52 protein-coding genes and 4 tRNA genes (1 of these 56 cut by a window edge) are annotated in these 55,996 nt (G+C 71.7%); 16 read left to right on the forward strand and 40 right to left on the reverse strand.

Annotation, left to right across the window (positions count from 1 at the left end):
• Positions 1-463 precede the first annotated feature (463 nt).
• The 5 genes from ruvX to Q6969_RS00320 form a co-directional block, all read right to left on the reverse strand.
• Positions 464-949 carry a Holliday junction resolvase RuvX gene (gene ruvX / locus Q6969_RS00300; protein ID WP_317228666.1) on the reverse strand — a complete coding sequence of 162 codons (486 nt, stop codon included), beginning with the start codon at positions 947-949 and terminating at the stop codon, positions 464-466.
• Positions 949-3,606: an alanine--tRNA ligase gene (gene alaS, locus Q6969_RS00305; protein WP_317228667.1), complete on the reverse strand. Its 2,658-nt coding sequence runs from the start codon at positions 3,604-3,606 to the stop codon at positions 949-951. The genes ruvX and alaS overlap by 1 nt, the downstream gene beginning before the upstream one ends.
• A 5-nt stretch (positions 3,607-3,611) precedes the next feature.
• Positions 3,612-3,833, reverse strand: a complete 222-nt coding sequence (locus Q6969_RS00310) for a hypothetical protein (RefSeq protein ID WP_094116033.1) — start codon at positions 3,831-3,833, stop codon at positions 3,612-3,614.
• Between the two features lie 235 nt (positions 3,834-4,068).
• Positions 4,069-4,698, reverse strand: coding sequence for a 30S ribosomal protein S4 (gene rpsD, locus Q6969_RS00315; RefSeq protein ID WP_012038492.1), 630 nt, complete (start codon positions 4,696-4,698; stop codon positions 4,069-4,071).
• Between the two features lie 272 nt (positions 4,699-4,970).
• On the reverse strand, positions 4,971-6,416 hold the full coding sequence (locus Q6969_RS00320; RefSeq protein ID WP_317228668.1) for a replication-associated recombination protein A: 1,446 nt from the start codon (positions 6,414-6,416) through the stop codon (positions 4,971-4,973).
• Between the two features lie 72 nt (positions 6,417-6,488).
• Between Q6969_RS00320 and Q6969_RS00325 the strand changes: the two genes are divergently transcribed.
• The 3 genes from Q6969_RS00325 to Q6969_RS00335 all read left to right on the forward strand — a co-directional run bounded on the left by Q6969_RS00325 (position 6,489) and on the right by Q6969_RS00335 (position 9,410).
• The gene (locus Q6969_RS00325; RefSeq protein WP_317228669.1) at positions 6,489-7,274 is read left to right on the forward strand and encodes a peptidylprolyl isomerase; all 786 of its coding nucleotides are present in this window, start codon (positions 6,489-6,491) and stop codon (positions 7,272-7,274) included.
• 198 nt (positions 7,275-7,472) lie between these two features.
• Positions 7,473-8,705: a DUF349 domain-containing protein gene (locus Q6969_RS00330; protein ID WP_317228670.1), complete on the forward strand. Its 1,233-nt coding sequence runs from the start codon at positions 7,473-7,475 to the stop codon at positions 8,703-8,705.
• Positions 8,706-8,792: 87 nt separating this feature from the next.
• Positions 8,793-9,410 carry a hypothetical protein gene (locus tag Q6969_RS00335; RefSeq protein WP_317228671.1) on the forward strand — a complete coding sequence of 206 codons (618 nt, stop codon included), beginning with the start codon at positions 8,793-8,795 and terminating at the stop codon, positions 9,408-9,410.
• Here Q6969_RS00335 and Q6969_RS00340 read toward each other — a convergent pair.
• The 16 genes from Q6969_RS00340 to Q6969_RS00415 form a co-directional block, all read right to left on the reverse strand.
• The gene (locus tag Q6969_RS00340; protein WP_317228672.1) at positions 9,397-11,646 is read right to left on the reverse strand and encodes a bifunctional (p)ppGpp synthetase/guanosine-3',5'-bis(diphosphate) 3'-pyrophosphohydrolase; all 2,250 of its coding nucleotides are present in this window, start codon (positions 11,644-11,646) and stop codon (positions 9,397-9,399) included. The genes Q6969_RS00335 and Q6969_RS00340 overlap by 14 nt on opposite strands.
• Before the next feature lie 163 nt (positions 11,647-11,809).
• Positions 11,810-12,169 (reverse strand): rhodanese-like domain-containing protein, encoded by a 360-nt coding sequence (locus tag Q6969_RS00345; protein ID WP_317228673.1) that lies wholly within the window; start codon positions 12,167-12,169, stop codon positions 11,810-11,812.
• The gene (gene secF, locus Q6969_RS00350; RefSeq protein ID WP_317228674.1) at positions 12,166-13,176 is read right to left on the reverse strand and encodes a protein translocase subunit SecF; all 1,011 of its coding nucleotides are present in this window, start codon (positions 13,174-13,176) and stop codon (positions 12,166-12,168) included. Before secF ends, Q6969_RS00345 begins: the two co-directional genes overlap by 4 nt.
• On the reverse strand, positions 13,176-14,990 hold the full coding sequence (secD, locus tag Q6969_RS00355; protein ID WP_317228675.1) for a protein translocase subunit SecD: 1,815 nt from the start codon (positions 14,988-14,990) through the stop codon (positions 13,176-13,178). Before secD ends, secF begins: the two co-directional genes overlap by 1 nt.
• 130 nt (positions 14,991-15,120) lie before the next feature.
• The gene (gene yajC / locus Q6969_RS00360; RefSeq protein WP_317228676.1) at positions 15,121-15,507 is read right to left on the reverse strand and encodes a preprotein translocase subunit YajC; all 387 of its coding nucleotides are present in this window, start codon (positions 15,505-15,507) and stop codon (positions 15,121-15,123) included.
• A 76-nt stretch (positions 15,508-15,583) separates the two neighbouring features.
• On the reverse strand, positions 15,584-16,684 hold the full coding sequence (gene ruvB, locus Q6969_RS00365; RefSeq protein ID WP_317228677.1) for a Holliday junction branch migration DNA helicase RuvB: 1,101 nt from the start codon (positions 16,682-16,684) through the stop codon (positions 15,584-15,586).
• Positions 16,681-17,319 carry a Holliday junction branch migration protein RuvA gene (ruvA, locus tag Q6969_RS00370; protein ID WP_317228678.1) on the reverse strand — a complete coding sequence of 213 codons (639 nt, stop codon included), beginning with the start codon at positions 17,317-17,319 and terminating at the stop codon, positions 16,681-16,683. The genes ruvB and ruvA overlap by 4 nt, the downstream gene beginning before the upstream one ends.
• 17 nt (positions 17,320-17,336) lie before the next feature.
• The gene (gene ruvC, locus Q6969_RS00375) at positions 17,337-17,987 is read right to left on the reverse strand and encodes a crossover junction endodeoxyribonuclease RuvC (protein WP_317228710.1); all 651 of its coding nucleotides are present in this window, start codon (positions 17,985-17,987) and stop codon (positions 17,337-17,339) included.
• A gap of 6 nt (positions 17,988-17,993) precedes the next feature.
• Positions 17,994-18,758: a YebC/PmpR family DNA-binding transcriptional regulator gene (locus Q6969_RS00380; RefSeq protein WP_094116042.1), complete on the reverse strand. Its 765-nt coding sequence runs from the start codon at positions 18,756-18,758 to the stop codon at positions 17,994-17,996.
• Between the two features lie 76 nt (positions 18,759-18,834).
• Entirely contained in the window at positions 18,835-19,464 is a 630-nt protein-coding gene (gene pdxT, locus Q6969_RS00385) for a pyridoxal 5'-phosphate synthase glutaminase subunit PdxT (RefSeq protein WP_317228679.1), read from the reverse strand.
• A complete protein-coding gene (pdxS, locus tag Q6969_RS00390; protein ID WP_086513245.1) occupies positions 19,454-20,356 on the reverse strand; it encodes a pyridoxal 5'-phosphate synthase lyase subunit PdxS in 903 nt (300 codons plus the stop codon). The genes pdxT and pdxS overlap by 11 nt, the downstream gene beginning before the upstream one ends.
• Before the next feature lie 13 nt (positions 20,357-20,369).
• Positions 20,370-20,954 (reverse strand): HIT domain-containing protein, encoded by a 585-nt coding sequence (locus tag Q6969_RS00395; protein WP_317228711.1) that lies wholly within the window; start codon positions 20,952-20,954, stop codon positions 20,370-20,372.
• 2 nt (positions 20,955-20,956) lie between these two features.
• Positions 20,957-23,017 carry a threonine--tRNA ligase gene (gene thrS / locus Q6969_RS00400; RefSeq protein WP_317228680.1) on the reverse strand — a complete coding sequence of 687 codons (2,061 nt, stop codon included), beginning with the start codon at positions 23,015-23,017 and terminating at the stop codon, positions 20,957-20,959.
• Positions 23,018-23,191: 174 nt separating this feature from the next.
• Positions 23,192-23,266 (reverse strand) — tRNA-Val (locus tag Q6969_RS00405).
• A 13-nt stretch (positions 23,267-23,279) separates the two neighbouring features.
• Positions 23,280-23,350, reverse strand: a tRNA-Cys gene (locus Q6969_RS00410).
• 50 nt (positions 23,351-23,400) lie between these two features.
• Positions 23,401-23,472: transfer RNA gene (locus tag Q6969_RS00415), tRNA-Gly, on the reverse strand.
• 280 nt (positions 23,473-23,752) lie between these two features.
• Between Q6969_RS00415 and Q6969_RS00420 the strand changes: the two genes are divergently transcribed.
• Positions 23,753-23,825: transfer RNA gene (locus Q6969_RS00420), tRNA-Val, on the forward strand.
• A gap of 57 nt (positions 23,826-23,882) precedes the next feature.
• Here the strand turns inward: Q6969_RS00420 and Q6969_RS00425 are convergent.
• On the reverse strand, positions 23,883-24,842 hold the full coding sequence (locus Q6969_RS00425; protein WP_317228681.1) for a sugar-binding domain-containing protein: 960 nt from the start codon (positions 24,840-24,842) through the stop codon (positions 23,883-23,885).
• Between the two features lie 110 nt (positions 24,843-24,952).
• Here Q6969_RS00425 and Q6969_RS00430 point away from each other — a divergent pair, with 110 nt between their 5' ends.
• Together Q6969_RS00430 and Q6969_RS00435 are read left to right on the forward strand one after the other, a co-directional pair.
• Positions 24,953-26,713, forward strand: coding sequence for a glycerol-3-phosphate dehydrogenase/oxidase (locus Q6969_RS00430; protein ID WP_317228682.1), 1,761 nt, complete (start codon positions 24,953-24,955; stop codon positions 26,711-26,713).
• Positions 26,714-26,857: 144 nt separating this feature from the next.
• Positions 26,858-27,349 carry a glutathione peroxidase gene (locus Q6969_RS00435; RefSeq protein WP_094116045.1) on the forward strand — a complete coding sequence of 164 codons (492 nt, stop codon included), beginning with the start codon at positions 26,858-26,860 and terminating at the stop codon, positions 27,347-27,349.
• A 40-nt stretch (positions 27,350-27,389) separates the two neighbouring features.
• Here Q6969_RS00435 and Q6969_RS00440 read toward each other — a convergent pair whose 3' ends face one another.
• Complete coding sequence (locus Q6969_RS00440) at positions 27,390-27,905, reverse strand: mycothiol transferase (protein WP_317228683.1); 516 nt, start codon at positions 27,903-27,905, stop codon at positions 27,390-27,392.
• An 86-nt stretch (positions 27,906-27,991) separates the two neighbouring features.
• On the opposite strand from Q6969_RS00440, the gene Q6969_RS00445 reads away from it, so the two are divergent.
• Entirely contained in the window at positions 27,992-28,408 is a 417-nt protein-coding gene (locus tag Q6969_RS00445; protein WP_317228684.1) for a YchJ family metal-binding protein, read from the forward strand.
• Positions 28,409-28,441: 33 nt separating this feature from the next.
• On the opposite strand, the gene dhaM is transcribed toward Q6969_RS00445, so the two are convergent.
• Genes dhaM through dhaK form a run of 3 tightly spaced genes read right to left on the reverse strand, consistent with a single transcriptional unit; the run spans position 28,442 to position 30,819 of the window.
• Positions 28,442-29,164, reverse strand: coding sequence for a dihydroxyacetone kinase phosphoryl donor subunit DhaM (gene dhaM / locus Q6969_RS00450; RefSeq protein WP_317228685.1), 723 nt, complete (start codon positions 29,162-29,164; stop codon positions 28,442-28,444).
• Complete coding sequence (gene dhaL, locus Q6969_RS00455; RefSeq protein ID WP_317228686.1) at positions 29,161-29,814, reverse strand: dihydroxyacetone kinase subunit DhaL; 654 nt, start codon at positions 29,812-29,814, stop codon at positions 29,161-29,163. Before dhaL ends, dhaM begins: the two co-directional genes overlap by 4 nt.
• A 3-nt stretch (positions 29,815-29,817) precedes the next feature.
• Positions 29,818-30,819 carry a dihydroxyacetone kinase subunit DhaK gene (gene dhaK / locus Q6969_RS00460; RefSeq protein WP_317228687.1) on the reverse strand — a complete coding sequence of 334 codons (1,002 nt, stop codon included), beginning with the start codon at positions 30,817-30,819 and terminating at the stop codon, positions 29,818-29,820.
• A 279-nt stretch (positions 30,820-31,098) separates the two neighbouring features.
• Here dhaK and Q6969_RS00465 point away from each other — a divergent pair, with 279 nt between their 5' ends.
• Both Q6969_RS00465 and glpK read left to right on the forward strand, forming a co-directional pair.
• Positions 31,099-31,851, forward strand: coding sequence for an MIP/aquaporin family protein (locus tag Q6969_RS00465; RefSeq protein WP_317228688.1), 753 nt, complete (start codon positions 31,099-31,101; stop codon positions 31,849-31,851).
• A 27-nt stretch (positions 31,852-31,878) separates the two neighbouring features.
• Positions 31,879-33,396 (forward strand): glycerol kinase GlpK, encoded by a 1,518-nt coding sequence (gene glpK, locus Q6969_RS00470; protein ID WP_317228689.1) that lies wholly within the window; start codon positions 31,879-31,881, stop codon positions 33,394-33,396.
• Between the two features lie 87 nt (positions 33,397-33,483).
• Here glpK and Q6969_RS00475 read toward each other — a convergent pair whose 3' ends face one another.
• Positions 33,484-34,230: an SOS response-associated peptidase gene (locus Q6969_RS00475; RefSeq protein WP_317228690.1), complete on the reverse strand. Its 747-nt coding sequence runs from the start codon at positions 34,228-34,230 to the stop codon at positions 33,484-33,486.
• A gap of 58 nt (positions 34,231-34,288) precedes the next feature.
• Complete coding sequence (gene trpD, locus Q6969_RS00480) at positions 34,289-35,344, reverse strand: anthranilate phosphoribosyltransferase (protein ID WP_317228691.1); 1,056 nt, start codon at positions 35,342-35,344, stop codon at positions 34,289-34,291.
• 79 nt (positions 35,345-35,423) lie between these two features.
• Between trpD and Q6969_RS00485 the strand changes: the two genes are divergently transcribed.
• The 5 genes from Q6969_RS00485 (at position 35,424) to Q6969_RS00505 (ending at position 40,719) form a co-directional block, all read left to right on the forward strand.
• Positions 35,424-36,062 (forward strand): heme-copper oxidase subunit III, encoded by a 639-nt coding sequence (locus Q6969_RS00485; RefSeq protein ID WP_317228692.1) that lies wholly within the window; start codon positions 35,424-35,426, stop codon positions 36,060-36,062.
• Positions 36,063-36,088: 26 nt separating this feature from the next.
• A complete protein-coding gene (locus Q6969_RS00490; RefSeq protein WP_317228693.1) occupies positions 36,089-36,889 on the forward strand; it encodes a cytochrome c in 801 nt (266 codons plus the stop codon).
• A 45-nt stretch (positions 36,890-36,934) separates the two neighbouring features.
• The gene (locus tag Q6969_RS00495) at positions 36,935-38,044 is read left to right on the forward strand and encodes a Rieske 2Fe-2S domain-containing protein (RefSeq protein ID WP_317228694.1); all 1,110 of its coding nucleotides are present in this window, start codon (positions 36,935-36,937) and stop codon (positions 38,042-38,044) included.
• Positions 38,028-39,659: a ubiquinol-cytochrome c reductase cytochrome b subunit gene (locus Q6969_RS00500; protein ID WP_317228695.1), complete on the forward strand. Its 1,632-nt coding sequence runs from the start codon at positions 38,028-38,030 to the stop codon at positions 39,657-39,659. The genes Q6969_RS00495 and Q6969_RS00500 overlap by 17 nt, the downstream gene beginning before the upstream one ends.
• 181 nt (positions 39,660-39,840) lie before the next feature.
• The gene (locus Q6969_RS00505) at positions 39,841-40,719 is read left to right on the forward strand and encodes a methyltransferase domain-containing protein (protein WP_317228696.1); all 879 of its coding nucleotides are present in this window, start codon (positions 39,841-39,843) and stop codon (positions 40,717-40,719) included.
• 582 nt (positions 40,720-41,301) lie between these two features.
• Here Q6969_RS00505 and Q6969_RS00510 read toward each other — a convergent pair.
• From Q6969_RS00510 to Q6969_RS00535, 6 genes are all read right to left on the reverse strand, one after another.
• Entirely contained in the window at positions 41,302-41,739 is a 438-nt protein-coding gene (locus Q6969_RS00510) for a GNAT family N-acetyltransferase (protein WP_317228697.1), read from the reverse strand.
• Positions 41,740-41,743: 4 nt separating this feature from the next.
• Entirely contained in the window at positions 41,744-42,160 is a 417-nt protein-coding gene (locus Q6969_RS00515) for a cytochrome c oxidase subunit 4 (RefSeq protein ID WP_317228698.1), read from the reverse strand.
• 1 nt (position 42,161) lies between these two features.
• The gene (gene ctaD / locus Q6969_RS00520; RefSeq protein WP_172407199.1) at positions 42,162-43,907 is read right to left on the reverse strand and encodes a cytochrome c oxidase subunit I; all 1,746 of its coding nucleotides are present in this window, start codon (positions 43,905-43,907) and stop codon (positions 42,162-42,164) included.
• 12 nt (positions 43,908-43,919) lie between these two features.
• Positions 43,920-44,831, reverse strand: a complete 912-nt coding sequence (gene coxB / locus Q6969_RS00525; RefSeq protein ID WP_094116061.1) for a cytochrome c oxidase subunit II — start codon at positions 44,829-44,831, stop codon at positions 43,920-43,922.
• 123 nt (positions 44,832-44,954) lie between these two features.
• Positions 44,955-45,317: an iron-sulfur cluster insertion protein ErpA gene (gene erpA, locus Q6969_RS00530; RefSeq protein ID WP_094116062.1), complete on the reverse strand. Its 363-nt coding sequence runs from the start codon at positions 45,315-45,317 to the stop codon at positions 44,955-44,957.
• A gap of 130 nt (positions 45,318-45,447) precedes the next feature.
• Positions 45,448-46,869 carry a dipeptidase gene (locus Q6969_RS00535; RefSeq protein WP_317228699.1) on the reverse strand — a complete coding sequence of 474 codons (1,422 nt, stop codon included), beginning with the start codon at positions 46,867-46,869 and terminating at the stop codon, positions 45,448-45,450.
• 40 nt (positions 46,870-46,909) lie between these two features.
• Here Q6969_RS00535 and Q6969_RS00540 point away from each other — a divergent pair, with 40 nt between their 5' ends.
• Positions 46,910-47,503 carry a DUF3043 domain-containing protein gene (locus Q6969_RS00540; protein WP_094116064.1) on the forward strand — a complete coding sequence of 198 codons (594 nt, stop codon included), beginning with the start codon at positions 46,910-46,912 and terminating at the stop codon, positions 47,501-47,503.
• Between the two features lie 54 nt (positions 47,504-47,557).
• Here the strand turns inward: Q6969_RS00540 and Q6969_RS00545 are convergent, their stop codons facing one another.
• The 3 genes from Q6969_RS00545 to hisD are packed head-to-tail and all read right to left on the reverse strand — an operon-like array spanning position 47,558 to position 50,430.
• Positions 47,558-48,589: a quinone-dependent dihydroorotate dehydrogenase gene (locus tag Q6969_RS00545; RefSeq protein ID WP_317228700.1), complete on the reverse strand. Its 1,032-nt coding sequence runs from the start codon at positions 48,587-48,589 to the stop codon at positions 47,558-47,560.
• A 51-nt stretch (positions 48,590-48,640) separates the two neighbouring features.
• On the reverse strand, positions 48,641-49,108 hold the full coding sequence (gene nrdR, locus Q6969_RS00550; RefSeq protein ID WP_317228701.1) for a transcriptional regulator NrdR: 468 nt from the start codon (positions 49,106-49,108) through the stop codon (positions 48,641-48,643).
• A 17-nt stretch (positions 49,109-49,125) separates the two neighbouring features.
• Positions 49,126-50,430: a histidinol dehydrogenase gene (gene hisD / locus Q6969_RS00555; RefSeq protein WP_317228712.1), complete on the reverse strand. Its 1,305-nt coding sequence runs from the start codon at positions 50,428-50,430 to the stop codon at positions 49,126-49,128.
• Positions 50,431-50,491: 61 nt separating this feature from the next.
• Here hisD and Q6969_RS00560 point away from each other — a divergent pair, with 61 nt between their 5' ends.
• A complete protein-coding gene (locus tag Q6969_RS00560; RefSeq protein WP_317228702.1) occupies positions 50,492-51,007 on the forward strand; it encodes a flavin reductase family protein in 516 nt (171 codons plus the stop codon).
• A gap of 28 nt (positions 51,008-51,035) precedes the next feature.
• On the opposite strand, the gene dnaE is transcribed toward Q6969_RS00560, so the two are convergent.
• From dnaE to Q6969_RS00575, 3 genes are all read right to left on the reverse strand, one after another.
• Positions 51,036-54,497: a DNA polymerase III subunit alpha gene (dnaE, locus tag Q6969_RS00565; RefSeq protein WP_396335495.1), complete on the reverse strand. Its 3,462-nt coding sequence runs from the start codon at positions 54,495-54,497 to the stop codon at positions 51,036-51,038.
• A 127-nt stretch (positions 54,498-54,624) separates the two neighbouring features.
• The gene (locus Q6969_RS00570) at positions 54,625-55,542 is read right to left on the reverse strand and encodes an RluA family pseudouridine synthase (RefSeq protein WP_104343747.1); all 918 of its coding nucleotides are present in this window, start codon (positions 55,540-55,542) and stop codon (positions 54,625-54,627) included.
• 151 nt (positions 55,543-55,693) lie between these two features.
• Positions 55,694-55,996, reverse strand: partial view of a DivIVA domain-containing protein gene (locus tag Q6969_RS00575; RefSeq protein WP_317228704.1) — the end only. 375 nt of this gene lie beyond the right edge of the window; 303 of the gene's 678 nt are visible here — the last part of the coding sequence; its start codon lies off the right edge, out of view — the gene reads right to left on this strand; the stop codon is at positions 55,694-55,696.

The following is a 55,996-nucleotide window of genomic DNA, read 5'->3' on the forward strand; positions in this document are numbered from 1 at the left end:
GCCGGCGGCCGCGGCGGAGGTGGCGGACGTGTCGCCCGCGGCGGCGGACGCCGAGGTCGAGGCGGCCGCAGCCGCCGAGGAGGTCGCTGCCGCCGAGGAGGTCGCTGCCGCCGAGGAGGTCGAGGGCGCGTCCGGGACCGCAGCCGGGGCGGGAGCCGGGGCCTCAGCCTCCGGCCGTGATCCGGTCCTGGCCGTGGACCGCGACGCGTCGCCGTCGTCGTCCCCCGTCGCCGAGCCAGAACGTGCCTCCGCGGCCTCGCGCAGGGCGCGCAGCTCGCGTCGCGTCATGGGAGAGCCGGTGCCGATCCCCGGTCCGGCGCCGCGCGGCGCGTCCTCGGCGCCCGGGGCGGGGGCCGGCGCGCGCCCCGCATCGGGGCGAGCCGCGGCGTCGTCGCCGAACAGGCTCTCGAAGGGGTCGCCGCCCGCACCCGCTGCCGTCGTGGCGCGTCGGGTGGGGTCGTTCTCAGGCGTGTCGGTCAGGATCGACTCGGTTCCTCGGGACGAGAGCGCCGGGTGGGGAGCCGGCGGTGCGCTCGCTCTCGAGCGCATGTTGAAGGATTATAACGGCCGCTACCTGGTCGATCACGGGCCGCTGCGTGCGGGAGCCCCTGCCGGACGACCGCAGGGCGCTCTGCGCGGAGACCGTCGAGAGCCGTTCGTCCACGAGCCGCACCGGCGTCGGGGTGGCGTCCGCGAGGCGGCGGGCGAAGCCCTCCGCGTCCTCCGTCGACGCCGTGGCGCGCCCGGAGAGCGCGAGCGGCAGGCCCACGACGAGCTCGACGCACCCGACCTCCGCGGCCACCTCGAGGATGCGGCGGATGTCCGCCGAGCCGCCCGCGTCGCGCGGGACGGTCTCGACGGGCGTCGCGATCAGCCCGTGCGGGTCGGAACGGGCGAGGCCGATGCGCGCCTTCCCCACGTCGACGGCGACCCGCGAGCCCGTCCGCATCAGGACGCGAGCGCCTGGCGGACGGCGGCGAGGGCGTCCGGGATGGCCGACACGTCGGATCCGCCGCCCTGGGCGAGGTCGTCCTTGCCGCCCCCGCCTCCGCCGAGCACCGCGGCGGCGGCGCGGGCGAGCTGCCCGGCCTTGGCCCCGGCGTCGCGGGCGGCCTGGTTGGTGGCCACGATGACGGTCGGCTTGCCCGCGGCGTCACCCGCGAGCGCGACGACCACCGGGTCGGAGCCGGCGCGCTCGCGCACGAGGGTCACGAGCTGGCGCACCTCGTCGGCCGAGCGGACGCCACCGAGCGACTCCTGGATGAGCGTCACCGATCCGACGCGCGAGCCCTGCGCGAGCAGGGCCGGCACGCGCTGCTGGAGCGCCTGCGCCTCGAAGTCCGCGATGCGGCGCTCCGCGGTCCTCAGGTTCGCCATCAGGTCGGCGATGCGGTCGGGCAGCTGCTCGCGCGGCGTCTTGAGGCTCGACGTGAGCTGCGACACGATGGCCCGCTCGACGGCCAGGTCCTGGAACGCCTCGCGGCCGACGAGCGACTCGATGCGCCGGTTGGTGGAGCCGACGGACGACTCCCCCACCACGTTGATCAGCCCGATCTGCGCGCTCGAGGACACGTGGGTCCCCGCGCACAGCTCGCGCGACCACGGGCCGCCGATGTCGACGACGCGCACGGTGTCGCCGTACTTCTCGCCGAACAGCGCCATCGCGCCGAGCTGCTTGGCCTCGTCGATGGGCATCACGCGCGTGACGACCTGCAGGTCGTCCCGCACGGCGCCGTTGGCGATGTCCTCGATCTCGCTGCGCGTCTCGGGCGACAGCGCCTGGTTCCACGCGAAGTCGAGGCGCATGTAGCCGGCGCGGTTGTACGAGCCGGACTGGTGCGCGTCCTGGCCGAGCACCTGCCGGAGGGCGGCGTGCACGAGGTGCGTGCCGGAGTGCGCCTGCGTCGCGCCGCGCCGCCAGTCGGCGTCGACCACGGTCGTGGCGGCGTCGCCGACGCCCACCTCGCCGGAGCGCACCTGCACGCGGTGGCTGATGAGGCCCTTCACGGGCTTCTGCACGTCGAGGACCTCGAGGTCGAACCCCTGGCCGACGATGCTGCCCGCATCGGCCTCCTGGCCGCCCGACTCGGCGTAGAGGCTCGTCTCCGGGAGGATGACCTCCGCGATGTCCCCCGCGACCGCGTGGTCGACGCTCTGTCCGCCCACGATGAGGCCGAGGATCGTCGTGCCGGTCTCGAGCTCGTCGTAGCCCGTGAAGCGCGTCTCGCCGGCGGCGCGGAACGCGCTGTAGACGGTGAGGTCGGCGAGGGCGGTCTTCTTGCTCTTCGCGTCGGCCTTGGCGCGCGTGCGCTGCTCCAGCATCAGGCGGTCGAACGCCTCGCGGTCGACCGTGAGCCCGTTCTCCTCCGCCATCTCGAGCGTGAGGTCGATGGGGAACCCGAACGTGTCGTGCAGCAGGAAGGCGGTGTCGCCCGCGATCCGCTCCCCGCCCTTGGCCTTCGTCTCGCCGACGGCCACGTCGAGGATCGTCGTGCCGCCGGAGAGGGTGCGGAGGAACGTCTCCTCCTCCGCGTAGGCGAGGCGCGAGATGCGGTCGAAGTCGTCGGACACCTCGGGGTAGGCGGCCGTCATCGCGTCGCGCGACGCGGGGAACAGCTCGCCGAAGGTCGCCGTGTCGACGCCCATGAGGCGCATGGCCCGGACGGTCCGGCGCATCAGGCGACGCAGGATGTAGCCGCGCCCCTCGTTGGACGGACGCACCCCGTCCGACATGAGCATGAGGGAGGAGCGGACGTGGTCGGCGACGATGCGCATGCGCACGTCGTCCTCGTGGTCGGCGCCGTAGCGGCGGCCCGCGATGCCGGCCGCGCGGTCGAGGACCGGGCGCACCTGGTCGATCTCGTACATGTTCTCGACGCCCTGCTTGAGGAAGGCGACGCGCTCGAGGCCCATGCCCGTGTCGATGTTCCTCTTCGGCAGGTCGCCGAGGATCTCGAAGTCGGCCTTGCCGGTGCCCTGCCCGCGCAGGTACTGCATGAAGACGAGGTTCCAGATCTCCACGTACCGGTCGTCGTCGGTGGCCGGGCCGCCGTCCCGGCCGTAGGCCGGTCCGCGGTCGAAGAAGATCTCGGAGCAGGGGCCCGCGGGGCCGGGCTGGCCGGTGTGCCAGTAGTTCGTGTCCCGGCCGAGGCCCTGGATGCGGTCGTCCGGGAGGCCCGCGATGCGCTTCCACGCCTGCCGCGCCTCGTCGTCCTCGTGGTAGACGGTCACCCACAGGTCGTCCGGGTGGAACCCGAGGCCGCCGTCGGCCTCGCTCGTCGTGAGCAGCTCCCAGGCGTAGGCGATGGCCTGCTCCTTGAAGTAGTCGCCGAACGAGAAGTTGCCGTTCATCTGGAAGAACGTGCCGTGCCGGGGCGTGCGGCCGACCTCCTCGATGTCGAGGGTGCGGATGCACTTCTGCACGCTGGTGGCGCGCGGGAAGGGCGCGGGCACGACGCCCGTGAGGTAGGGCACGAACGGCACCATCCCGGCCACCGTGAACAGGAGGGTCGGGTCCTCGCTCACGAGGGACGCCGACGGCACGACGGTGTGTCCCCGGTCGCCGAAGTACGTCAGCCAGGCGTTGCGGATGTCTGCGGTCTGCATGCGGTCTACTGCTTTCCCAGCTCGGTGATGGTGTCCTCGGCCTCGCCCACGGCGGAGCGGAGCTCGGCCTCGCGCCGGCGGTAGCCGTCCTCGACGGCCTCGCCGAAGCGGCGGGCGCGGTCGTTGACGTCCTGGAAGAGGCGGTGCCCGGCCTCGGTGCGATCGACCTGGTGGGCGATCGCGAAGCCGATGACGACCCCCACGGCGATGAGGACGAGGTTCTTCATGCTTCTCCCCTTCCGGGAGGTCCACCCCTCGCGAGGAGGGTGTCGAGCGGTGCGCGCGGCCCTTCGGGGCCGAGGGCGATCCTACCGGCCGGGCCGGGCGGCTCCCCCGGCGGCCGGGGCCGGCGGGACGGCACGCCCGCCCACGGCCCCCGGCACAGCGGCACATCGGCCGCGGAGACGCCGAGAGGCGGGGCGCCCCGGAGGGCGACCCGCCTCGCGGACGGTGATGCGGTGCTTAGCGTGCCGCGTAGTACTCGACGACCAGCTGGACCTCGCAGGTCACGGGGACCTCGGCGCGCTTCGGCAGGCGCACGAGGCGGGCCTGCAGCTTGTCGAGCTCGACCTCGAGGTACGAGGGGAGCTTCGGCAGCACGTCGGCGTGACCGCCGGCGGCGGCGACCTGGAAGGGCTCGGTGCCCTCGGAGCGCGGCTTGACGTGGATCATCTGGCCGGCCTTCACGCGGAAGGAGGGGCGGTCGACGATCTTGCCGTCGACCATGATGTGACGGTGCACGACGAGCTGGCGGGCCTGCGCCGTGGTGCGCGCGAGGCCGGAGCGGACGACGAGCGCGTCGAGGCGCTGCTCGAGGATCTCGACCAGGTTCTCACCGGTCAGGCCCTGCGTGCGGCGCGCCTCCTGGAAGGCGATCTTGAGCTGGGCCTCGCGGATGCCGTACTGGGCACGCAGGCGCTGCTTCTCGCGCAGGCGGACGGCGTAGTCGCTGTCCTGCTTGCGCTTGGACCGGCCGTGCTCGCCCGGCGCGTAGGGGCGCTTCTCGAGGTACTTGGCCGCCTTCGGCGTGAGCGGGATGCCCAGCGCGCGGGAGAGGCGGGTCTTGCTGCGGGTGCGTGACTTGGTGGACACGTTTTCCTTCCAGGGGAGAAAGTCTCTTGACTGCGGATGATGCAGGGCGTCCGCGCACACGCATGGGCGCGCGACGATCGGTACCGCGATGCGGTTCCTGCGTGAGTAAGAGGGATTCGCCACGGGTCGTCCGGCTACAGGACGTGTCCCTTGATCATGATGTCGACGCAGCCGCACGCGACACCCGATTGAGGCGTCAGCAAGCGTAGCACGGGAACGGCGGGGATCCGGGTGCGCGCCGCGCCAGGCGCGGGCACCCCGTCCGCGTCGCCTCAGCCGCCGCGGACGATGCGGCGCAGCCTCTCGAGCCGCGCCGACAGGTCCCGCTCGTGCCCGTGCTGCGTGGGCGAGTAGTAGGTGCGGCCGACCAGCTCGTCGGGCAGGTACTGCTGGGTCACGACGCCGATGTCCGCGTCGTGGGGGTAGCGGTACCCCTTCCCGTGCCCGAGGCGCTTGGCCCCCGGGTAGTGGGCGTCGCGCAGGTGCAGCGGGACGCGGCCGAACGCGCCGGCGCGGACGTCCGCGATGGCCTGGTCGATGCCGAGGTAGGACGCGTTCGACTTGGGCGCGGTCGCGAGGTGCACGACGGCCTGCGCGAGCGGGATCCGCCCCTCGGGCATGCCGATGAGCTGCACCGCGTCGGCCGCCGCCACCGCGACCACGAGCGCCTGCGGGTCGGCGAGGCCGATGTCCTCGGACGCCGACACGATGATCCGGCGGGCGATGAAGCGCGGGTCCTCCCCCGCCTCGATCATGCGGGCCAGGTAGTGGAGGGCCGCGTCCACGTCCGATCCGCGGATCGACTTGATGAAGGCGCTGATGACGTCGTAGTGCTCGTCCCCGTTGCGGTCGTAGCGCAGGAGCGCCCGGTCGACCGCCAGGGCGACCTGCTCGGTGGAGATGGGGACGGGCGCGGGGTCCGCGGCCGGGGCGGTCCCGCGGGCACCGTCGCCGCCCCCGCCCTCGTCGCCGTCCTCGTCCTCGTCCTCGTCCTCGTCGTCTGCATCCCCGTCCGCCGCGCGCGCCTTCCCCGCGGCATCCGCCTGGGCCGAGACCGCGGCCGCCTCGAGCGCCGTCAGCGCACGCCGCGCGTCGCCCGAGGCGAGGCGGATGATCATGGCCCGCGCGTCGTCGTCGAGGGAGAAGCGCCCGCCGAGGCCCCGCGCGTCGGCGACGGCGCGGTCGACGAGCACCCCGAGGTCGTCGTCGTCGAGCTGCTCGAGCGTCAGCAGGAGGCTCCGGGACAGCAGCGGGGAGATGACGGAGAAGGACGGGTTCTCCGTGGTCGCCGCGATGAGGATCACCCACCCGTTCTCCACCCCCGGGAGCAGCGCGTCCTGCTGCGCCTTGGTGAAGCGGTGGATCTCGTCGAGGAACAGCACCGTCGAGACGCCGAAGAGGTCGCGGTCGCTGAGCGCCTTCTCCATCACCTGGCGGACGTCGCGCACGCCCGCGGTCACGGCGGAGAGCTCGACGAAGCGCCGGCTGGACCCGTGCGCGATGGCCTGCGCGAGCGTCGTCTTCCCGGTCCCGGGGGGTCCCCACAGGATGATCGACACCGACCCCTGCTCGCCGGCGACGTCGGACGCGAGGCTCACGAGGGGGGATCCCGGCGTCAGCAGGTGGCGCTGGCCGGTGACCTCGTCGAGGGTCCGCGGACGCATCCGGACGGCCAGGGGCGTGGCCCCCGAGCGGAGGCCCGGTCGCGTGTCGGTCATGACCTCGATGGTAGGCGCGACCGGCTAGTGTTCCCGTACCGCCGCCTCGGGCGGGACCGAGCGGAGGACGCCGTGGCCCCCAGGAACGACCGCGCAGCCCGCGAGGCGCAGGCCCGGCTCCGGCGCTACGCGGCGCGCCGGGAGCTCCACGCCCGCGCCGTGCGGCGCCGCCGTCGCGACGACCTCGTGGCCGTCGTCGGCGTGGTCCTCGTCGCGGCGCTCGCGGTCGGCGCGCAGCTCGCCTGGCAGTCGGGGCCGGGCGCCCCCGAGCCCGCGGCGTCCGCCTCCCCGACGCCCGACGCCGCCACGCCCACCGCGGATCCGGCGGAAACCGGGAACGTCCCGCCCGCCACCCTCGCCGAGGATCGGACGTGGACGGGCTCGCTCGTCCTGAACGGCGACGTGACGCTGGGCGTCGAGCTCGACGGGCGGTCCGCGCCCCAGTCCGTGTCGGTGCTCGTCTCGCTCGCGCAGAGCGGCTGGTACGCCGACCGCACCTGCCACCGCCTCACCACGGCGCTGTTCCAGTGCGGGAGCGCGGACGGCCGGGGCGGCGGCGACGCGGGCTTCACGTACGGACCGGTGGAGGACGCTCCCGAGGACGGCTCCTACCCGGCCGGCACCATCGCCATGGCCCGCGGGGAGAGCCCGGACAGCCAGTCCGGCCAGTTCTTCGTCGTCTACCGGGACACCCGGCTCGACACCTCCACGGGCGGCTACACGGTGGTCGGTCGCGTGACCTCCGGCCTCGACGAGTACGTGAGCCGCATCGCCGACCAGGGCATCACCCCCGGCGCCTCCGCGGAGGACGGCGCCCCGGTGGTCCCGACCACGGTCACGAGCCTCACCCTGGGCTGACGCGCGCCGCAGGTCCTCACGAGCGCCTGCGAGCGGGAGCCGGTTCCGCCCGCGACCGCGCCGCCGCACCTCCGCTCGGGCATGATCGGTACGGCGGCCTGCGCCCGCTCCCGGACGATCCCGCCCGGGAGCCGTGCTCTAGGCTGACGTGCACGTCTCCGAACCGGTCCGGCCGGTCCTATGAACAAGGTGGAATCCGTGGCTGACAACGATCAGACCCCCTGGGGCCGCGTCGACGAGACGGGCACCGTCTTCCTGCGCGAGGGCGACGGCGAACGTGCCGTCGGCCAGTACCCCGACGGGACCCCCGAGGAGGCGCTGGCCTACTTCCAGCGCAAGTTCACCGACCTCGCCGGGCAGGTCACGCTCCTGGAGCAGCGCGCCAAGCGCGGCGCCCCGGCGGCGGACGTCTCCAAGGCCGTCGCGCACCTCATCGAGGCCGTGGACGGCGCGAACGCCGTCGGCGACCTCGCCGCGCTCCGCGCCCGCCTCGACGTCCTCGCGGCCACCGTGGGCGAGCTCACGGAGAAGCAGGGCGAGGAGCAGCGCCAGGTCGTCCAGGGTGCCATCGCCGAGCGCACCGCCATCGTCGAGGAGACCGAGCGCCTCGCGGGCCAGGACTTCTCGAAGGTCCAGTGGAAGCAGCTGACCGCCGAGGTCGACGCGCTCTTCGGCCGCTGGCAGCAGCACCAGCAGACGGGTCCGCGTCTGCCGAAGAACGACGCGAACGAGCTCTGGAAGCGCTTCCGCACGGCGCGCTCCACCATCGACACCGAGCGGAAGGCGTTCTTCGCCGAGCTCGACAACGCGCACAAGGACGCCCGCTCCAAGAAGCAGGCCATCGTCGAGCAGGCGCGTGCCCTCGAGCCGCAGGGCGTCGGCGGCATCCCCGCCTACCGGCGCCTCCTCGACGAGTGGAAGCTCGCCGGACGTGCTGGCAAGCGCTACGACGACGCGCTCTGGGCGCAGTTCAAGGCGGCGGGCGACGTGCTCTACGGCGCCAAGGCCGAGGTCGACGCCGCGGACGACGAGGAGCAGCAGGCCAACCTCGCGGCCAAGCTCGCCCTCCTCGACGAGGCCGAGCCCATCCTCCAGATCACGGACCGCACGGCCGCGCGCGACAAGCTCACGGCCGTCCAGCTCCGGTGGGACGCGGTCGGCCGCGTGCCGCGCGACAGCGTCAAGACGGTGGAGGACCGCCTCCGCAAGGTCGAGACGCACGTCCGCACCCTGGACGAGGAGTTCTGGCGCAAGAACAACCCGGAGACCAAGGCGCGGTCCGAGGGGCTCGCCTCCCAGCTGGGGGCGGCCATCGACAAGCTGCAGCGCGAGCTCGACGCGGCGAAGGCCGACGGGGACGCACGGCGCATCGCGGACGCCGAGGAGGCCCTGGCCGCCCGACGCGTCTGGCTGGACGCCCTCGGCTCCTAGCCTCCCTCCGCAGTTCGACGGCCCGGACTCCTCCACAGGAGCCCGGGCCGTCGCCCGTCCGCCCCGGGTCGATGGCATGGTGCGCCCATGTCCCCCCGCCTCGCTCCCGTCCTGTCCGTCCTCGACCTCCCGCTCGCGGAGCTCTGCTCCGCCCGTCTCGACGGCGAGCTGTACGAGGTCGACGCCTGCTACTCCCCCGTGGACGAGCTGGCCTCGCCCTGGCTCCGCGCGGCGGCGCTCGCCGCGCAGGTGCCGTCGCGTCTCATCGCCGAGCGCACCACGGCGGCCTGGGTGCACGGCGCGGTCCGCATGCCCCCGCGCACGCACGAGTACTGCGTCGACAGCGTCGCGCGGTGCCACCCGCCGGCGCTCCGGAACGTGCGCATCCGCGAGGTCGTCCTCGACGAGCGCGACACCGTGGTGCTCGCGGGGATCCGCGTCACCACGCCCCTCCGCACCCTCTGCGACATCGTGCGCACCGTGTCCGACCTCACGCCCCGGCACGAGCGCGCCTGCCTCGGCCTCCTCCGGCTGCCCGGCGTCACGATCCCGGGCGCCCGCGAGCACCTCGCCTCGTGCGGGGCGCTCCCCGACAAGCGCCGCGCGCTCCAGCGGCTCGACGCGCTCGCCCTCCGTGCGTCCTCCCCACGGGGCACGGACGGGTCCGACGCCGATGACGGCGCGTGGCCGATCAGCCCCCGTTGACCCGGTACACGTCGTACACCGCGTCGATCCGGCGCACCGCGTTGAGCACGCGGTCCAGGTGCGTCACGTCGCCCATCTCGAAGACGAACCGGCTGATCGCCAGCCGGTTGGACGAGGTCGAGACGGAGGCCGACAGGATGTTCACGTGGTGCTCCGACAGCACGCGCGTCACGTCGCTGAGGAGGCCGGAGCGGTCCAGCGCCTCGACCTGGATGTGCACGAGGAACAGGCTCTTCGACGACGGTGCCCACTCCACCTCGATCATGCGGTCGGGTTCCGCCCGCAGCGAGTCCACGTTGTGGCAGTTCGCCTGGTGCACCGAGACGCCTGCCCCGCGCGTGACGAAGCCGATGATCTCGTCGCCGGGCACGGGCGTGCAGCACTTCGCCAGCTTCACGAGGATGTCGGGCGCGCCGCGCACGAGCACCCCGGAGTCGCTGTTGCGGGAGACGCGCGAGCGCTGCGTGACCGCGAAGACCTCCTCGGCCTCCCCGCCGCTGTCGCCCTGGATGGAGGAGAGCACCTTCTCGATCACCGACTGCGTGGAGACGTGCCCCTCGCCGACGGCCGCGTACAGCGCCGCCACGTCGTCGTACTTCATGCTCTGGGCGACGTCCGAGAACGCGTCCTGGTTCATCAGCTTCTGCAGCGGGAGGTTCTGCTTCCGCATGGCACGGGCGATCGCGTCCTTGCCCTGCTCGATCGCCTCCTCGCGGCGCTCCTTGGTGAACCACTGCTTGATCTTGTTGCGCGCGCGGGCGCTCTTCACGAACGCCAGCCAGTCCTTGCTGGGACCGCTGTCCGGGTTCTTCGACGTGAACACCTCGACGACGTCGCCCGTGGTCAGGGGGTTCTCCAGCGGCACCAGCCGGCCGTTCACCTTGGCGCCCATCGTCCGGTGGCCGACGTCGGTGTGCACCGCGTAGGCGAAGTCGACGGGCGTCCCGCCCGCGGGCAGGCCGATGACCTTCCCGTGCGGCGTGAAGACGTAGACCTCCTTCGCGCCGATCTCGAAGCGCAGCGAGTCGAGGAACTCCCCCGGGTCGGCCGTCTCGGACTGCCAGTCCGAGATGTGCGCGAGCCACGCGAGGTCGGTGTCCCCCTGCGGCGACACCTCCGCGGCACGCCCGCCGTTCATGCGCTCCTTGTACTTCCAGTGCGCGGCGACGCCGAACTCGGCGCGCTGGTGCATCTCGTGCGTGCGGATCTGGATCTCCACCGGGCGGCCCTTCGGCCCGATCACCGTCGTGTGCAGCGACTGGTAGAGGTTGAACTTCGGGGTGGCGATGTAGTCCTTGAAGCGGCCCGGCACCGGAGTCCATCGGGCGTGGATCGCGCCGAGCACCGCGTAGCAGTCCCGCAGCGAGTCCACGAGCACGCGGATGCCGACCAGGTCGTAGATCTCGTCGAACTCGCGCCCGCGGACGACCATCTTCTGGTAGATCGAGTAGTACTGCTTGGGCCGACCGGCCACCTTCCCGCGGATGCGGGCCGAGCGCAGGTCGTCGTTCACGCTGTCGATGACCTGCTGCACGAACTCCTCGCGCTGCGGCGTCCGCTGCTTGACGAGGTTCTCGATCTCGACGTAGATCTTGGGGTAGAGGACCGCGAACGACAGGTCCTCGAGCTCCCACTTGATGGTCGAGATGCCGAGCCGGTGCGCGAGCGGCGCGTAGATCTCGAGGGTCTCCTTGGCCTTGCGCTCCGCCGACGCGGACTCCACGAAGCCCCACGTGCGCGCGTTGTGCAGCCGGTCGGCGAGCTTGACCACCAGCACCCGGATGTCCTTCGACATCGCCACGACCATCTTCCGCACGGTCTCCGCCTGGGCGCTGTCGCCGTACTTGAGCTTGTCGAGCTTGGTGACCCCGTCGACGAGCATGGCGATCTCGTCGCCGAAGTCGTGGCGCAGCATGTCGAGCGTGTAGTCGGTGTCCTCGACCGTGTCGTGGAGGAGGGCGGCCGCGAGCGTCTTGGGCCCGATGCCGAGGTCCGCGAGGATCTGCGCGACCGCCACCGGGTGGGTGATGTAGGGCTCGCCGCTCTTGCGCTTCTGGCCCTCATGGGCGCGCTCCGCGACGGCGTAGGCCCGCTCGATGAGGCTCATGTCGGCCTTGGGGTGGTGCAGGCGGGCGGTGCGGATGAGCTGCTCGACCGCGCCGGCGGGCTGGGCGCGCGAGAACAGGCGGGGCACCAGGCGCCGGAGCGACGCCGTGCTCGAGGTCGTCTCCGTCATCGTCCAACCTCCCAGGCGTGTGCTGGAGACCAAATTATCACCGCGTCCGCGGCCTCCCGACCACGGGCCGCCGGCGCACCCCGGTCGCGCCGACCCGCGATCCGGACGTCACCACGACGGACGGCGCATGCCGGTCGACGGCGACCGACGCAGCGGGGGCCGGTCAGGCGACGCGGCCGGGCCCGCCGTCGTCGGTCACGACGTCGCCGCCCATCTCCGACCAGGCGTGCATGCCGCCCGTGACGTTGGAGGCCGCGTATCCACCGCGCAGGAGGGCCTGTGTCGCGAGGGAGGAGCGGTGCCCGGAGCGGCAGACGACGACGATGTGCTCGTCCGTCGGGATCTCGTCGACCCGAGCCTGCAGGTCGCCCAGGGGGATGTGGTGCGCCGCGGCCGAGTGACCGGCCTCCCACTCGTCGGGCTCCCGCACGTCGAGCAGCCAGGAGTCGCCGGTCGCGGTCCGTGCCTTGGCGGTGGCGGCGTCGAGGTCCTCGGGGACGCCGGCTCCGTGCGCGCTGCTCACGACTCCACCGTCACGGCGGCGCGCTCGGCCTGGGCGCGGCTCGCGGCCGTGGCCGCCAGCGCGTCGCCGCGCTTCACCTTCGGCTCGCCCTCGCGGAGGTGCGCGTACAGCGGAGCGGCGATGAAGATCGTCGAGTACGTGCCCACGATGATGCCGATGAACAGCGACAGCGCGATGTCGCGGAGCGTCCCGGCCCCGAGCACCACGGCCCCGATGAACAGGATGGACCCGACCGGGAGGATGGCGACGATCGAGGTGTTGATCGACCGCACCAGCGTCTGGTTGACGGCGAGGTTGACCGACTGCCCGAAGGTCCGACGGGACTCCTGCCCGTCCTCCGCGGTGTTCTCGCGGATCTTGTCGAACACCACGACCGTGTCGTAGAGGGAGTAGCCGAGGATCGTGAGGAAGCCGATGACGGCGGCCGGCGTGACCTCGAAGCCCGTGATCCCGTAGATGCCGGCCGTGAGGACCAGGTCGTGCAGCAGCGCGACGATGGCGGCGACGGACATCTTCCACGTGCGGAAGTAGACGGACATGACCACGGCGGCCAGCGCGAGGAACACCACGAGCCCCCACAGCGCCTGCCGGGTGATGTCCTGGCCCCACGACGGCCCGATGAAGGACTCGGTGACGCTCGACGTCTCCACGCCGTAGGCGGTCGCGAGCGCCTGGCGGACCGCGGTGCTGTCGGCGGGCTCCAGCTGGTCCGTCTGGACGCGCACCGCGTCGGCGCCGACCGCGGAGACGCGCGCGGGGACCGACGTGACCGTGGCCACGGCGTCGCTGGCCGTGTCCTGGGACTGCGACTGCACACCGCTCACCGTGTACTCGGAGCCGCCCGTGAACTCGATGCCGAACGTGAACCCGCCGCGGACCAGGGGCCCGAGGATGGAGATGAGGATGCAGACGGCGGCGATGCCGTACCAGAGGCGGCGGCGTCCGACGATGTCGAACGAGCGCTTGCCCGTGTAGAGGTCGTTGCCGAACTCGGAGAAGCCAGCCATCAGTCGTCCCTGCTCGTGTCGTCGGCCCGCGGCGCGTCGAGGGTCGCGGTCTTCGTGGATGCGGGCGCGGAGCCCTGGGCGGCCTTGCGCTCGGCGATGGTCTGCCGGCGGGCCGCCTCCTTGGCGGCGGCGGCGCCCCGTCCGCTGGCGGCGGTCGGGGTGCGGAACGTGGCCCGGCCCCGGTAGACGGCACCGAGGGCGCGCGGGTCCAGCCCGCTCATGCGGTGGCCCTCGGCGAAGAACCGCCGGTTGGCGAGCAGCTGCAGGATCGGGTGCGTGAACAGCGACACCACGATGAGGTCGATGATCGTCGTCAGCCCGAGGGTGAGCGCGAAGCCCTTGACGTTGCCCACCGCGAGCACGAACAGCACGGCCGCGGCCAGGAAGTTGACCGTGTCCGACGCGATGATGGTCCGGAGGGCGCGCTTCCAGCCCTGCTCGACGGAGGAGACGAGACCGCGGCCGTCGCGGAGCTCGTCCTTGATGCGCTCGAAGTAGACGATGAACGAGTCCGCCGTGATGCCGATGGCCACGATGAGACCCGCCACCCCGGCGAGCGAGAGCCGGTACCCCTCCCGCCAGCTGAGCAGCGTGATGAGCAGGTAGGTGATGACCGCGGCGATCACCAGCGACGCGATCGTGACCATGCCGAGCGCCCGGTACTGGACGAGCGAGTAGAGCACCACGAGCACGAGCCCGATGAGGCCGGCGATGAGGCCGCTGGTGAGCTGCGAGGACCCCAGGGTCGCGGAGATGACGTCCGAGCTCTGCAACGTGAAGCTGAGCGGCAGGGCGCCGAACTTGAGCTGGTCGGCCAGCGCCTTGGCGCTCTCCTGCGTGAAGTTGCCCGTGATGGACGGCTTGCCGTTCGTGACGACGCCCTGGGTGACCGGAGCGCTGATGACCTCGTTGTCGAGCACGAACGCGAACTGGTTCCGCGGCGACTCGAGGGTGATGAGGCGCGTCGACATGTCGCCGAACTGCTGCGTGCCGTCGCCGTCGAAGACCAGGTTCACGGACCAGGTGCCGGTGCTGACGCCCTGGCTGGACTGCTGGAGGCCGCTCGTGGCGTCGGAGATGGTGCTGCCGTCGACCTCGACCGGGCCGAGCACGTACTTCGCCGCCCCGTCGTCGGAGCAGGAGATGATCGCGCGGTCGGCGGGAGCCGCCTGACCGTCGCTCTCCGGAGCGGTCGCGCAGTCGTACGCGGCGAACTCCGCCTGCAGGCGGGGCGTGACCCAGGAGATGTCGCTGGAACCCGTGGGCTCGGCGGTGGGCTCGTCGGAGAGGGTCGAGGGGTCCGGGGTCGCCTCGGCAGCGGGCGTCTCGCCCTCGGCCGTCGGCGTGGTGCCGTCGGCGGGTGCCGAGCCGTCCGTGGCCGTGGGGGTCGGCGTGGCGCCGACCGACGCGGTGCCGGCTGCGCCGACGAGCACCGGACGCAGCTCGAGCTTGGCCGAGGACTGCAGGCGCTGCATGGTCGCCGCGTCGGGTTCGCCCGGCAGGCTCACGACGATGTTGCTGCCGCCCTGCGTGGTGATCTCGGCCTCGGAGACGCCGCTCGCGTCCACGCGCTGGCGGATGATCGAGACGGCCTGGGCGAGCTGCTCGCTGGTCGGTCCCGAGGACGACCCGTCGAGCTGGGGCGCGAGGATGATCTGCGTGCCGCCCTCGAGGTCGAGCGCCAGCTTCGGGGTCCAGGACCCGTTGCTGAACGCGACGCTCGCGGCGTTGCCGCCGGCCAGCAAGCCGATGATGACGAGCAGCCAGACGAGCTTGCGCCGGGCCTTGCGTACGGGTGTGGGCGACTTTGCCACCTGGACACTCGACTTTCTTCACGGTGGGCCGGCGGGATCCGCGGAGCGCCCCGGATGGAGGGTGGGAGCAGGGCCGGGCGGCATGCCGCCCGGGATCGGACGGACGGCCGGTGGCCGCCCGTCCGCTGGATCAGGAGCGGCCGGTGGGGGCGTCGCCGTCGTCGGGGCGGCGGGCGGACGCGTCCGTGGTGCCCGTCTCGTCGACGACGTCGGTGGCCGGGGCGTCGTCCACCAGGACGGAGGCGTCCTCGGCGACGGTCGGCTCGACCACGCGGGCGATCGTCTGGCGGTGCAGCTTCAGCACCGTGCCGGGCGAGACCTCCAGGTAGGCGAGGTTGTTCTCCTCGTCGAAGGACACGAGGGTGCCGTAGATGCCGGACGCGGTCATGACCTCGGCTCCGGGGACCATCTGGGTCTGCAGGGCGGCGAGGTCCTTCTGGCGCTTCCGGCTGTTGCGGAACATGAAGAAGATGAGCAGCGCCAGGACGGCGAACATGATCAGGGTGAACGGGTCCATGCGGGACGGGCCTTTCAGGTGCTGGGGGGTGACGGACACGACGAACCGGCGACGTTCCGCGGGAGGCCAGCTTGAATCATAGGCCATCGCCGAACAGGGGCTCCTGGGGACTCCGAGCCCCCATTCCCGGGGCCGTGCCCGGCGCGGGGTACGCGGCCGCCCCCGGCGCGGCGGGCGCCTGGAGGCCGAAGTGCCGCCACGCCGCCGGGGTCGCCACCCGTCCGCGCGGCGTGCGCGTGACGAGGCCGATCCGCACGAGGAACGGCTCGACGACCGACTCGATGGTCTCCGCTTCCTCCCCCACCGACACGGCGAGGGTGTTCAGCCCGACCGGGCCGCCGCCGAAGCGCGTGAGGATGCCGCGCATCACGGCGCGGTCGAGGCGGTCGAGGCCGAGGGGATCCACGTCGTACAGGTCGAGCGCGGCGCGCACCGAATCGACGCCCGCCTCCGTCCCGTGCACGAGGGCGTAGTCCCGCACGCGCCGGAGCAGGCGGTTGGCGATCCGCGGCGTCCCCCGGCAGCGACCGGCGATCTCGGCGACGGCCGCATGCGCGATCTCGAGGCCGAGCATCCCCGCGGCCCGCTCGATGACCTGCTCCAGCTCGTGCGTCTCGTAGAACTCCAGGTGGGCCGTGAAGCCGAAGCGGTCGCGGAGCGGGCTCGGGAGCATCCCCGAGCGCGTCGTGGCGCCCACCAGCGTGAACGGCGACAGCTCCAGCGGGATGGAGGTCGCGCCCGCCCCCTTGCCCACCATGATGTCGATGCGGAAGTCCTCCATCGCCAGGTAGAGCATCTCCTCGGCGGAGCGCGCCATGCGGTGGATCTCGTCGACGAAGAGGATCTCGCCCGGCACGAGCGCGGACAGCACGGCGGCGAGGTCGCCCGCGTGCTGGATGGCCGGCCCGCTCGTGAGGCGCAGCGGCCGGCGGCTCTCCTCCGCGACGATCATCGCGAGCGTGGTCTTGCCGAGCCCGGGCGGTCCCGCGAGCAGGATGTGGTCGGGCGAGCGGTTCTGCATGGCGGCCGCCGTGAGCAGCAGCTCGAGCTGGCCGCGCACCTTGACCTGCCCGACGAACTCCGACAGCGATCGCGGACGCAGGGCCCCCTCGAAGGCGAGCTCCGCGTCGGACTCGGGGACGGGGCTCGAGGCGTCCCCGTGCGCGAGGCCGCTCACCGCTCGACCCCCGGACCGGGCGCGCCCGCCGGCTGCTGCGGGCCCAGCATGCCGAGCGCGACGCGGAGGAGACGGGGCATGTCGGCGGGAGCGCCGGCGTCCTGGGCCGCGACGACCGCGTCGTCGACCGCCGTGCGGGCGACGCGCTCGGACCAGCCGAGCCCGATGAGCGCCGTGACGACGTCGGCGCTGACTGTGGCTGCCGCGTCCGGCACCGGCCGCGCGCGCGGAGCCGTCACGAAGATCTTGCCGGCGAGCTGCAGGACGATGAGCTTGGCCGTCTTCGGGCCTATGCCGGACACCCGGCGGAAGGCCGCGTCGTCCTCCGCCGCGACCGCCCGCGCCATCGCCTCCGGGTCGAGGTGCTCGAGGACCGCGAGGGCGGACTTCGGCCCGACGCCGGTGACGCCGCACAGCAGCTCGAAGGCGCGGAGCTCGTCCGGGCCGGGGAAGCCGAAGAGGGTGAGCGAGTCCTCGCGCACGACCAGCGAAGTGAGCACGGTGGCCTCGGATCCGTGGCGCAGCTCGAGCGCGTGCCGCGGCGTCACCGCGACGCCGTAGCCCACGCCCTGCACCTCCAGCAGGAGGGTCTGACCGGACACGGACAGCACGGTGCCGCGGAGGGAGGAGATCACGCCCCCAACCCTACGAGCTAGCGCCGACCCCGCTGCGCACGCTCGGCAGCGAGCCAGGCGGACTGCGCGGCCGTCGGTCCGGCGGTCGGCGGCGCCCCCGGCGCCACCGCGCGGGGCACGGGCACCGCGGTGCCCGCGATGCCCGTCCGGGACATCCCCGCGCGCCACCCCGCGCAGATGGCGAGGGCGAGGGCGTCCGAGGCATCCGCCGGGGTCGGCAGCTCGTCGAGTCCGAGGATCCGGGCCACCATCGTCGCGACCTGCCTCTTGTCCGCCTGGCCGTAGCCGGTCACGGCGGCCTTCACCTCGCTCGGCGTGTGCATCGCGACGTCGAGACCCCGACGGGCGGCGCCGACGAGGGCGACGCCCGTGATCTGCGCCACCCCCATGACGGTGGAGACGTTGTCCTGCGCGAAGACGCGCTCGATGGCGACGACCGCCGGCCGGTGCCGGTCGACCAGCTCCTCGATGCCGTCGCCCACCGCGAGGAGGCGGTGGTGGAGCTCCGACGTCGGGCTCGTGCGCACGACCTGCACGTCGACGAGGCGCGCGGTGCGGTCGGGGAAGACGTCCACGACGCCGACGCCGCACCGCGTCAGGCCGGGGTCGATCCCGAGGATCCGGACGGGCGGCTGGCCGCCCGCTCCGCTCCCCCGCGCGGCGGCGATGGGGGCCTACTCCTCGTCGTCGTCGAGCGCCGCCTGCACGTCGGCGGGCACGTCGCTGTTGATGTAGATGTTCTGCACGTCGTCCAGGTCCTCCATGGCGTCGACGAGCTTGTTGACCTTGCGCGCCGTCTCCAGGTCGACCTCGACCTTGACCTGCGGCACGAACTCGACGTCGGCGGAGTCGTAGTCGATGCCCGCCGCCTGGAGCGCCTGGCGCACGGCGACCATGTCCGAGGGCTCGCACTGGATCTCGAAGACCTCACCGTGGTCGGTGACGTCCTCGGCGCCCGCGTCGAGGACGGCCGCCAGGACGTCGTCCTCGGTGGGGGTCTCGGCGTGCGGCACCGCGAGGACGCCCTTGCGGTGGAAGTTGTAGGCGACGCTGCCCGGGTCGGCCATGGTGCCGCCGTTGCGGCTCATCGCCGTGCGGACCTCCGCGGCCGCGCGGTTCTTGTTGTCCGTGAGGCACTCGACGAGCATGGCGACGCCGTTGGCGGCGTACCCCTCGTACATGATCGTCTGGTAGTCGACGACCTCGCCGAGCAGGCCGGCTCCGCGCTTCACCGCGCGGTCGATGTTGTCGTTCGGGACGCTGGTCTTCTTGGCCTTCTGCACCGCGTCGACGAGGGTCGGGTTGCCCGACATGTCGGCGCCGCCGATCTTGGCCGCGACCTCGATGTTCTTGATCAGCTTCGCGAACGACTTGGCCCGCCGCGAGTCGATGATCGCCTTCTTGTGCTTCGTGGTCGCCCACTTGGAATGTCCGGACACGGGTGGTTCTCCTTACGCGGCGTCTGCTCGCTGTCAATGATGGACCATGGGGCCCTCCCGCCGAGGGACCCGGGAGTCAGAGGGTGCGCCCCGCGTCCTCGACCATGTCGAGGAAGAGGCGGTGGAAGCGGAGGTCGCCCGTGACCTCCGGGTGGAACGACGTGCCGAGGAGCGCTCCCTGGCGCACGGCGACCACGCGTCCGTCGTCGAGGGTCCCGAGCGCACGCGCCGACGGGCCCACCGAGTCGACGACCGGGGCGCGGATGAACACCGCGTGCACGGGCGGTTCGCCGAGCTCGGGGACGTCGAGGTCCACCTCGAACGACGACGTCTGCGATCCGAAGGCGTTCCGCCGCACGGACACGTCGAGACCGCCGATGCTCCGCTGGTCGTGGATGGCGTCCACGATCTCGTCGGCGAGCATGATGAGGCCGGCGCACGTGCCGTACACCGGCAGCCCGTCGTCGATGGCGGCACGGAGGGGCTCGGCCACGCCGAACTGCCGCGACAGCTTGTCCATCACCGTGGACTCACCGCCCGGGATCACGAGGCCGGAGATTCCCGGCAGGTCCTTCGGCTGGCGCACGAGCCGCGTGCGGGCCCCGAATCCCTCGAGCACCTGGACGTGCTCGCGGACGTCCCCCTGCAGCGCGAGGACGCCCACGACGGGGCCGTCGCCGTGCGGAGCCGCGCTGCTACCAGCCACGCTCGGCGAGGCGGTGCGGCGCGGGGACGTCGGCGACGTTGATCCCGACCATGGCCTCGCCCAGCCCGCGCGATGCCTCGGCGATGGCGTCGGGGTCGTTGAACAGGGCGGTCGCCGTGACGACGGCCTTCGCGCGCGCCACCGGGTTGCCCGACTTGAAGATGCCGGATCCGACGAACACGCCGTCGGCGCCCAGCTGCATCATCATCGCCGCGTCCGCCGGGGTGGCCACGCCGCCCGCGGTGAAGAGCACGACCGGCAGCTGCCCCGTGGTCGCGACCTCGAGCACGAGGTCGTACGGCGCCTGCAGCTCCTTCGCCGCGACGTAGATCTCGTCGTGCGTGAGGGCGCTGAGCGCGCGGATCTCGGACTTGATGGTGCGGATGTGCTTGGTGGCCTCGGAAACGTCGCCCGTGCCGGCCTCGCCCTTGGAGCGGATCATCGCCGCGCCCTCGGTGATGCGGCGGAGCGCCTCGCCGAGCGTGGTGGCACCGCAGACGAAGGGGACGGTGAAGCCCCACTTGTCGATGTGGTTCACGTAGTCGGCCGGGCTCAGCACCTCGGACTCGTCGATGTAGTCGACCTCGAGGGACTGCAGCACCTGCGCCTCGACGAAGTGGCCGATGCGGGCCTTGGCCATGACCGGGATGGAGACCTCGGCCTTGATCTGGTCGATGAGGTCGGGGTCGCTCATGCGGGCGACGCCGCCCTGGGAGCGGATGTCCGCGGGCACGCGCTCGAGCGCCATGACGGCGACCGCTCCCGCGTCCTCCGCGATGCGCGCCTGCTCGGCGTTGACGACGTCCATGATGACGCCGCCCTTGAGCATCTCCGCGAGTCCGCGCTTGACGCGGCTCGAGCCGACCTGTCCGGGGGTGTTGGTGTCAGTCATTGTGGTCCCTATCCTATTCGCCCGCCGCGGCGGGCCAGGCTGCTGCGATGGATGCACGGACGTCGCCCAGCAGCTGCGGCAGCGCCTTGGTCTTCGCGATGATCGGCAGGAAGTTCGCGTCCTGCCCCCACCGGGGCACGATGTGCTGGTGGAGGTGCTCGGCGATGCCGGCGCCCGCCACCTGCCCCTGGTTCATGCCGATGTTGTAGCCGTCGTTCCGGGATACCTCGCGGACGACGCGCATGGCGGTCTGCGTGAGGGAGCCGATCTCGGCGACCTCCTCCGGGCTCGCGAGGTCGTAGGTCGCGATGTGGCGGTACGGGCAGACGAGCAGGTGCCCGCTGTTGTAGGGGAAGAGGTTGAGGAGCACGTAGGCGTGCTCCCCCCGCGCCACGATGAGCGCGTCCTCGTCCGACATCGACGGCGCGATGCAGAACGGGCACTCGTCGCGGTCCGGCTGCTGGCCGTTCTGGATGTAGACCATCCGGTGCGGCGTCCACAGCCGCTGGAACTCGTCCGGGACGCCTGTCAGGTGGCCCGGCTCGTCGACCCGCGGGGCGCCCTGCTCCTCGTCTCCCCCGGGCTCGTGGTCCGACAGCGTCAGACGGGCCACGCGGTCACCACCTGCTCGCGACGGGCGATGGCGCCGGTGATCCTCTCGACGGCCTCCGCCACCGGGACGCCGTTCACCTGCGTGCCGTCGCGGAACCGGAAGCTCACGGACCCGGCCGCCCGGTCGTCCTCGCCCGCGATGAGCTGGTACGGCACGCGCGCCTTGGTGTGGGTGCGGATCTTCTTCGGCATCCGGTCGTCGGAGGTGTCCAGCTGGACGCGCACCCCCTCAGCGCGGAGCAGGTCGAGGACGCCGCCGAGGTACTCCTCGTAGTCCTCGGCGACGGGGATCCCGACGACCTGCACGGGCGACAGCCACACCGGGAACGCGCCCGCGTAGTGCTCGGTGAGCACGCCGAAGAAGCGCTCGATGGAGCCGAACAGCGCGCGGTGGATCATGACCGGCTGCTTGCGCGTGCCGTCGTTCGCCGTGTACTCGAGGCCGAAGCGCTCGGGCAGGTTGAAGTCGAGCTGGATGGTGGACATCTGCCACGTGCGCCCGATGGCGTCGCGCGCCTGCACGGAGATCTTCGGACCGTAGAACGCGGCGCCCGCGGGATCCGGCACGAGCTCGAGGCCCGTGTCGACCGCGACCTGGCGGAGCGTCTCGGTCGCCTCCTCCCAGACCTCGTCGGATCCGACGAACTTCTCCGGGTCCTTCGTGGAGAGCTCGAGGTAGAAGTCGTCGAGGCCGTAGTCGCGCAGCAGCGACAGCACGAACTCGAGCGTGCCCTTCAGCTCATCGGCCATGCGCTCGCGCGTCGTGAAGATGTGCGCGTCGTCCTGCGTCATGCCGCGGACGCGCGTGAGGCCGTGGATCACGCCCGACTTCTCGTTGCGGTAGACGGTGCCGAACTCGAACAGGCGCAGCGGCAGCTCGCGGTACGAGCGCTGGCGCGACCGGTAGATGAGCACGTGCATGGGGCAGTTCATGGGCTTGAGGTAGTAGTCCGCACCCTGGCGGGTGATCTCGCCCTCGTCGTTCCGCGCCTCGTCGAGGTGCATGGCGGGGAACATGCCGTCCTTGTAGAAGTCGAGGTGCCCGCTCGTCTCGAAGAGGTTCGACTTCGTGATGTGCGGGGAGTAGACGAACTCGTAGCCGGCCGTCTCGTGGCGGCGGCGCGAGTAGTCCTCCATCTCGCGGCGGATGATGCCGCCCTTGGGGTGGAAGACCGCGAGGCCGGAGCCGATCTCGTCGGGGAAGGAGAAGAGGTCGAGCTCGGCGCCGAGGCGGCGGTGGTCGCGCTTGAGCGCCTCCTCGATGCGGCCCTGGTACGCGCGCAGCTCGTCCTTGGTGGGCCATGCCGTGCCGTAGATGCGCTGCAGCTGCGGGTTCTTCTCGGATCCGCGCCAGTAGGCGGCGGCGACGCGCGACAGCGCCCAGCCGTTGCCGACCATGCGCGTGCTCGGCAGGTGCGGGCCGCGGCACAGGTCGCGCCAGAAGACCTCGCCGGTCTTGCCGTCGACGTTCTCGTACACCGTCAGCTCGGCGCCGCCGACCTCGACCGACTCGCCGTCCTCGCCGAGCTCCTCGCTCGAGCCGCCCTTGAGGCCGATGAGCTCGAGCTTGTAGGGCTCGTCGGCCATGAGCTCGCGCGCCTCCTCCTCGGAGACCACGCGACGCGTGAAGCGCTGACCCTGCCGGATGATCCGCTCCATGCCCTTGGAGATCGCCTTCAGGTCCTCCGGCGTGAAGGGGGCGTCCACGTCGAAGTCGAAGTAGAAGCCGTCCGTGACGGGCGGGCCGATGCCGAGCTTGGCCGCCGGGTGGATCTGCTGCACGGCCTGCGCCATGACGTGCGCGGCGGAGTGGCGGAGGATGGCGAGCCCGTCGGGCGAGTCGATGCGGACGGGCTCGACGACGTCACCGGGGACGACCTCCGCGGCCAGGTCCCTCAGCTCCCCGCCGACGCGCATGGCGACGACCGCGCGGTCGGAGAACAGCGTGAAGCCGGTGCCGGCCTCGCTCGCCGTGACGGACGACGGCGCCTCGGGCGTCTCCGCGGGCGCGGCCTCGTCGTGGATCTCGGGCTGGGCGGCGTCTACCACTGCGGGCTCCTTGCGGGACGGGGAGGGAACGGCCCCAGACTACCGGCGCGCACGTCCAGCTCCTCGCGGAGCGACGGCGCACGCGGCGCGCGCCGAGGACGTCGCGAGCGACGAGACCGCGGCCAGGAGGCGGCCGACGATGCAAGAAGGCCCCGGTCTCCCGGGGCCTTCCGTTGGTGAGCGATACTGGGATCGAACCAGCGACCTCTTCCGTGTCAGGGAAGCGCGCTACCGCTGCGCCAATCGCTCATGCACTTGCTCGAGGTGGGGACGGGATTTGAACCCGCGTGGACGGCTTTGCAGGCCGCTGCCTCGCCTCTCGGCCACCCCACCACCGGTGGTTCCCACCTTGTGAAAGGGACCCCCTTCGGGGCCCCTGTTCGAGCGGATGACGAGATTCGAACTCGCGACCCTCACCTTGGCAAGGTGATGCGCTACCACTGCGCCACATCCGCATTTCGCTCGCTGCTCCCGGCTTCCCGGCAACCCTGCGTGCTCGATGACTCTAGCCGATGTCGTGACGCGGGTGCAAAACGAGCGCCGCCCGAGGTCGCGTCGACGCCCGTCCACGGGCCCGACGCCCCGTGTTCACGCGGATCCCCGACTGCGGACCCCGGAGGCGGGTCGGGCGTGTCGCGCGCTCGACGCACCTGCGTGCGCCCCTCCGGGAGGGCGTGACCGCGACGGCCCTCGCGGTATGGCATCATGGATCCGCACCGTCCGCGGTGCGAGCACGGGCGATTGGCGCAGTTGGTAGCGCGCTTCCTTCACACGGAAGAGGTCATCGGTTCGAGTCCGGTATCGCCCACCGAACACCTCCTCATCGGCCCCGCGTCGGCGTCCGCCGATCACGCACCGGATGCGCTCAGCGCAGCAGCTCCCTGGCCGTGCCCTCGTCGAGCACGATGTCCGTCACGAGGCCGGCCGCCAGGGCTCCGCGCACGCTCCGCGCCTTGGAGGCGCCGGCGACCACGCAGACGCGACGGGGCGCACGGCGGATGGTCGCGAGATCGGGACCGCTGGCGCGGGCGTTGATGGCGATGTCGGCGGACGAGCCGTCCTCGCGGAAGAACACGGTGGACACGTCTCCCACGACGCCGTCCGCGTCGAGGGCCCGCTGGTCCGAGCGCTCCAGGTAGCCGCCCGAGTAGACGTGGCTGGGGACGAGGGCCACCGGGGAGCCCACCCCGAACAGCACCATGTCCATGCGCTCCTGGAGCTCCAGGACGCGCTGGGTGCTCCGCTCGCGCCACAGCGCCTGCTTGGTGGCGGGGTCGTCGAAGAAGGCGGGCACCGGGAACTGCTGCACGGTCGCGCCGTAGGCGTGCCCGAAGCGCCGGAGGATCTCGCTGGCGTACATGATCCCGGTCGTCCGGACGTTGCCGGCCCCGTTGAGCTGGACCACCAGCGTGTTGTGGGTCGGCTTCGGCACGAGGTAGCGGCTCACCGCGCTCACGGTGGAGCCCCACGCGACCCCGACGACCATGTTGGAGTCGACGTACTGCGTGAGCATCCGTGCAGCCGAGAGCGCCACCCGGTCGACGCGGTCCACATCGCTCGTCTGGTCCGGGACGGGCACCACGTGCGCGACGACGCCGAACCGGTCGTGCAGCTGCTCCCCCAGCACGGTGGCGAGGTCGAGCGGCGAGCGGATCTGGATGTCCACGAGCCCGGTCTCCCGTGCGAAGGACAGGAGCCGCGACACCGACGAGCGGCTGGTGCCGAGCTCCTGGGCGATGGCCTCCATGGTCAGGTCCTGCATGTAGTAGAGGTGCGCGGCGCGGAGGGCGTCCTGCGTGCGCTCGTGCGCGATCCCGTCGACCATGACGACATGCTTGCACATCCGTGCACGGGCTTCGCGTGATCCGTTCGCGGGAGGAGGATGGAGGCATCAGAACGCGCACCACCCACGCACCGACCAGGAAGAAGCTCCTCGTGACCACGTCGAAGAAGACCGACCTGCGGGACAACGTCGCCCGCATCCACGACCGCCCGAGCGCGCAGGTGCTCGTCATCGGCGGCGGCATCAACGGCATCGCGACGTTCCGCGACCTCGCGCTGCAGGGCGTCGACGTCGTCCTCGTCGAGCGCGCCGACTACGGCTCCGGCGCGTCGGCGGCCAGCTCGCACATGATCCACGGCGGCATCCGCTACCTCGAGAACGGCGAGTTCCGCCTCGTCCGCGAGTCGGTCGAGGAGCGCAACGGCCTGATCCGCATCGCGCCCCACTACGTCAAGCCGCTGCAGACGACCATGCCGATCTTCTCGACGTTCTCCGGCATCCTCAACGCGCCGCTGCGCATGCTCACGCACAAGCAGCGCTCCACCAAGGAGCGCGGCGCCCTCCTCATCAGCGTCGGCATGACGCTGTACGACTCCTTCTCCCGCGACGGCGGCTCCGTGCCGCGCCACCGCTTCCGCATCGGCAAGGCCGCCCGCGAGGACATGCCGGCCCTCAACAAGGACGTCAAGTTCACCGGCACCTACTACGACGCGTCCGTGCACGAGCCCGAGCGCCTGGCGCTCGACGTGCTCAAGGACGGCCTGGCCGCGGGCGAGCACGCCCGCAGCGCCAACTACCTCGAGGCCGTCGGCGTCGCCGAGGGCGGCGTCACGCTCCGCGACGTGATCTCCGGCACCGAGTTCGTCGTGAGGGCGGACGTGGTGGTCAACGCCTCGGGCCCCTGGACCGACCTCACCAACGGCGCGATGGGCGGCGACACGAGGTTCATGGGCGGCACGAAGGGCTCCCACATCGTCGTCGACAACGCCGAGCTCCTCGAGGCCACCAAGGGCCGCGAGATCTTCTTCGAGAACAACGACGGGCGCATCGTCCTCATCTACCCGCTCAAGGGCCGCGTGCTCATCGGCACCACCGACATCGACGCGGACCCCCGCGAGCCGGCCGTCTGCACCGAGGAGGAGGTCGACTACTTCTTCGACCTCGTCAAGCACGTCTTCCCGCAGATCGAGCTGAACCGCGACCACATCGTGTACCGCTACTCGGGGATCCGCCCGTTGCCGCGCCACGAGGACACCGCGCCCGGCTTCGTGTCGCGCGACTACCGGATCGTCGAGACCGAGATCGCCGGCCTGCCCGACACGAAGGTGCTGAGCCTCGTCGGCGGCAAGTGGACGACGTTCCGCGCCCTGTCCGCGCACCTCTCCACCGAGGCCACCACGCGCCTCGGCGTCGAGCGCTCGGTCGACACGACCGGCATGGCCATCGGCGGCGGCAAGGACTTCCCGTCCTCCAGCACGGCACGTGCGCGCTGGATCGCCACGCAGGCGGCACGCGCCGAGGGGATCGGCACCGAGCAGGTCGACCGCCTCCTGAACCGCTACGGGACGCGCGCCACCAGCGTCATCGACGTCCTGGCGGGCCAGCCCTCCACGCCGCTGTCGACCGACCCCCACCTCACGCGGGCCGAGATCGCGTACTTCGCGACGCACGAGGACGCCGTGCACCTGTCCGACGTCGTGCTCCGGCGCACCAACCTCGCCTTCGTCGGCGGGGTGACCCACGAGATGCTCGCGGAGATCGCGGACGTCCTGCAGGAGGCGCTCGGCTGGAGCGCCGGCGAGCGCGACGCCGAGATCCAGGACACGGTGGACGTGCTGCGGACGTACCACGGGGTCGACGTCGGCGCGACGAAGGTCGCCGCCGACGCCACCGTCACGGAGTTCGCGAACTAGCGTCGTCGCTCGCGGATCCGTCCGCACCGGAGGCCGGTCGCCATCAGGCGGCCGGCCTCCCGTCGTCGGTGCCCGCCATGTGCCTCGGCGTGCCGTCGCCGGACGTCGGCGGAGGCTGTCAGGGGACGGGGCTACCTTCGGCCCATGACCCATCCCCGGCTCGACGAGATCCCCCTCACCACGCTCCAGGGCGAGAGCACCACGTTCGGCGCCTACGCCGACAAGGTCGTGCTCGTCGTCAACGTCGCCTCGCGCTGCGGCCTCGCGCCTCAGTACGAGAAGCTCGAGCAGCTGCAGCGGAAGTACGGGGAGCGCGGCTTCACCGTCATCGGCTTCCCCAGCAACCAGTTCCTCCAGGAGCTCGGATCCGCCGAGGCCATCGACGAGTACTGCTCCACGACGTGGGGCGTGACCTTCCCGATGATGGAGAAGGCGAAGGTCAACGGCCGATCCGCCCACCCCGTGTACGCCGAGCTCACGAAGACGCCGGACGCGGACGGCAAGGCCGGTCGCGTGAAGTGGAACTTCGAGAAGTTCGTCGTGACGCCCTCGGGCGCGGTGCACCGCTTCCGCCCGACCGTCGAGCCGGACGCGCCGGAGATCGTCGCGCTCATCGAGGCCGAGCTGCCGGCCTGACGCCGACTCCGGTCCGGAGCGGCTCTCCCGCTCGTCCGCGTCAGCGGCGTCGGGCGATCAGTCCGGCCAGGTACGACGCCTGCCCCGCGTGCTGCAGGTCGTCCGAGAGCACGCTGACCAGCCGAGCGCCCAGCGTGACCGGCGGCGTCCACGCCTCGTCGACGACGCGGCCGAGCTCCGGGTCGTCGAGTCCGGCGAGGTACGCCAGCGTCGCCGACTGCACGGCCTCGAGGTAGCCGAGGAGGAGGTCGGCGGTGATCCCGGACAGCGCCGCGACGTCATCCGGCGTCTGGCCGTAGCCCGTGGCCGACTCGGCGAACGGGAGGGCGAATCGATCCGCCCACCCGTCCGCGGTCCATGTCTGCGCCGTCCCGGCCACGTCCGCGACCTGGGCGTCCTGCACCCGGGCGAGGTGCCAGACGAGCCAGCCCACGGTGTTCGCCTCGGGGTCCGGACGGAACGCGAGGTCCTCGGCGTCGAGCCCCTCGACCGCGTCGCGCACGAGGTCGGCGATCCGCCCGTAGGCGTCCACGAGCAGGTCGGTGGCGGGGGTCACGGGGTCTCCTCGGGTCGGGCTGCGCGTCCGGCGGATCCGACAGCGCCCCTCCATCCTGCTCCCGGTCGCCGTGGGAGGCTCGGGGCATGACGCGCCTCTCCCCTGCCGCCCCGTGGGCGATCCCGGACGACGACGCCTGGTGCCCGTGCACCGGCGGGGACCCGTACGGGGCCTGCTGCGGTCCGCTGCACCGCGGGACGACGCGGGCACCGACGGCCGAGCGGCTGATGCGGTCGCGGTTCTCGGCGTACGCGCTCGGCGACGCGGCGTACCTCACGCGGAGCTGGCACCCCTCGACCCGACCGGAGGACCTCGATCTCGACCGGTCCCTCCGGTGGTACCGCCTCACGATCCATCGCACCTCGCTGGGCGGACTCGACGACGCGACGGGGGTCGTGGAGTTCACGGCGGCCTTCCGCGCCGACGGCGAGCGGGGCAGCCAGAGGGAGGCGAGCCGCTTCGTCCGGCACGCGGGCGGCTGGGTCTACCTCGACGGGAGCTGACAGCGGAGCGTCAGGAGGACCGGAGCCGGGTGCTCACGCCTCCCCGAATCCCGACGAGATGAGCTCCACGAGCGCGGTGACGGCCTCTTCGGCGTCGTCGCCCGTCGCCTCGATGACGACATGGGCCCCCCGCGTGAGCCCGAGGGCCATGACGCCGAGCAGCGAGGCCGCGTTCTGGCCGTTGACGGTGACGGCGGAGGAGAACCCGGACGCGCGTGTCACGAAGTCGGCCGCTGGCCGGGCGTGCAGCCCGTCGCGGTTGACGAGGACCGCCTCGCCGCGGACCGTGCCCGCGGTCGTGGCGTCGCCGCCGTCCCCGTGATCCGGGGCGAGCCCGGCATCCGGGTCCTGCGCGGGGTCGGCGCCCGCGGCGGAGGCGGCCGCAGCCGCGACCTCCTCGAGCGAGCCCCCGGTCTGGGCGGCCACGGCCGCGGCGACGGCGCCTTCCACCAGCGGGGCCCGGACGACGACCACGCGCGCCGCGGCGTCCTCGTCGAGCAGCTCCACGGCGGTCTCGGCCGTGAGGTACGCGGAGCCGAGGTCGGCGAGGACGACGACGCCGTCGCCGCCCTCCGCCTCGGCCAGCGCCGCGGTCACCACGTCGAAGCTGGTCCCGATGCCGGCGTCGGCGAGCGTGCCGTCCCCCGATCCGCCGGCCGGCACGAGGGCCACGGTCGGCGCCATCTGCCGCGCGAGGTCGACCAGGCCGCGCGCGATGAGCGCGCTGTGGGACACGAGCACGAGTCCGACGGTCACGATGCGGACCCGTCGGCGTCGCGGGCGGCATCGGCCGCGGCCCGGAGGATCAGCGCCGAGGACTGCGCACCCGGATCGCGGTGGCCGACGGCCCTCTCGCCCAGGTACGAGGCGCGTCCCTTGCGGGCGACGAGGGGCTCGGTCGACTCCGCACCGCGCGCGGCGGCGGCTGCCGCGGCCTCGAGGGCCTCGGCGGGCCCGGATCCGCCGTCGGCGGCAGCCCGGGCGGCCTCGGCCGCGGGACCCCACGCGTCCACCATGGTCTTGTCGCCGCGCTCGGCCTTGCCGCGCAGCACGATGCCACCGAGCGCCGCCTCGAGCAGGTCCGCGACGGCCCCCGCGTCGAGGTCGACGCGTCCCGCGACGGCGCCGGAGGCCTTGAGGTACGCCGTGCCGAGCAGCGGGCCGGACGCACCCCCGACCGTGGAGATGAGCGTGGTCGCGACGGTCTTCAGGACGTCGGCTGGGCTGGCATCGACGGCGAGGCCCGGGAGCTTCTCCGCGACCGCGCTGAAGCCGCGATCCAGGTTCTCGCCGTGGTCGCCGTCGCCGATCTCGCGGTCGAGGGTGATGAGCTCACCCCGCTGGTCGGCCACGACGCGCGCGGCCTCCGCGGTCCAGGCCACGACCCATCCGGTCCCGAGTGCCATCAGCTACCTCCCCCACCGCAGCGCGGCGGTCTGCACGGGCGAGTCCCATAGGTCGATGAGCTCGTCGTCGAGCTGCAGCACCGTCAGGGACAGGCCCTCCATGTCGAGGGCCGTGACGAAGTCTCCCACGAGGCGGCGGACGACGGTCAGGCCGGCCTCCTCCAGCACGGCGGCGGCGCGGCGGTACGCGATGTAGAGCTCGGAGAGGGGTGTGGCGCCCATCCCGTTCACGAGGAGCAGGACGCGGCTCCCGGCGGGCGCGGCGAGGTCCTCGAGGACCGGGTCGAGGAGGCGGTCCACGATCGCGTCCACGGGCTCGAGCGGGAGCTTCACGCGCCCCGGCTCGCCGTGGATCCCGATGCCGATCTCCATCTCGTCGTCCTCGAGCGCGAAGCTGGGCTCGCCGGCGTGCGGGACCGTGCAGGCGCGGATGGCGACGCCCATGGTCCGCACCTGCCGGACCACCCGCTCGGCGACGGCGGCGACCGCGTCCAGGTCGTCCCCGCGCTCGGCGGCCGCGCCGGCGAGGCGCTCCACGAGCACGGTGCCGGCGACGCCACGGCGACCGGCCGTGTAGAGGGAGTCGGTGACCGCGACGTCGTCGTCCACCACCACCGTCCGGACCTGCACGCCCTCCGCCTCGGCGAGCTCGGCCGCGGTCTCGAAGTTGAGGACGTCGCCCGTGTAGTTCTTCACGATGTGCAGCACGCCCGCTCCGGCGTCGACCGCGAGCGTGGCGGCCACGACGGGATCGGGGGTCGGGCTGGTGAAGACCGGTCCGGGGACGGCGGCGTCGAGCATGCCGTGCCCGACGAAGCCGGCGTGCAGCGGCTCGTGACCGCTGCCGCCTCCGCTGACGAGCGCGACGCGGCCCGGTCGGGTCGGCTCCGCGCGGCGGACGTACAGCGGCTCCGTGCTCAGGGCGACGAGGTCGGGGTGGGCGGCGGCGAAGCCCGCGACGGACTCCTCGGCCACCGCCCTGGGGTCGTTGATCAGCTTCTTCACGGCCGGCTCCTCGCGGGTCTCGGGCGGCGGACGGCAGCCGCGCATCCGAGCCGGATCGAGGACGGGACTCGGTCGGCGGCGACTCGGGTGTCCCGCCAACATACGCCCGCGCGCGGGCTGTCCGACAGCCCCGGCCCGACCCTCCCGCAGGGGCAGGGATCCGCATGGCCACGAGGAGCGCAGCGGCAGGATCGGCGGGGTCCCCGGGACTAGATTGGTCGGACCGCGACGACGCGGCAGAGGCCGCCCCGCCTCGACGAACGATGGGAGCACCACGCAGTGGATCTTGGAGTCATATTCCTCTCGGAGACGGTGGGCACAGCCCTCCTGGTCCTCCTCGGATGCGGAGTCGTGGCGAACGTCGCGCTCGTCAAGTCGAAGGGGCTGGCCGGCGGCACCCTGATGGTCAACTTCGGCTGGGGCCTCGCGGTCTTCGCCGGTGTCACCGTCTCGTACGCGTCCGGCGCGCACCTCAACCCGGCCGTCACCCTGGGCCTCCTGTCCGCGGGGAAGATCGAGGACGTCGCGAGCGTGCCCGTCTACATCCTCGCCCAGATGGTCGGTGCCATCATCGGCGCCGTCTTCTGCTGGCTCGCCTACAAGCAGCACTTCGACGAGGAGCCCGACGCGGCCACCAAGCTCGGCGTGTTCTCGACGGGTCCGTCCATCCGCAACTACGGCTGGAACCTCGTCACGGAGATCATCGGCACGTTCGTGCTCGTCATCGTGATCCTCGGCTTCAGCCTCGCGAACAACCCGGACGCCGACGCGTCCACCCCCGCCGGCCTCTCGGCCCTCGGCGCCATCCCCGTCGCCCTCCTCGTGGTCGGCATCGGCGCGTCCCTCGGCGGGCCGACCGGCTACGCCATCAACCCCGCCCGCGACCTCGGCCCCCGCATCGCGCACGCGTTCCTGCCCATCAAGGGCAAGGGCGCCAGCGACTGGTCCTACGCCTGGGTCCCGGTCGTCGGTCCCGCCATCGGCGGCGTCCTCGCCGGCCTCGCGTCCTACGCGCTGCTCCCCATCCTCTAGAACCCTCGACCCACAAGGAGAGACCACATGAGCGAGAAGTACATCGTCGCCATCGACCAGGGCACCACCAGCACGCGGGCCATCGTCTTCGACCACAGCGGATCCATCGTGTCCACCGGCCAGCTCGAGCACGAGCAGATCTTCCCCCGTGCCGGCTGGGTCGAGCACGACCCCATGGAGATCTGGCGCAACACGCGCGAGGTCATCGGACAGGCCCTGTCCAAGGCCGACATCACGCGCCACGACGTCGAGGCCGTGGGCATCACCAACCAGCGCGAGACCGCCGTCGTGTGGGACCGCACCACCGGCAAGCCCGTGTACAACGCCATCGTCTGGCAGGACACCCGCACGCAGAAGATCGTCGACCGCCTCGCGGCCGACGGCGGCGTCGAGCGCTTCAAGCCCACCGTCGGGCTGCCGCTCGCCACCTACTTCTCGGGCACCAAGATCGTCTGGATCCTCGAGAACGTCGACGGGGCGCGCGAGAAGGCCGAGGCCGGCGACCTGATGTTCGGCACGACCGACACCTGGGTCCTCTGGAACCTCACGGGCGGCACCGACGGCGGCGTGCACGTCACCGACGTCACCAACGCCTCCCGCACGCTGTTCATGGACCTCGAGACCCTGCAGTGGGACGACGAGATCCTCAAGGCGTTCGACGTCCCGCGCTCGATGCTCCCCGAGATCAAGAGCTCCTCCGAGGTCTACGGCGTGGTCGAGTCCTCGAGCCTCCTCCGCGAGGTGCCCATCGCGGGCATCCTGGGCGACCAGCAGGCGGCCACCTTCGGCCAGGCGGCGTTCGACCAGGGCGAGTCGAAGAACACCTACGGCACCGGCAACTTCCTCATCTTCAACACCGGCACCGACATCATCCACTCGCAGAACGGCCTCCTCACGACGCTCGGCTACAAGCTGGGCGACGCGGAGCCGCACTACGCGCTCGAGGGCTCCATCGCCGTCACCGGCTCGCTCGTGCAGTGGATGCGGGACAACCTCGGCCTCGTGTCGAGCGCCGCGGAGATCGAGACGCTCGCCGCCACGGTCGAGGACAACGGCGGCGTGTACTTCGTCCCCGCGTTCTCCGGCCTGTTCGCGCCGTACTGGCGCTCGGACGCGCGCGGTGCCCTCGTGGGCCTCACGCGCTACGTCAACAAGGGCCACATCGCCCGCGCCGCACTGGAGGCCACCGCCTTCCAGACGCGCGAGGTGCTGGACGCGGTCAACGCCGACTCCGGCGTCGACCTGACCGAGCTGAAGGTCGACGGCGGCATGATCGCCAACAACCTGCTGATGCAGTTCCAGGCCGACATCCTCGGCGTCCCCGTCGTCCGCCCCGTCGTCGCGGAGACCACCGCGCTCGGCGCCGCGTACGCGGCCGGCCTCGCCGTCGGGTTCTGGAAGGACCTCGACGACCTCCGCCAGAACTGGCAGGAGGACAGCCGCTGGACGCCCGACATGGACGACGCCGAGCGCGAGCGCCAGCTGCGCCTCTGGAAGAAGGCCGTCACCAAGACCTTCGACTGGGTCGACGACGACGTGCAGTAGACCGCACCCGATCGGACCGTACGCCCCGCCTCCTCGTGAGGCGGGGCGTGCGTCGTCGTGGGCAGCGCTGCGCCGGCGTGCCGGCTCCTACAGGAGCGTGGGCTGCCCGTCGGGGGCCGGAGCGTCGTCGAGCGGGGCGACGAGGTCGGGGCCGTCGTTCCGGACGCTGTTCACCCGTCGGGAGACGAGGCGGGGCACGAGGCGCGGCTCCGGGAGGGACGCCAGGAGGTGGCCGACGTCGTCGACGGCGTCCGTCCCCGCGTCGAGCCAGTCGTCCAGCCGGTCCCGGGGGACGATCACCGGCGTCCGGTCGTGGATGTGCCCGAGCGCGTCGCTCGCGGCGGACGTGATGATGGCGAGGCTCCGCAGCCATGCGCCCGGCTCCCCGTCGGGGACCGCGGGATCGCGCCAGTGCTCGTACACGGCCGCGAAGGCCAGGGGCCGATCGTCCTCCCCGTGCAGGTACACGGGCTGCTTGCCGTCCGACGTCGCCTGCCACTCGTAGTAGCCGTCGGCCGGCACGACCGCGCGGCGCGTGAGGACCGCACGGCGGAACGTCGGCTTCTCCGTCACCGTCTCGATGCGCGCGTTGATGAGCGGCGCACCCTGCACGGACTTCGCCCACGGAGGCACGATCCCCCACCTCGCGGCGGTCAGCACGCGACGCACGGGGGCGTCCGCCTCGCCGCGCGGCCGACGGTCCGCGACCATCCTCACGGTCGTGGTCGGCGCCACGTTCCACGACGGCGCCGGGTCCTCGCCCTCGACGTCGTCCACGGACCAGTCGCCGACGAGGTCACCCGTCGCGCGCGCCACCACGAATCTCCCGCACATGCCACCAGTATCCGCCGCACGCCCGTCGGCACGGGAGCGCGGGAGAGCCGCGACCCGATCAGGCGCGCGTCGCGGCGGCCCACTCCTCGAGCTTCGCGGCGGCACGGCCGGAGTCCACGGCATCGGCTGCGACCGCCAGCTTCTCCCGCAGCCGGCGCGCCATGGGCTGCTGCACGCGCGTGGGGTCGTCCATGAGGTCGAACGCCTCGAGCCCGGCCGCCGCGTTCAGGAGGACGACGTCCCGCTGCGGCCCGCGCTCGCCGGCGAGGACGCGCCGGATGACGGTCGCGTTCTGCTCCGGGCCCTCCCCGAGGAGCGCCTCGATGGGCGCGCGCGGGATGCCGAGCTCGAGCGGGTCGAGGTCGTGCTCCGTCACCGCTCCCCGGCTCACCTCCCAGATGTGGCTGTGGCCGGTGGTGGTCAGCTTGTCGATGCCGTCGTCCCCGCGGTAGACGAGGGCGGTCGCGCCGCGAGTGCGGAACACGCCCACCATGAGCGGCACGCGCGAGAGGTCCGCGACCCCGACCGCGGACGCCTCGGGACGCGCCGGGTTGCACAGCGGCCCGAGGACGTTGAAGAGCGTCGAGATGCCGAGCTCGCTCCGCGTGGCCGACGCGTGCCGGAAGCCCGGGTGGAACAGGGCGGCGTGCGCGTACGTGATGCCGGTCTCGCGGAGCACCTCGGCCACCCGCGTCGGGCTGATCGTGAGGTCGACGCCGAGTGCCGTCAGCACGTCCGACGCTCCCGAGGAGCTGCTCGCGGCCCGGTTGCCGTGCTTGATCACGGGCACGCCGACGGACGCCGCGATCACGGACGCCACCGAGGAGATGTTGAGGACGGCGCCGTAAGGGTCCCCTCCCGTGCCCACGATGTCGAGCGCGCGGGGGTCCGCGTCGAGCGGCACCGCGTCCTCGAGCACCGCGTCGCGGAAGCCGACGATCTCGTCGACCGTCTCCCCGGAGGCCCGCAGGGCCACCAGGAGCCCGCCCAGCTGGGCGGATGTGGCCTCTCCGCGCATCACCTGGCGCATGGCCCAGGTGGACTCCGCGACGGAGAGGTGGCGGCCCTCGATCAGGGTCGTGATGAGGGCGGGCCAGGTGGGGGCGGAGGGCATGCGGATCAGCCTAACGAGAGGCTGGACGCGATCTCACGGGCGGCCGGGGTGGGCGTCGGCGTCGTCCGCCTGGGACATAATGGAACCTGTGACGACGACCTCAATCTCCCCAGCATCTACCGCGCCGGTGGTGAACCGACCGAACACGGTCGCCGTCGGCACCATCGTGTGGCTCGGAAGCGAGGTGATGTTCTTCGCGGGTCTCTTCGCGATCTACTTCACCCTGCGTTCGACGTCCGGCGCCCTCTGGGAGTACGAGGCGGGCCGCTTGAACGTGCCCTTCTCCCTCGTGAACACGCTCATCCTCGTGTCGAGCTCGTTCACCTGCCAGTTCGGCGTATTCGCCGCGGAGCGCCTCCAGGCCCGCGCCACGGGCTGGAAGCCGAGCCAGTGGGGCACGGTCGAGTGGTTCTTCCTCACCTACGCCCTCGGCGCCATCTTCGTCGTCGGCCAGATCTTCGAGTACGCGACCCTCGTCACCGAGGGCATCACGCTCGGCAGCAACGCCTACGGCTCGGCGTTCTACATGACCACGGGCTTCCACGGCCTCCACGTCACCGGCGGCCTGATCGCCTTCCTCCTCGTCATCGGGCGCATCTACGCGGTCCGGTCGATGGGGCACCGGGAGGCCACCAGCGCCATCGTCGTGTCGTACTACTGGCACTTCGTCGACGTCGTCTGGATCGGGCTCTTCCTGGTCATCTACGTCCTCAAATAGCACCGAGCGGGAGCATCGAACACAGCATGAGCACCACGAAAGCACGCGCCCGTCGCACCGGTCGCCGCAGCCCCCTGACCACCGTCGCCCTCCTCGCCATCGGCCTGCTCTTCACGGGCGGCGCCTACGCGTTGATCCAGACGGGCACCGCGTCGGCCGAGGTCGACCTCAAGTCCGCGCAGACGATCGAGGAGGGCCAGAAGCTCTTCGGGTCCAACTGCGCCACCTGCCACGGCGTGGACGCGACCGGCACCGGCGTCGCCCCCAGCCTCATCGGCGTAGGCGCGGCGTCCGTCGACTTCCAGGTCGGCACCGGTCGCATGCCGCTGCAGGCCACCACGGTCCAGGCCGAGGAGAAGCCCACGCAGTTCACGGACACGCAGGTGAAGGAGCTCGCGGCCTACGTCGCGTCCCTGGCCCCCGGTCCCGCCATCCCGGACAGCCAGTACCTCGACGGCGAAGGGGACGCGGCCAACGGCGCCGAGCTCTTCCGCATCAACTGCGCGATGTGCCACAACGTGGCTGCAGCGGGCGGCGCCCTCACCGAGGGCAAGTTCGCCCCGAGCCTGGAGGGCGTGGCTCCCGTGCACGTCTACGAGGCCATGGTCACCGGCCCGCAGAACATGCCGGTCTTCAACGACACCAACATCACCCCCGAGGACAAGCGCGACATCATCACGTCGCTGCAGTACATCGAGGAGAACAGCACCGTCGGCGGCGCGAACCTCGGCGGGCTCGGCCCGGTCTCCGAGGGGCTCTTCATGTGGATCTTCGGCCTCGGCGGCATCGTCGCCCTGACCGTGTGGCTCACGGCCCGGTCCAACTGACGCCCGCATCGATGACCTGCACCAGAACACCAGAGAGGCACGCACATGGCACACGACGATAAGGACGAGTCGGGCGTCGTCCCCGCGGGCTACGACGCCGGCGAGCTCGAGCCAGCCGGCCGTGACGTCGTGCTCGCTGGCGGGACCGCCGTCGCCACGCGCGACGCCTTCCAGAACCCGGGCTTCCCGGAGCACCGCCTCCGCGTCACCGACAAGGACCCGAAGAAGGCCAAGACGGCGGAGCGCGTCGTCTACACGTGGTTCTACCTGTCGATCGTCGGCAGCGTCTTCGCGATCGGCGCCTACTTCGGCTTCCCGATCTACGCGGACGACCCCGGCAGCGTGCGCCTCAACAACCTGTTCCTCGGCATCGGCATCGCGCTCGCGCTCCTGAGCCTCGGGATCGGCGCGATCCACTGGTCGAAGGCGCTCATGAGCGACCACGAGCTGATCGACGAGAGGCACCCGCAGGGCGGCTCGCCCGCCACGCAGGCCCGCGCCGTCGAGATCTTCGCCCAGGCGAACGAGGAGTCGGGCTTCGGTCGTCGCTCGCTCATCCGCAACAGCCTCATCGGCGCCCTCGTCGCCTTCCCGCTGCCGGCCGTGGTCCTCTTCCGCGACCTGTACCCGGGAAGCGCGGAGGAGCCCGCCTCCGCCCTGAGCCACACGCTGTGGAAGAAGGGCGAGGTCCTCACCCGCGACCCCTCCGGAACGCCCATCAAGGCCTCGGACGTCACCATCGGCTCCGCCTTCCACGTCATCCCGGCCTCCCTCATGGAGCTCGAGGAGGGCAAGCTCGAGGAGAAGGCGAAGGCCGCGGTGCTCCTCATGCGCCTGCGCCCCGAGGACCTCATCGAGTCCCCGGAGCGCAAGGGCTGGTCCTACGACGGGATCGTCGCCTACTCCAAGGTCTGCACGCACGTGGGTTGCCCGGTGGCGCTCTACGAGCAGCAGACCCACCACCTGCTCTGCCCCTGCCACCAGTCCCAGTTCGACGTGACCAACCACTGCGAGGTCATCTTCGGACCGGCCAAGCGGCCCCTGCCGCAGCTGCCCATCGCCGTCAACGACGAGGGCTACCTCATTGCACAGAGTGATTTCACCGAGCCCGTAGGGGCGAGTTTCTGGGAGCGTCGTGGTGACTACAACAGCTGATCCGACCACGACGGGTGCCGCTGCACCCGCCGCCAAGAGCGGGGGCGGCCTCACCGCCGCCGCCGCGACCTACCTCGACGAGCGCACCAGCGTCAGCGTCGCCGTCAAGGAGTTCGGGCGGAAGATCTTCCCGGACCACTGGTCCTTCATGCTCGGCGAGGTGGCGCTCTACAGCTTCGTCGTCATCCTGCTGACGGGCTCGTGGCTCACCTTCTTCTACGACCCGTCGATGGCGGAGACGCACTACGAGGGCTCGTACGCGCCCCTCAAGGGCGTCGAGATGTCCGTGGCCATGTCGTCGTCGCTCGACATCTCTTTCGACATCCGCGGCGGCCTGCTCATGCGGCAGATCCACCACTGGGCTGCCCTGCTGTTCGTGGCGTCCATCGGCCTGCACATGCTCCGCATCTACTTCACGGGTGCGTTCCGCAAGCCCCGCGAGCTCAACTGGTTCATCGGCTTCGTCCTCTTCATCCTCGCGATGGCCGAGGGCTTCACGGGCTACTCGCTCCCCGACGACCTGCTCTCCGGCAACGGCCTGCGCATCATCGACGGCATGGTGAAGGGCATCCCGGTCATCGGCACCTGGATCTCGTTCCTCCTGTTCGGCGGGGAGTTCCCCGGGACGGCGATCATCCCGAGGCTCTACACGCTCCACATCCTGCTGCTCCCCGCGATCCTCGTGGCGTTCCTGGCGCTCCACCTCCTCTTCGTGGTCGTGCACAAGCACACCCAGTTCGCCGGCCCCGGCCGCACGAACGAGAACGTGGTGGGCGTGCCCGTGCTCCCCACCTTCGCGGCGAAGGCCGGTGGGTTCTTCTTCGTGGTCTTCGGCGTGATCGTGGTCATGGCCTCGTTCTTCACGATCAACCCGATCTGGAACTACGGCCCCTACGACCCGTCCCCGGTGTCGGCGGGTACCCAGCCGGACTGGTACATCGGCTTCGCGGACGGCGCCCTGCGACTCGTCCCGCCGGGACTCGAGTTCGTGCTGTTCGACCACACGTTCTCGTTCAACATCATCCTGCCGATCACGGTCCTGGGCCTGTTCATCGTGCTCGTCGCTCTCTACCCCTTCATCGAGGCGTGGATCACCGGCGACAAGCGCGAGCACCACATCCTCGACCGCCCGCGCAACGCTCCCACGCGCACCGCCATCGGCGCCGCGGGTGTCACGTTCTACGCGGTCCTCTGGTCCGCTGCGAGCTCCGACCTCATCGCCACGCACTTCAAGGTGTCGATGGAGGGCGTCATCCACACGCTGCAGGCGCTCCTGATCCTCGGACCGGTCATCGCCTACCAGGTCGCGAAGCGCATCTGCCTGGCGCTCATGAAGAAGGACCGCGAGATCGCCCTCCACGGCGTCGAGTCGGGCCGGATCGTGAAGCTGCCCGGTGGCGAGTTCATCGAGGTCCACGAGCAGCTCGATGAGTACGAGCGCTGGCGCCTCGTGAGCTACGACGACTACAAGCCGCTCATGATCCGCCCGGACAGCCGTGGACGCATCACGGTCAACCAGCGGGCCCGTGCGGCACTGTCGAAGTGGTTCTTCGAGGACCGGATCTCCCCGGTCACCACGAAGGACGTCGAGCGAAGCCACGGCGACCACCACTAGCAGCAGCCCCTCGCGCTGATGCGCGAAGCACGAGAGCCGGTCCGGCGATGCTGGGCCGGCTCTCGTGCGTCCACCCCTCCGACCGCAGCACGCACCTCGAGGAGCGCTCGTGGATCTCGCCCGACTCGCCCGGTGGCTCCGCTGCCCGACCTGCGGCGAAGACCTGCGACCCGCTCCGCCGGTGTCCCTCCGTTGCACTCACGGGCACACGATCGACGCGAACAAGCGCGGCTACGCGTCGCTCCTGGCGCCGACGACCCGGGTGGTGGGCGACTCCGCGGCGATGCTCGACGCCCGTGCCCGGTTCCTCGCCCGAGGTCACTACGCCCCCCTTGTCGATGCGCTCGTCGAGGGCCTGGCGGCAGCTGCGGTCGGCGTGACCGGGCACGATGCGGCCGACAGCCCCACCGCCCGACGCATGGTCGACGCCGGCTGCGGGACGGGCTACTACCTGCACCAGCTCCTCGACCGCGGCATCGCGTCGACCGGACTGGCGGCCGACCTCTCCCCCACCGCCGTCAGCGCCGCCGTACGGGGCCGTCCGGACGTCGACGGGGTCGTCGCCGACACCTGGGCCGGGCTGCCCCTCCGAGACGGCTCGGCAGAGATCCTGCTCGACGTCTTCGCCCCGCGCAACATGCGCGAGTTCCACCGGGTCCTGACGAGGGGCGGACTCGTGGGGATCGTCGCCGCGGGGCCCGACCACCTCGCCGAGCTCCGAGCCGATGGCCGTGCGGTCGGCGTGCAGGCCGGGAAGCGGGAGCGAATCCTGGAGGCATCCGATGGGCTCTTCGCGCCGGCTTCGGAGACGCGGATGCGACGGGAGCTGCTCCTGTCGGACGAGGAGATCGACCTGCTCCTCGGGATGGGGCCCTCGGCTCACCACCGGGCACGGAGACCGATCGACGGCGACACGCCACCCGCCTCGGCATCGACGTCGGCGGCGGGGTCGGCTTCGGTCCTGGACGCCGCAGCGCATCGCCACTCCGTGACGTTGGACGTGATCATCTACGTCCTCGCCCGCCTCGACGTCCCGGCCACACCCGCCACCCACGCCTGACGACCTCGAACGACGTCGACCTGAGGCGCCCGGCGCCGGCCCGCAGCACGTCTGCTGGTCGACTCAGCACGGCCGACAGTGCCTCTGACCTGTTGCGCGCGCGACAGCGGCAGGCGACCCCGGCCTCCCTGCTCTCCCGGCGCCCGGCGCCCGGCGCCCGGCGCCCGGCGGCACCCTCCGCCTCTCGCCCCGTCGCGCAGCTCAGAGCCGCACAGGGGCACCTGTGCGCGCCCCTTGAGCCGCGGTACGCGTCCCTGACGCAGGCTCGCACCCCAGGAACAGCTGCATGCGGCCCCGCCAACTGGACCAGTGACTTGCGCTCACGACGGCCTTCGGCCGCCCGACGGCTGAGACCGCTCGAACGACGGGGCAGGCTTCGCAGGACGACGCCCGCATGGAACGACGCAGGCACGCAGCGAGGCAGGCGCGAGGGTTGAGAAGAGCCCGCCATTTCACGTCCTGGCCGCAGTCCTGGATGCGGGTTCGGGACGGGCACGCGCGACCGGTACGCTCTCCCCGCAACGCAAGACGCCCGGCCTTCGAGGGAAGGCCGGGCGTCCTACGTGAGCAGGTGAGGAGAGGTCAGCGGAGCAGCTTCTTGTAGAACTCCGCGGTCCGCTCGTATCCGAGGCGCTTGTAGAACTCGCCCGCGCGCCGAGTGCTCATGGTGATCTGCCCGACGCCGCGGTCGCCGCAGAGGCGCTCCACGGCACGGACGAGAGCGGACCCCGTCCCGCCGCTGCGGGCGTCGGCATCCACCACGAGCTCCTCCAGGTGGGCGCTGAGCCCACCGGCGTAGAGGAGTCGGCTGACGACGAGGTAGGCGTACCCCACGACCGAGCCGTCCTCCTCGGCGACGAGGAGGACGTCCCTGCCGACGTCCTTGTTCGCCCGCAGGATGTGGGAGAACGTGACGTCGAAGTCGTCCCTCGTCGCCGGGGCGTTGATCATGTCGAGCTGCTGGCACAGGGCGAAGACCGCGTCCCCGTCGGATGCCGCAGCGTGCCGGATGTCGACCATCGGATCAGCGCGCGAAGTAGCCGCGGTAGTACTCGTAGGTCCAGCCCACGAGCGCGATGATCGCGAGGCAGCCGCCGATGAGGGCGATCCAGATGCCCACGGCGAGCCCGAGGAACACCGAGGCGGCGCCGGCCGCCAGGATCACCGGCCACCAGCTCCACGGGCTGAAGAAGCCGAGCTCCGGGTCGCCGTCGTCGACGTTGGCGTCGCTGCGGTCCTCCGGGAGCTCGCCGTTCTGCGCCGCGTACAGGCGCGCCACGAAGAAGCCGATGAACGCGGCGAGGGCGCCCGAGAGGGCGATGCCCAGGGTTCCGACCCACTCGACCCGGCCGTCGTCGATGACGGCCCAGATCGTGTACGCGGCCGCCGCGATCACGAAGAAGACCGCGAGGACGTAGAAGAGGTTCCTATTGGCGCGCACGTCACTTCACCTTGTCGCTGGAGATGTCGTAGGTCGCGGCGTCGGGAGCGTCCTTCGCCGGGCCGATTCCCACGGGGATGCCCGCTTCCGGGTGGTTCAGGTCGAAGGCCGGGGCCTCCGAGCGGATCCGCGGGATGGACGTGAAGTTGTGCCGCGGCGGCGGGCAGGACGTGGCCCACTCGAGCGAGCGGCCGTAGCCCCACGGGTCGTTGACCGTGACGCGGGGCGCCGTGCGGGCCGTGATCCAGACGTTCAGGAAGAACGGGATCATCGAGAGCGCCAGGATTCCCGCGCCGATGGTCGACAGCTGGTTCATCCAGGTGAAGTCGTCCTCGGGCTGGTACGTCGCGTAGCGACGCGGCATGCCCATGACGCCCAGCCAGTGCTGGATGAGGAAGGTCGTGTGGAAGCCGACGAACAGCAGCCAGAAGTGCACCTTGCCGAGACGCTCGTTGAGCATCGTGCCGGTCCACTTGGGCCACCAGAAGTAGAAGCCCGAGAACATCGCGAACACGACGGTGCCGAACACCACGTAGTGGAAGTGCGCGACGACGAAGTACGAGTCGGACACGTGGAAGTCGAGCGGCGGCGACGCCAGGATGACGCCGGTCAGACCACCGAAGGTGAACGTGATCAGGAAGCCGATGGCCCACAGCATGGGCGTCTCGAACGTGACCGAGCCGCGCCACATCGTGCCGATCCAGTTGAAGATTTTCACGCCGGTGGGGACCGCGATGAGCATGGTCATGAGCGAGAAGAACGGCAGCAGGACGGACCCGGTGACGTACATGTGGTGCGCCCAGACCGTGACCGAGAGGGCCGCGATGGAGATGGTCGCGTAGACCAGCGTCTTGTACCCGAAGATCGGCTTGCGGCTGAAGACCGGGAAGACCTCGGAGACGATGCCGAAGAACGGCAGCGCGATGATGTACACCTCGGGGTGCCCGAAGAACCAGAACAGGTGCTGCCACAGGATGGCGCCGCCGTTGGCCGGGTCGTAGATGTGGGCGTCGAAGATGCGGTCGGCGCCGAGGCCGAACAGGGCGGCCGCGAGGACCGGGAACGCCATGAGCACGAGCAGCGACGTCACGAGGATGTTCCACGTGAAGATCGGCATGCGGAACATGGTCATGCCCGGCGCGCGCATCGTGATGATGGTCGTCACGAAGTTGACCGCACCGAGGATGGTGCCGAACCCGCTGAGGGCCAGGCCCATCACCCAGAGATTTCCTCCCAACCCCGGCGAGAACGTCGTGCTCGACAACGGGGCGTAGGCGAACCAGCCGAACGAGGCCGCACCCGCGGGGGTGAGGAAGCCGGCGACCGCGATGAGGGAGCCGAAGTTGAACAGCCAGTACGCGAACGCGTTGAGACGCGGGAACGCGACGTCCGGTGCGCCGATCTGCAGCGGCATGAGCACGTTGGCGAAGCCCGCGAACAGCGGCGTCGCGAACATGAGCAGCATGATCGTGCCGTGCATGGTGAAGAGCTGGTTGTACTGCTCCTTCGTCTCCACGACGTGCAGGCCGGGCTCGAACAGCTGGGCGCGGATGACGAGCGCCATGACGCCGCCGAGGCAGAAGTAGAGGAACGACGTGATCAGGTACAGGTACCCGATCGTCTTGTGGTCGGTGGAGGTGATCCAGTTGACCACGACGTTGCCCCGGCGCTCGGCCTTGCCGGAGCCGTCGAGGACCTTCGCCTGGCCCGCGGGGATCGCGGTGGGACGGTTGAGGGTCGATGTCACGTTGCTGCTGCCCTACTCTTCGGACGACTCGGTGGTGGCCGGCACGTCGGTGCCGGGGAGGTTCTGCAGGCGGTCGTAGTCGGTGCCGAGGTCTCCCTCGAAGCCGGCCGCCTTCTGGCTCTCGATGTAGGCGTTGTACTCGTCGATGGAGACGACCTTGACCTGGAACAGCATGAGCGAGTGGTACTCGCCGCAGAGCTCGGCGCACTTGCCCATGTACGTCCCCTCCTTCTCCGGGATGAACGTCATGTAGTTCGTCTTGCCGGAGATGAGGTCCTTCTTGTAGAGGAAGTCCACCACCCAGAAGGAGTGCAGCGTGTCGCGGGTGTTGAGCTCGAGCTCGACCTTGGTGTTCACCGGCAGGTAGAGCGTGGGGAGCTTGTCCTTGTCGATCGAGCCCTGCGGGCCGTCGGGGTCGTCGACCGCCTGGACGCCCTGCTCGTAGGCACCGCCCTCGATGGCCTCACCGGACTCGGTCTCGCCGCCGAGGTAGTTGAAGTCCCACGCCCACTGCTTGCCGAAGACCTGGACCTTGACCTCGGGGGTGTCGAAGCGCGCCTCGATGGCCGCCTGGTCCTTGGCGGTGAAGGCGAAGAAGCCGAGCACGAGGATGAGGGGCACGATCGTGTAGAAGATCTCGATCGGCATGTTGTAGCGCATCTGCACGGGGAGGCCGGTCTGGCCCTTGCGGCGGCGGTAGACCACGGCTGCCCAGATGGTGAGGCCCCAGGTGAGGACGCCGACGGCGAGGAGGACGATCCAGGCGGTGACCCACAGCCCGATGACCGAGTCGACGTGGTTCGTGGTGCCGGCCTCGGTCGGGAGCCAACCCTGGAGCTGCTGCTGCGTGCACCCCGCGAGGAGTACCGAGATGCCTATGGCGACGGGGATTGTCAGCCAACGTTGACGGCGAGTGAAGCGCACGTGCAGACCCTTCGAAGAACCGGATGTGACGAGTTCCACCCTACGCGACAGGGAGCCGCCCGAAGGACGACTCCCTGTTCGAAGCCCGGTTCCACGGGCCTGGATCGCTTACCGTTCCATGTGTCAGTGGAACGAGTCCCCGCACGCGCACGAGCCGCCCGCGTTGGGGTTGTCGATGGTGAAGCCCTGCTTCTGGATGGTGTCCTCGAAGTCGATGGTGGCGCCGTCCAGGTACGGGACGCTCATCTTGTCGACGATGACCTCGACGCCGTCGAAGTCGACCGTCGCGTCGCCGTCGAGCTCGCGCTCGTCGAAGTAGAGCTGGTAGATGAGGCCGGAGCAGCCGCCGGGCTGGACGGCGACGCGGAGGCGGAGGTCCTCGCGGCCCTCCTGCTGGAGCAGGCTCTTGACCTTGCCTGCGGCGGTGTCCGTGAGGCCGACGCGGTGGGCCGCGGACGCGGTCTCGGTCAGCGTGGTGTCGGTCATGAGCACTCCTCGGGTGGTGGGATCTGCGGTCGGGCGACTCCTCGGGAGTCTACGTGGTGCAACCGCGAGCGCCACCCGGGTGTTCCCGCCCGCCCGTGCGGATCCGACCGCCGCGGGCGGGGGTCCTCGATCAGGCCCGGCGGGCGATGCGCGACAGGAGGACGGCCTCGCTGAGGATGGCGCGCTGGAGGACGCCGAGGTGCTGCGACTCGTTCGGGCTGTGCGCCCGGGTGTCGGGGTCCTCGACGCCGGTCACCAGGATCTGGGCGGACGGGAAGGCCTCGACCAGGTCGGCGATGAACGGGATGGAGCCGCCGATCCCGGCCTGCACGGGGGCGCGTCCCCAGCCGGCGGTCATCGCGGCCGTCGCCTCCGCCATCGCCCATCCGCTCGTGTCGACCAGGAAGGGATCGCCCTGGTCCACGTCGCTGATCTCGACGTGGGCGCCGAAGGGGCGGTTGCCCTGGACGTGCGCCTCCAGGGCCTCGTACCCGTCGGCGGCGGTCTGCCCGGGGGCGATGCGGGCGCTGATGCGGACGGACACCTCCGGCAGCAGGGTGTTGCTCGCGTTGGCGACCGACGGGGCGTCGATGCCGGTCACGGTGATGGAGGGCTGCGCCCACAGGCGCGTGAGGATCGGCCCCGTGCCGACGGCGCTGACGCCCGGGAGCAGCGCCGCCTCCTCCGCGAGGCGCGCGTCGTCGTAGGCGGGCGTCTCCATGGCGGTGGACGTGAGGCCCGCGACCGCGACGGACCCGTCGGCATCCCAGAGCGAGTCGAGGAGGCGCACGGCGGCCATCATGGCGTCCGGGACGGCGCCCCCGAACATGCCGGAGTGCGAGGCATGGTCGAGCGTCCGCACCGTCAGGCGGAACGTGACGTTGCCGCGGAGGGCGATGGTGATGGACGGGGTGTCGACGTCCCAGTTGTCGCTGTCGGCGACCACGATGACGTCGGCGGCGAGGGCGTCGTGGTGCGTGGCGAGGAAGTCGGAGAAGGAGCGCGACCCCGCCTCCTCCTCCCCCTCGATGAACACCGCGAGGCCGAGCTCGAGGTCGTCGCCCTCCGCCTCGACGAGCGCGCGGATGGCGGCGACGTGCGTCATGATCCCGGCCTTGTCGTCCGAGGCGCCGCGACCGTGCAGCCGCTCGCCGCGGAGGGTGGGCTCGAAGGGGGGCGTCTCCCAGTGCTCGTCGGCGCCGGGGGGCTGCACGTCGTGGTGCGCGTAGAGGAGGACGGTGGGCTTCCCGTTCCGGGGGGCCCGGGTCGCCAGCACCGCCGGCTGCCCGTCGTCGCCCGACGGCGTGGTCGCCCGGTGCACCGACACGTCGTCGAAGACGCCCAGGCCGGCGAGGAGACCCGCGACGGCGTCCGCGCTGGCCGCGACGTGGGTCGGGTCGAACGCCGGCCAGGAGACGCTGGGGATGCGGACGAGGGCCGAGAGGTCGGCGACGGTGGTGGGGAACCCGCCCGCGACGGCGGCGGCGAGCCGGTCGACGGCCTCCTGGTCCGGTGCGGTCACGGCGTCTGCGGAGGTGTCGGGAGGCGTCATGCAGGTAATCTTAGATTCACTCCAGGCAAGGACGAGAGACGTGGCGAAGCAGCAGACACCCGCAGAGACCCCCTCCGAGACGAGCGCCGCGGCGCCCGTGGACGGTCGCACGGCCGACGGGAAGAAGGGCCCGACCCCCACCCGTCGGGAGCGCGAGGCCGCGAACCTCCGCCCGCTCGTGCCGCAGGACCGCAAGCTCGCGGCCCAGCAGGCCAAGGAGAAGGCACGCGAGGCGCGAGCCCGTGCCAATGCCGGCATGGCCGCCGGGGACGAGCGGTACCTGCCCGTCCGGGACAAGGGCCCGCAGAAGCGGTTCGCGCGCGACGTCGTGGACTCCCGCTGGAGCGTCGGCGAGCTCCTGCTCCCGGTCATGGGCGTGGTCGTCGTCCTCACCTTCGTGCTGCCGAACCTGTCGGCGATCCCGCTGCTGTCGATCTACGTGTTCGTCATCGCGGCCATCATCGACGCGTACTTCACGGGCCGCCGCGTGCGCGCCGCCATCGTCGCGCGGGTCGGGGCCGACCGCCTCGAGCGCGGGATCCGCTGGTACGCCGGCATGCGCACCATCCAGATGCGCCCCATGCGCCTGCCCAAGCCGCAGGTGAAGCGCCGCGAGAAGGTCACCTTCAGCTGATCCGTCCCGCGGCCCGCGTCCGGGTCGCGGCGTCGCCGCCGGGGCGCGGACCGGTCAGCCCCGGCGGATGCGGGCGAGGCCGGCGTTGATCGACCGGGCCCACAGCGGACCCCGGTACAGGAACGCCGTGTAGCCCTGCACGAGCGTCGCTCCCGCGTCCAGGCGCGCCTGGACGTCCTCGGCCGTGTCCACGCCGCCGACCGAGATCACGCAGGCGTCCTCCGGGAGCGCGCGGCGGAGGAGGCCCAGGACCTCGAGCGATCGCGCGGCCAGGGGCGCGCCGGAGAGCCCGCCCGCGCCCGCGGACTCGACGACCGATGCGTCGGTCCGCAGCCCCTCCCGGGAGAGCGTGGTGTTCGTGGCGATGACGCCGGCGAGGCCGAGCTCGGTCGCGAGCCCCGCGATGCGCTCCACCTCGGCGTCCCGCAGATCCGGCGCGATCTTGACGAGCATGGGCACGCCGTCGGCCGCGTCGCGGATGCTGGTCAGCAGCGGTCGGAGCAGCTCGATCTCCTGCAGGCCCCGCAGCCCCGGCGTGTTCGGCGAGCTCACGTTCACCGCGAGGTAGTCGGCCACGGGGGCGACGAGGCGCGTCGTCCGCACGTAGTCGGCGACGGCGTCCTCGACGGCGACGGCTCGGGTCTTGCCGATGTTGACGCCGATGACGGGCCGGTCACGGCGCGCGCGCAGCCGGCGCAGGCGGTCGGCGAGGGCCACCGCTCCCCCGTTGTTGAAGCCCATCCGGTTGATGACCGCGCGGTCCTCGACGAGGCGGAAGAGCCGCGGCCGCGGGTTGCCCGGCTGGGCGACGGCGGTGACCGTCCCGACCTCCACGTGGCCGAAGCCGAGCTGGCCGAGGCCGAGCACGGCCTGCGCGTCCTTGTCGAAGCCGGCGGCCACGCCGAACGGCGACGGGAAGCGGAGCCCGAGGGCGTCGACCGCGAGCGAGGGGTCCGGTGCGGTCAGGCGTCGGGCGATCCAGCCGAAGCCGGACGGCGGGAGGAGGGCGATGGCCGTGGACGCCAGGTGGTGCGCGTCCTCCGGGTCCATGCGCGACAGGACCGTGCGGAAGAGGAGGGGATACATCGGCACCAGGCTAGCGCCTGCGCCCAGGCCTTCCCGCGGCGTGGGCGCGGGTCAGGGCCGGTCGGGGGACGCCGCGTGCGCGACGCGCAGCTGGGCGATGGCCGACTCGAAGTCGTCGAGCGAGTCGAAGCCCTGGTAGACGCTCGCGAACCGCAGGTACGCCACCTCGTCGAGCTCGCGGAGCGGCGGGAGGATCGACAGCCCGATGTCGTTGGCCTCGATCTGCGACGCGCCCGTGGCGCGGATGGCCTCCTCGACCCGCTGGGCGAGGACCGCGAGGTCGGTGTCGGTGACGGGACGACCCTGGCACGCCTTGCGGACGCCGGTGACGATCTTCTCGCGGCTGAACGGCTCGACGACGCCGTTGCGCTTGATGACGCTCAGGCTCGCGGTCTCCGTGGTGCTGAAGCGACGACCGCACTCGGGGCACTGCCGCCGACGGCGGATCGACAGGCCGTCGTCGCTCGTGCGGGAGTCGACGACGCGGGAGTCGGGGTGGCGGCAGAAGGGGCAGAACATGGTGTGGCCAGGATACGTCAGCGCCCGAGGCGCGCCGTCACGGCGTCGCCGTGCGCCGGCAGGTCCTCGGCGCGGCTGAGCGCGACGATCAGCGGCTCCGCCTCCCGGAGGGCGTCGGCGTCGTAGCGCACCACCTGCTGGGGGCGGAGGAACGTGTACGCGCCGAGGCCGGAGCCGAACCTCGCCTGCCCGCCGGTGGGGAGGACGTGGTTGGAGCCTGCCAGGTAGTCGCCGAGGCTCACGGGCGAGTGCGGTCCGAGGAAGATCGCGCCGGCGCTGTGCAGGTGCGCGAGGAGGGCGTCGGGGTCGGTCGTCTGCACGGAGAGGTGCTCGGGCCCGTAGGCGTCGCTGTAGCGCGCGGCCGTCTCGAGGTCGTCGACCACGAGGATCGCGGACTGCGGGCCGGTGAGCGCCTGGACGACGCGCGCGGAGTGGCCCGTCGTCGCGGCCAGCGCCGCGACCTCGGCGTCGACCGCACGGGCGAGCTCCGGGGAGTCCGTGACGAGGACGGACGCGGCCATCTCGTCGTGCTCCGCCTGGCTCACGAGGTCGGCGGCCACGAGTCGCGCGTCCGCGGCGTGGTCGGCGATCACGAGGATCTCGGTGGTGCCGGCCTCCGAGTCGATCCCCGTCACGCCCCGCACGACGCGCTTCGCGGCGGCGACGTAGATGTTGCCAGGCCCGGTGACGACGTCGACGGGCTCGAGCCCGAGGTCGGCGACCCCGTGCGCGAAGGCGCCGATGGCCCCCGCGCCGCCCATCGCGTAGACCTCGGTGACGCCGAGGAGGCCGGCCGCCCCGAGGATCACGGGGTGCACGGAGCCCCCGTGCGCCGCCTGCGCCGGCGAGGCGAGCGCGATGCTGGCGACGCCGGCCACCTGGGCCGCCACGACGTTCATCACCACGCTGGACGGGTAGACGGCCTTGCCGCCGGGCACGTAGAGGCCGACGCGGCGCACCGGCTGCCAGCGCTGGACGATGGTGCCGCCGGGCACGACGGTCGTGGTGGTCTCGGCCGGGACCTGCGCGGCCGAGCCGAGCCGGACGCGTCGGATGGCCTCCTCGAGGGCGGCGCGGACGGCGGGGTCCAGGCCCGCGACGGCGTCGGCGATCGCCTCGGCCGGGACGCGCAGGGAGCCCGGGCGCACGCGGTCGAGCCGCTCCGCCTGGTCGAGCAGCGCCGCGCTCCCCCGCGTGCGGACGTCCTCCACCAGCTCGCGGGCGACGTCGAGCGCGACGGCCACGTCGGTGACCGGACGCGGGAGGAGGTCGAGCAGGTCGGCGGTGCTGGGCGTGGTGCCGCGGAGGTCCTGGATGCGCATCATGACTCCGGAAGTCTACCGAGCGGGCGGTCGGCGGATCCGGCGGCTAGCGTCTCGATGCATGGACGCGCACCCCGCCACCACGCTCTCCGAGGCCCGAGGCCTGGACGCCTTCCGCGCCGCCTTCCGGCGCCACGCGGCCGGCGTCGCCGTCGTCACCGCGCGTGACGCCGCCGGCTCCCCCGTCGGCTTCACCGCCACGTCGCTCTCCTCGGTGTCGGCCGACCCGCCGCTCGCGAGCTTCAGCCTCGCCCGCACGGCGTCGAGCGCCGCGGCCCTCGAGGAGGCGGCCCACGTGGCCATCCACGTCCTCGGGGCACGCGACCGGCACCTCGCCGAGCGCCTCAGCGGCCCGGCCTCCGAGCGCTTCGCGGGCGACCACTGGTCCCCGGGCCCGCACGGGCTCCCCGTCCTCGACGGGGGCACCGCGCTGCTCGTGGCCCGCATCGTCGAGCGGATCCACGTGCACGACGCCATCGTCGTCATCGTGCGCGTCGAGGACGGCGGCCCGGGCGTCGACGACGAGCCGCTCGTCTACCATGCCCGTCGCTACCTCCGCCCGGGCGCCGAGGCCTGACCGGTCCACGACGGGCCGGGGCCGGGGGTCAGCCCAGGCAGTTCGGCCCGAGCAGGGACTTGAGCTCGCCGTAGAGGTCCGCGCTCACCGTGACCGGGTACGGGATCTCGAACACGCGCCCGCTGTCGCCCTTGACGAGCTGCAGCCGGACCTCCGTGTCGCCCGAGTGCCGGATCAGCACGTCGTTGAGGCCCATGACGGTCTCCGTCGTGGCGCGGTTCTCGGCGAGGCTGATGAGCAGCGGACCGGACCCCAGGCTCTGGCCGAGGTCGGGCTGGAACATCGAGAACGCGTGGATGTTCATGCCGTCGTCGCGCGTGGACACGCGGCCGCGGATCACCACGACGGTGTCGCCCTGCAGCGCCGGCGCGAACTCCTGGTACGCCTTGCCCATGAACATGCAGGTGATCTCGCCGCCGAAGTCCTCCAGCTGGACCATGCCGTACTGGTTGCCCGAGTTCCGCGCCGTGCGGTGCTGCACGCTCGTGAGCAGTCCCGCGAGCGTGACCGTCTCGCCGTCCATCGACGCGTCGGTGGCCAGAAGCTCCGCGATGCCCGTGGAGGCGAGCTTCGCGAGCGGGATCTCGAGGCCCGCGAGCGGGTGGTCGGAGACGTAGAGCCCGAGCATCTCGCGCTCGAACGCGAGCTTGTCGCGCTTCGCCCACTCCGGACGCTCGGGGACCTTCCGCGCGTGCTGCGGCTCGTCCCAGAGGCTGTCGAAGTCGAACCCGACCTGCCCGTTCATGGCGGCGCGCTTGTCGCTCACGGATGCGTCGATCATGCCCTCGTGGACCTCGAGGAGGGCCCGACGGGTGTCGCCCAGCGAGTCGAACGCGCCGGCCTTGATGAGCGACTCCACCGTGCGCTTGTTGGCGACCGGCAGCGGGACCTTCTTGAGGAAGTCGTCGAAGGACTCGAAGGCGCCCTGCTCCGCGCGCGCGCCCCGGAGGGCCTCGACCACGTTGGACCCGACGTTCCGCACGGCGCCCAGCCCGAAGCGGATGTCGGCGCCGGCGGCCGCGAAGAAGCCGATCGACTCGTTGACGTCCGGCGGGAGCACCTTGATGCCCATGCGGCGGCACTCGTTGAGGTAGAGCGCCATCTTGTCCTTGGAGTCGCCGACGCTCGTGAGCAGCGCAGCCATGTACTCGGCCGGGTAGTGCGCCTTGAGGTACGCGGTCCAGTACGAGACCACGCCGTATGCGGCGGAGTGCGCCTTGTTGAAGGCGTAGTCGGAGAAGGGCAGGAGGATGTCCCAGAGCGCCTTCACCGCGGCCATCGAGTAGCCGTTGTCCTGCATGCCCTGCGAGAAGCCCGCGAACTGCTTGTCGAGCTCGGACTTCTTCTTCTTGCCCATGGCGCGGCGCAGGAGGTCGGCCTGCGCGAGCGTGAAGCCGGCGAGCTTCTGCGCGACCGACATCACCTGCTCCTGGTACACGATCAGGCCGTGCGTGGTGCCGAGCACCTCGCGCAGGGGCTCCTCGAGCTCCGGGTGGATGGGCGTGATCTCCTGGAGCCCGTTCTTCCGCAGCGCGTAGTTGGTGTGCGAGTTCGCGCCCATGGGTCCCGGGCGGTACAGCGCGATGACGGCGGAGATGTCCTCGAAGTCGTCCGGCTTCATCATTCGCAGCAGCGACCGCATCGGGCCGCCGTCGAGCTGGAACACGCCGAGGGTGTCGCCGCGGGCGAGCAGGTCGTACGCGGCGCGGTCGTCCAGGCCCAGGTCCTCGAGGACGAGCTTCTCGCCGCGATTCGACTCGATGTTGTTGAGCGCGTCGTCGATGATCGTGAGGTTCCGGAGCCCCAGGAAGTCCATCTTGATGAGCCCGAGGGACTCGCAGGCAGGGTAGTCGAACTGCGTGACGATCTGGCCGTCCTGCTCCCGCTTCATGATCGGGATGATGTCGATGAGCGGCTCGCTCGACATGATGACGCCGGCCGCGTGCACGCCCCACTGGCGCTTCAGGTTCTCGATGCCCTGCGCGGTCTCGAAGACCTTCTGCGCCTCCGGGTCCATGGCGAGGACCTCACGGAAGTCGCCGGCCTCGCGGTAGCGCGGGTGGTCGGTGTCGAGGATGCCGGACAGCGGGATGTCCTTGCCCATGATCGCCGGCGGCATGGCCTTGGTGAGCTTGTCGCCCATCGAGAAGGGATACCCCAGCACGCGGCTGGAGTCCTTGAGGGCCTGCTTCGCCTTGATCGTGCCGTACGTGACGATCTGGGCCACGCGCTCGTCGCCGTACTTGTCCGTCACGTACCGGATGACCTCGCCGCGGCGACGGTCGTCGAAGTCGACGTCGAAGTCGGGCATGGAGACGCGGTCCGGGTTCAGGAACCGCTCGAAGAGCAGGCCGTGCTGCAGCGGGTCGAGGTCGGTGATGCCCATGGCGTACGCGACCATGGAACCCGCGCCCGAGCCGCGGCCCGGACCCACGCGGATCCCGTTCTCCCGCGACCAGCCGATGAAGTCGGCGACGACGAGGAAGTAGCCCGGGAAGCCCATCTGCGCGATGACGCCGACCTCGTAGTCGGCGCGCTTGCGGACCTCGTCGGAGAAGCCGGCCGGGTAGCGGCGGACGAGCCCGCGCTCGACCTCCTTCACGAACCAGGTCTGCTCGCTCTCGCCCTCGGGGACGGGGTACCGCGGCATGTAGTTCGCCGACTCGTTGAACTGCACGTCGCAGCGCTCGGCGATGAGCAGCGTGTTGTCGCACGCCTCCTCGTGGTCGCGGAACAGGTGCCGCATCTGCGCGGCGGTCTTCAGGTAGAACTCGTCGGCGTCGAACTTGAAGCGGTTGGGGTCGTCGAGCGTCGTGCCCGACTGGACGCACAGGAGCGCCGCGTGGCTGGTCGCGTCGTGCTCGTGCGTGTAGTGGAGGTCGTTGGTCGCGACGAGCGGGAGGTCGAGGTCCTTCGCGAGCCGGAGGAGGTCGCTCATGATCCGCCGCTCGATGCCGAGGCCGTGGTCCATGATCTCGCAGAAGTAGTTGCCGGCCCCGAAGATGTCGCGGTAGTCGCTCGCGGCCTTGACCGCCTCGTCGTACTGGCCGAGCCGGAGGCGCGTCTGCACCTCGCCGGACGGGCAGCCCGTGGTCGCGATGAGCCCCGTGGCGTAGGTGCTCAGGAGCTCGCGGTCCATGCGGGGCTTGAAGTAGTACCCCTCCAGGGACGCGCGCGAGGACAGGCGGAAGAGGTTGTGCATGCCCTCGGTCGTCTCCGCCAGCATCGTGAGGTGCGTGTAGGCGCCGGATCCGGAGACGTCGTCCTGGCCGCCGTTGCCCCAGCGGATGCGCGTGCGGTCGCCGCGGTGGGTGCCCGGCGTGATGTAGGCCTCGGTGCCGATGATGGGCTTGACGCCCGCGTTCCTGGCCTGCTTCCAGAAGTCGAAGGCGCCGAAGACGTTGCCGTGGTCGGTGATCGCGACGGCGGGCATGGCCTGCTCGGCGGCCGCCTGGACCAGCGGGCCGACGCGGGCCGCGCCGTCGAGCATGGAGTACTCGCTGTGGACGTGGAGATGGACGAACGAGTCGTTGCGGGGCACGGGTCCCTATCTGCTGGTCTGATCGAGGTGTGGCCATCTTAGGCAGGCCCCGGAGGGCCCGGCCGCGTGTCGCGCGTCAGTCGCGGAGGACGTCGAGCGCGTGCTGGAGGTCCGCCGGGTAGGTGCTCGAGAACGAGGCGCGGTCGCCCGTCGCGGGGTGCGTGATCTCGAGCCGCATGGCGTGCAGCCACTGGCGGTGGAGGTCGAGCTGGGCGGAGATCGTGGGGTCGGCGCCGTACATGGCGTCGCCCACGCAGGGGTGGCGCTGCGCGGCCATGTGCACGCGGATCTGGTGGGTGCGTCCCGTCTCCAGGTGCACCTCCAGCAGGGCCGCGCGCGGGAACGCCTCGAGCGTCTCGTAGTGGGTGACGGAGGGCTTGCCGTCGGCGGTGACCGCGAACTTCCAGTCGCTGCGCGGATGGCGGCCGATGGGGGCGTCGATGGTGCCCGCGAGGGGATCCGGGTGACCCTGGACGACGGCGTGGTAGACCTTCTCGACCTCGCGGTCATGGAACTGCCGCTTGAGCTCCGTGTACGCGCGCTCCGTCTTCGCGACGACCATGAGACCGCTCGTGCCCGCATCGAGGCGGTGCACGATGCCCTGGCGCTCCTCCGCGCCGGACGTGCTGAGCCGGAACCCGGCGGCGGCCAGCGCCCCGAGGACGGTCGGACCCGTCCACCCCACGCTCGGGTGGGCCGCGACGCCCACTGGCTTGTCGACCACGACGATGTCGTCGTCGTCGTGCACGATGCCGAGGTCGGGGACCGCGAGCGGCACCACGGACGGCTCCTGCCGCGGCTGCCAGCTGACGGCGAGCATCGACCCGCCCACGAGGCGGTCGGACTTGCCGGCCTCCCGCCCGTCCTGCGTCACCCCGCCGGACTCGGCGACCTCGGCCGCGAAGCTGCGCGAGAAGCCGAGCAGCCGCGCGAGGCCCGCGTCGACGCGCTGCCCGTCGAGTCCGTCGGGGACGGGGAGGGTGCGGTGCTCCATGGGGACCTCTTCCGGTGCGGTGCGGTGCGGGGCGATGCGGGCCGGGGCGGCGGATCCGGCCCGCCGGCGCGAACGACGACGGCGACGCGGGACCCGCGGCGCATGCCGTGCGGGACCCACGCCGCCGTCGGGCGTGCGGGTGGTGCGGGTGCTAGCTGCCGAACGAGGCGGTGGCGGGCGCCTCGCTGGAGCCGGAGGCGTCCAGCTCGCGGAGCTGGCCCTCGATGTAGCCCTTGAGCTTGGTGCGGTACTCGCGCTCGAAGGTGCGGAGCTCGTCGATGCGGCCCTCGAGCACCTGGCGCTCCTTCTCGAGCACGGCGGTCTTCGAGCGCTGCTCGGCCTCGGCCTCGGCGGCGATGCGCGCGGCGGTGGCGTGGGCCTCCGCGACGAGCGCGTCGCGCTTCTCGACGCCCTCGCGGACGTGCTCCTCGTGCAGCTTGCGCGCGAGCTTGAG

Source organism: Clavibacter sp. MX14-G9D (genome assembly GCF_032917815.1).
Classification (GTDB): domain Bacteria; phylum Actinomycetota; class Actinomycetes; order Actinomycetales; family Microbacteriaceae; genus Clavibacter; species Clavibacter michiganensis_K.

Excerpts from the sequence above, each read along its gene's own strand:
- ruvX (WP_317228666.1), bottom strand. The coding sequence starts at position 949 with ATGCGGACGGGCTCGCGGGTCGCCGTCGACGTGGGGAAGGCGCGCATC.
- alaS (WP_317228667.1), bottom strand. The coding sequence starts at position 3,606 with ATGCAGACCGCAGACATCCGCAACGCCTGGCTGACGTACTTCGGCGAC.
- Q6969_RS00310 (WP_094116033.1), bottom strand. The coding sequence starts at position 3,833 with ATGAAGAACCTCGTCCTCATCGCCGTGGGGGTCGTCATCGGCTTCGCG.
- Q6969_RS00320 (WP_317228668.1), bottom strand. The coding sequence starts at position 6,416 with ATGACCGACACGCGACCGGGCCTCCGCTCGGGGGCCACGCCCCTGGCC.
- Q6969_RS00335 (WP_317228671.1), top strand. The coding sequence starts at position 8,793 with ATGTCCCCCCGCCTCGCTCCCGTCCTGTCCGTCCTCGACCTCCCGCTC.
- Q6969_RS00340 (WP_317228672.1), bottom strand. The coding sequence starts at position 11,646 with ATGACGGAGACGACCTCGAGCACGGCGTCGCTCCGGCGCCTGGTGCCC.
- secF (WP_317228674.1), bottom strand. The coding sequence starts at position 13,176 with ATGGCTGGCTTCTCCGAGTTCGGCAACGACCTCTACACGGGCAAGCGC.
- yajC (WP_317228676.1), bottom strand. The coding sequence starts at position 15,507 with ATGGACCCGTTCACCCTGATCATGTTCGCCGTCCTGGCGCTGCTCATC.
- pdxS (WP_086513245.1), bottom strand. The coding sequence starts at position 20,356 with ATGACTGACACCAACACCCCCGGACAGGTCGGCTCGAGCCGCGTCAAG.
- Q6969_RS00425 (WP_317228681.1), bottom strand. The coding sequence starts at position 24,842 with ATGGTCGACGGGATCGCGCACGAGCGCACGCAGGACGCCCTCCGCGCC.
- Q6969_RS00435 (WP_094116045.1), top strand. The coding sequence starts at position 26,858 with ATGACCCATCCCCGGCTCGACGAGATCCCCCTCACCACGCTCCAGGGC.
- Q6969_RS00445 (WP_317228684.1), top strand. The coding sequence starts at position 27,992 with ATGACGCGCCTCTCCCCTGCCGCCCCGTGGGCGATCCCGGACGACGAC.
- dhaL (WP_317228686.1), bottom strand. The coding sequence starts at position 29,814 with ATGGCACTCGGGACCGGATGGGTCGTGGCCTGGACCGCGGAGGCCGCG.
- glpK (WP_317228689.1), top strand. The coding sequence starts at position 31,879 with ATGAGCGAGAAGTACATCGTCGCCATCGACCAGGGCACCACCAGCACG.
- Q6969_RS00475 (WP_317228690.1), bottom strand. The coding sequence starts at position 34,230 with ATGTGCGGGAGATTCGTGGTGGCGCGCGCGACGGGTGACCTCGTCGGC.
- trpD (WP_317228691.1), bottom strand. The coding sequence starts at position 35,344 with ATGCCCTCCGCCCCCACCTGGCCCGCCCTCATCACGACCCTGATCGAG.
- Q6969_RS00485 (WP_317228692.1), top strand. The coding sequence starts at position 35,424 with ATGGAACCTGTGACGACGACCTCAATCTCCCCAGCATCTACCGCGCCG.
- Q6969_RS00490 (WP_317228693.1), top strand. The coding sequence starts at position 36,089 with ATGAGCACCACGAAAGCACGCGCCCGTCGCACCGGTCGCCGCAGCCCC.
- Q6969_RS00495 (WP_317228694.1), top strand. The coding sequence starts at position 36,935 with ATGGCACACGACGATAAGGACGAGTCGGGCGTCGTCCCCGCGGGCTAC.
- Q6969_RS00510 (WP_317228697.1), bottom strand. The coding sequence starts at position 41,739 with ATGGTCGACATCCGGCACGCTGCGGCATCCGACGGGGACGCGGTCTTC.
- erpA (WP_094116062.1), bottom strand. The coding sequence starts at position 45,317 with ATGACCGACACCACGCTGACCGAGACCGCGTCCGCGGCCCACCGCGTC.
- Q6969_RS00535 (WP_317228699.1), bottom strand. The coding sequence starts at position 46,869 with ATGACGCCTCCCGACACCTCCGCAGACGCCGTGACCGCACCGGACCAG.
- Q6969_RS00545 (WP_317228700.1), bottom strand. The coding sequence starts at position 48,589 with ATGTATCCCCTCCTCTTCCGCACGGTCCTGTCGCGCATGGACCCGGAG.
- nrdR (WP_317228701.1), bottom strand. The coding sequence starts at position 49,108 with ATGTTCTGCCCCTTCTGCCGCCACCCCGACTCCCGCGTCGTCGACTCC.
- hisD (WP_317228712.1), bottom strand. The coding sequence starts at position 50,430 with ATGCGCATCCAGGACCTCCGCGGCACCACGCCCAGCACCGCCGACCTG.
- Q6969_RS00560 (WP_317228702.1), top strand. The coding sequence starts at position 50,492 with ATGGACGCGCACCCCGCCACCACGCTCTCCGAGGCCCGAGGCCTGGAC.
- dnaE (WP_396335495.1), bottom strand. The coding sequence starts at position 54,497 with ATGCTCGACGGCGCGGCCCGCGTCGGCCCGCTGGTCCAGGCGGCCGCC.
- Q6969_RS00570 (WP_104343747.1), bottom strand. The coding sequence starts at position 55,542 with ATGGAGCACCGCACCCTCCCCGTCCCCGACGGACTCGACGGGCAGCGC.